58 protein-coding genes, 1 tRNA gene and 1 riboswitch (2 of these 60 cut by a window edge) are annotated in these 56,192 nt (G+C 66.6%); of the genes, 45 read left to right on the top strand and 14 right to left on the bottom strand.

The features are described 5' to 3' along the window. The 9 genes from NL2_RS06005 to NL2_RS06045 form a co-directional block, all read left to right on the top strand. On the top strand, positions 1-54 hold the end of the coding sequence (locus NL2_RS06005; protein WP_068072923.1) for a DNA-directed RNA polymerase subunit alpha. 1,008 nt of this gene lie to the left of the window's left edge; only the last 54 of its 1,062 coding nucleotides appear in the window; its start codon lies beyond the left edge, outside the window; it ends in the stop codon at positions 52-54. A 170-nt stretch (positions 55-224) separates the two neighbouring features. Continuing rightward, the gene (gene rplQ / locus NL2_RS06010; RefSeq protein WP_068072925.1) at positions 225-644 is read left to right on the top strand and encodes a 50S ribosomal protein L17; all 420 of its coding nucleotides are present in this window, start codon (positions 225-227) and stop codon (positions 642-644) included. A 124-nt stretch (positions 645-768) separates the two neighbouring features. Continuing rightward, positions 769-3,093: a prolyl oligopeptidase family serine peptidase gene (locus NL2_RS06015; RefSeq protein WP_084355918.1), complete on the top strand. Its 2,325-nt coding sequence runs from the start codon at positions 769-771 to the stop codon at positions 3,091-3,093. 194 nt (positions 3,094-3,287) lie between these two features. After that, positions 3,288-3,995 (top strand): hypothetical protein, encoded by a 708-nt coding sequence (locus tag NL2_RS06020; RefSeq protein WP_068072929.1) that lies wholly within the window; start codon positions 3,288-3,290, stop codon positions 3,993-3,995. A 115-nt stretch (positions 3,996-4,110) separates the two neighbouring features. Continuing rightward, positions 4,111-4,434 (top strand): DUF1476 domain-containing protein, encoded by a 324-nt coding sequence (locus NL2_RS06025; protein ID WP_068072931.1) that lies wholly within the window; start codon positions 4,111-4,113, stop codon positions 4,432-4,434. Next, entirely contained in the window at positions 4,434-4,667 is a 234-nt protein-coding gene (locus NL2_RS06030) for a BolA family protein (protein ID WP_068072933.1), read from the top strand. The genes NL2_RS06025 and NL2_RS06030 overlap by 1 nt, the downstream gene beginning before the upstream one ends. Before the next feature lie 24 nt (positions 4,668-4,691). Further along, positions 4,692-5,030 carry a Grx4 family monothiol glutaredoxin gene (grxD, locus tag NL2_RS06035; protein ID WP_068072935.1) on the top strand — a complete coding sequence of 113 codons (339 nt, stop codon included), beginning with the start codon at positions 4,692-4,694 and terminating at the stop codon, positions 5,028-5,030. 433 nt (positions 5,031-5,463) lie between these two features. After that, on the top strand, positions 5,464-6,258 hold the full coding sequence (locus tag NL2_RS06040) for an NUDIX domain-containing protein (RefSeq protein WP_084355919.1): 795 nt from the start codon (positions 5,464-5,466) through the stop codon (positions 6,256-6,258). Between the two features lie 73 nt (positions 6,259-6,331). Next, positions 6,332-6,823, top strand: coding sequence for a hypothetical protein (locus NL2_RS06045; protein ID WP_157083053.1), 492 nt, complete (start codon positions 6,332-6,334; stop codon positions 6,821-6,823). 27 nt (positions 6,824-6,850) lie between these two features. Here the strand turns inward: NL2_RS06045 and NL2_RS06050 are convergent. Then, positions 6,851-6,927 (bottom strand) — tRNA-Arg (locus NL2_RS06050). 62 nt (positions 6,928-6,989) lie between these two features. On the opposite strand from NL2_RS06050, the gene NL2_RS06055 reads away from it, so the two are divergent. Next, a complete protein-coding gene (locus NL2_RS06055) occupies positions 6,990-7,772 on the top strand; it encodes a queuosine precursor transporter (protein ID WP_068072941.1) in 783 nt (260 codons plus the stop codon). Between the two features lie 48 nt (positions 7,773-7,820). Here NL2_RS06055 and NL2_RS06060 read toward each other — a convergent pair whose 3' ends face one another. Together NL2_RS06060 and NL2_RS21035 are read right to left on the bottom strand one after the other, a co-directional pair. Next, positions 7,821-8,054 carry a PspC domain-containing protein gene (locus NL2_RS06060; RefSeq protein ID WP_068072943.1) on the bottom strand — a complete coding sequence of 78 codons (234 nt, stop codon included), beginning with the start codon at positions 8,052-8,054 and terminating at the stop codon, positions 7,821-7,823. Further along, positions 8,051-8,194, bottom strand: a complete 144-nt coding sequence (locus NL2_RS21035; protein WP_157083054.1) for a hypothetical protein — start codon at positions 8,192-8,194, stop codon at positions 8,051-8,053. Before NL2_RS21035 ends, NL2_RS06060 begins: the two co-directional genes overlap by 4 nt. 540 nt (positions 8,195-8,734) lie before the next feature. On the opposite strand from NL2_RS21035, the gene rimP reads away from it, so the two are divergent. The 14 genes from rimP (at position 8,735) to pnp (ending at position 21,653) form a co-directional block, all read left to right on the top strand. Further along, entirely contained in the window at positions 8,735-9,313 is a 579-nt protein-coding gene (gene rimP / locus NL2_RS06065; protein WP_068072944.1) for a ribosome maturation protein RimP, read from the top strand. A 4-nt stretch (positions 9,314-9,317) separates the two neighbouring features. Continuing rightward, entirely contained in the window at positions 9,318-10,976 is a 1,659-nt protein-coding gene (nusA, locus tag NL2_RS06070; protein ID WP_068072946.1) for a transcription termination factor NusA, read from the top strand. After that, complete coding sequence (locus tag NL2_RS06075) at positions 10,957-11,808, top strand: DUF448 domain-containing protein (protein WP_084355920.1); 852 nt, start codon at positions 10,957-10,959, stop codon at positions 11,806-11,808. Before nusA ends, NL2_RS06075 begins: the two co-directional genes overlap by 20 nt. Then, positions 11,805-14,408, top strand: coding sequence for a translation initiation factor IF-2 (gene infB, locus NL2_RS06080; RefSeq protein WP_174522592.1), 2,604 nt, complete (start codon positions 11,805-11,807; stop codon positions 14,406-14,408). The genes NL2_RS06075 and infB overlap by 4 nt, the downstream gene beginning before the upstream one ends. Before the next feature lie 38 nt (positions 14,409-14,446). Beyond that, complete coding sequence (locus NL2_RS06085; protein WP_068072950.1) at positions 14,447-14,710, top strand: type II toxin-antitoxin system RelE family toxin; 264 nt, start codon at positions 14,447-14,449, stop codon at positions 14,708-14,710. Further along, a complete protein-coding gene (locus tag NL2_RS06090) occupies positions 14,710-15,084 on the top strand; it encodes a helix-turn-helix domain-containing protein (RefSeq protein WP_068072952.1) in 375 nt (124 codons plus the stop codon). The genes NL2_RS06085 and NL2_RS06090 overlap by 1 nt, the downstream gene beginning before the upstream one ends. 7 nt (positions 15,085-15,091) lie before the next feature. Then, on the top strand, positions 15,092-15,637 hold the full coding sequence (locus NL2_RS06095) for a DUF1697 domain-containing protein (RefSeq protein WP_068072954.1): 546 nt from the start codon (positions 15,092-15,094) through the stop codon (positions 15,635-15,637). A gap of 2 nt (positions 15,638-15,639) precedes the next feature. After that, entirely contained in the window at positions 15,640-16,062 is a 423-nt protein-coding gene (rbfA, locus tag NL2_RS06100) for a 30S ribosome-binding factor RbfA (RefSeq protein WP_068072956.1), read from the top strand. A gap of 11 nt (positions 16,063-16,073) precedes the next feature. Then, on the top strand, positions 16,074-16,664 hold the full coding sequence (locus NL2_RS06105; RefSeq protein ID WP_068072958.1) for a thymidine kinase: 591 nt from the start codon (positions 16,074-16,076) through the stop codon (positions 16,662-16,664). Continuing rightward, entirely contained in the window at positions 16,661-17,209 is a 549-nt protein-coding gene (locus NL2_RS06110) for a GNAT family N-acetyltransferase (RefSeq protein WP_068072963.1), read from the top strand. Before NL2_RS06105 ends, NL2_RS06110 begins: the two co-directional genes overlap by 4 nt. Next, positions 17,206-17,910, top strand: a complete 705-nt coding sequence (locus NL2_RS06115; protein ID WP_068072965.1) for a site-2 protease family protein — start codon at positions 17,206-17,208, stop codon at positions 17,908-17,910. The genes NL2_RS06110 and NL2_RS06115 overlap by 4 nt, the downstream gene beginning before the upstream one ends. 5 nt (positions 17,911-17,915) lie before the next feature. Then, the gene (gene truB / locus NL2_RS06120; protein WP_068072967.1) at positions 17,916-18,884 is read left to right on the top strand and encodes a tRNA pseudouridine(55) synthase TruB; all 969 of its coding nucleotides are present in this window, start codon (positions 17,916-17,918) and stop codon (positions 18,882-18,884) included. Positions 18,885-18,888: 4 nt separating this feature from the next. Continuing rightward, on the top strand, positions 18,889-19,158 hold the full coding sequence (rpsO, locus tag NL2_RS06125) for a 30S ribosomal protein S15 (RefSeq protein WP_068072969.1): 270 nt from the start codon (positions 18,889-18,891) through the stop codon (positions 19,156-19,158). 179 nt (positions 19,159-19,337) lie between these two features. Beyond that, positions 19,338-21,653, top strand: a complete 2,316-nt coding sequence (gene pnp, locus NL2_RS06130) for a polyribonucleotide nucleotidyltransferase (protein WP_068072971.1) — start codon at positions 19,338-19,340, stop codon at positions 21,651-21,653. Positions 21,654-21,840: 187 nt separating this feature from the next. Here pnp and NL2_RS06135 read toward each other — a convergent pair whose 3' ends face one another. Both NL2_RS06135 and NL2_RS06140 read right to left on the bottom strand, forming a co-directional pair. Beyond that, entirely contained in the window at positions 21,841-23,019 is a 1,179-nt protein-coding gene (locus NL2_RS06135; protein ID WP_245647589.1) for a GGDEF domain-containing protein, read from the bottom strand. 44 nt (positions 23,020-23,063) lie between these two features. Next, positions 23,064-24,320, bottom strand: coding sequence for an acetyl-CoA hydrolase/transferase family protein (locus NL2_RS06140; protein WP_084355921.1), 1,257 nt, complete (start codon positions 24,318-24,320; stop codon positions 23,064-23,066). A 116-nt stretch (positions 24,321-24,436) separates the two neighbouring features. Here NL2_RS06140 and NL2_RS06145 point away from each other — a divergent pair, with 116 nt between their 5' ends. The 6 genes from NL2_RS06145 to NL2_RS06170 all read left to right on the top strand — a co-directional run bounded on the left by NL2_RS06145 (position 24,437) and on the right by NL2_RS06170 (position 32,565). Further along, a complete protein-coding gene (locus NL2_RS06145) occupies positions 24,437-25,687 on the top strand; it encodes a CaiB/BaiF CoA transferase family protein (RefSeq protein WP_068072975.1) in 1,251 nt (416 codons plus the stop codon). Positions 25,688-25,778: 91 nt separating this feature from the next. Then, entirely contained in the window at positions 25,779-27,146 is a 1,368-nt protein-coding gene (locus tag NL2_RS06150; RefSeq protein WP_439646883.1) for an MFS transporter, read from the top strand. Positions 27,147-27,199: 53 nt separating this feature from the next. Further along, positions 27,200-29,266: an alpha-galactosidase gene (locus tag NL2_RS06155; RefSeq protein ID WP_245647590.1), complete on the top strand. Its 2,067-nt coding sequence runs from the start codon at positions 27,200-27,202 to the stop codon at positions 29,264-29,266. Further along, positions 29,263-30,273 (top strand): UDP-glucose--hexose-1-phosphate uridylyltransferase, encoded by a 1,011-nt coding sequence (locus NL2_RS06160; protein WP_068072980.1) that lies wholly within the window; start codon positions 29,263-29,265, stop codon positions 30,271-30,273. Before NL2_RS06155 ends, NL2_RS06160 begins: the two co-directional genes overlap by 4 nt. Next, entirely contained in the window at positions 30,270-31,424 is a 1,155-nt protein-coding gene (gene galK / locus NL2_RS06165; RefSeq protein WP_068072982.1) for a galactokinase, read from the top strand. Before NL2_RS06160 ends, galK begins: the two co-directional genes overlap by 4 nt. After that, the gene (locus NL2_RS06170; RefSeq protein ID WP_084355922.1) at positions 31,414-32,565 is read left to right on the top strand and encodes a glycoside hydrolase family 68 protein; all 1,152 of its coding nucleotides are present in this window, start codon (positions 31,414-31,416) and stop codon (positions 32,563-32,565) included. Before galK ends, NL2_RS06170 begins: the two co-directional genes overlap by 11 nt. Before the next feature lie 35 nt (positions 32,566-32,600). Here NL2_RS06170 and NL2_RS06175 read toward each other — a convergent pair whose 3' ends face one another. Beyond that, positions 32,601-33,647 carry a LacI family DNA-binding transcriptional regulator gene (locus NL2_RS06175; protein WP_157083055.1) on the bottom strand — a complete coding sequence of 349 codons (1,047 nt, stop codon included), beginning with the start codon at positions 33,645-33,647 and terminating at the stop codon, positions 32,601-32,603. Positions 33,648-34,036: 389 nt separating this feature from the next. Between NL2_RS06175 and NL2_RS06180 the strand changes: the two genes are divergently transcribed. The 3 genes from NL2_RS06180 (at position 34,037) to NL2_RS06190 (ending at position 39,662) form a co-directional block, all read left to right on the top strand. After that, complete coding sequence (locus NL2_RS06180; RefSeq protein ID WP_068073105.1) at positions 34,037-36,589, top strand: TonB-dependent receptor; 2,553 nt, start codon at positions 34,037-34,039, stop codon at positions 36,587-36,589. 113 nt (positions 36,590-36,702) lie between these two features. Beyond that, positions 36,703-38,238: a tryptophan halogenase family protein gene (locus tag NL2_RS06185; RefSeq protein ID WP_245647591.1), complete on the top strand. Its 1,536-nt coding sequence runs from the start codon at positions 36,703-36,705 to the stop codon at positions 38,236-38,238. Positions 38,239-38,243: 5 nt separating this feature from the next. Continuing rightward, entirely contained in the window at positions 38,244-39,662 is a 1,419-nt protein-coding gene (locus NL2_RS06190) for a putative 2OG-Fe(II) oxygenase (protein ID WP_068072986.1), read from the top strand. 113 nt (positions 39,663-39,775) lie between these two features. Here NL2_RS06190 and NL2_RS06195 read toward each other — a convergent pair whose 3' ends face one another. Next, positions 39,776-40,141: a hypothetical protein gene (locus NL2_RS06195; protein ID WP_157083056.1), complete on the bottom strand. Its 366-nt coding sequence runs from the start codon at positions 40,139-40,141 to the stop codon at positions 39,776-39,778. A 162-nt stretch (positions 40,142-40,303) separates the two neighbouring features. After that, positions 40,304-40,409: riboswitch (TPP riboswitch) on the top strand. Between the two features lie 38 nt (positions 40,410-40,447). Between NL2_RS06195 and thiC the strand changes: the two genes are divergently transcribed. The 8 genes from thiC (at position 40,448) to NL2_RS06235 (ending at position 46,270) form a co-directional block, all read left to right on the top strand. Continuing rightward, entirely contained in the window at positions 40,448-42,307 is a 1,860-nt protein-coding gene (thiC, locus tag NL2_RS06200) for a phosphomethylpyrimidine synthase ThiC (protein WP_068072990.1), read from the top strand. Between the two features lie 4 nt (positions 42,308-42,311). After that, positions 42,312-42,899 (top strand): hypothetical protein, encoded by a 588-nt coding sequence (locus tag NL2_RS06205; RefSeq protein ID WP_157083057.1) that lies wholly within the window; start codon positions 42,312-42,314, stop codon positions 42,897-42,899. 30 nt (positions 42,900-42,929) lie between these two features. Next, the gene (locus tag NL2_RS06210) at positions 42,930-43,367 is read left to right on the top strand and encodes a hypothetical protein (RefSeq protein WP_157083058.1); all 438 of its coding nucleotides are present in this window, start codon (positions 42,930-42,932) and stop codon (positions 43,365-43,367) included. Positions 43,368-43,371: 4 nt separating this feature from the next. Then, positions 43,372-43,734 (top strand): cupin domain-containing protein, encoded by a 363-nt coding sequence (locus tag NL2_RS06215; RefSeq protein ID WP_068072996.1) that lies wholly within the window; start codon positions 43,372-43,374, stop codon positions 43,732-43,734. 75 nt (positions 43,735-43,809) lie between these two features. Next, positions 43,810-44,718, top strand: coding sequence for an SPFH domain-containing protein (locus tag NL2_RS06220; RefSeq protein ID WP_068072998.1), 909 nt, complete (start codon positions 43,810-43,812; stop codon positions 44,716-44,718). A gap of 57 nt (positions 44,719-44,775) precedes the next feature. Beyond that, positions 44,776-45,003, top strand: coding sequence for an AbrB/MazE/SpoVT family DNA-binding domain-containing protein (locus NL2_RS06225; RefSeq protein ID WP_068073000.1), 228 nt, complete (start codon positions 44,776-44,778; stop codon positions 45,001-45,003). Beyond that, positions 45,000-45,431, top strand: a complete 432-nt coding sequence (locus NL2_RS06230) for a type II toxin-antitoxin system death-on-curing family toxin (RefSeq protein ID WP_068073002.1) — start codon at positions 45,000-45,002, stop codon at positions 45,429-45,431. The genes NL2_RS06225 and NL2_RS06230 overlap by 4 nt, the downstream gene beginning before the upstream one ends. Next, positions 45,428-46,270 (top strand): HTD2 family dehydratase, encoded by an 843-nt coding sequence (locus tag NL2_RS06235; RefSeq protein ID WP_068073004.1) that lies wholly within the window; start codon positions 45,428-45,430, stop codon positions 46,268-46,270. The genes NL2_RS06230 and NL2_RS06235 overlap by 4 nt, the downstream gene beginning before the upstream one ends. A gap of 72 nt (positions 46,271-46,342) precedes the next feature. Here NL2_RS06235 and NL2_RS06240 read toward each other — a convergent pair whose 3' ends face one another. From NL2_RS06240 to NL2_RS06260, 5 genes are all read right to left on the bottom strand, one after another. Further along, positions 46,343-46,600, bottom strand: a complete 258-nt coding sequence (locus NL2_RS06240) for an ATP synthase F1 subunit epsilon (protein WP_068073006.1) — start codon at positions 46,598-46,600, stop codon at positions 46,343-46,345. 6 nt (positions 46,601-46,606) lie between these two features. Beyond that, positions 46,607-48,064: a F0F1 ATP synthase subunit beta gene (gene atpD / locus NL2_RS06245; protein WP_068073008.1), complete on the bottom strand. Its 1,458-nt coding sequence runs from the start codon at positions 48,062-48,064 to the stop codon at positions 46,607-46,609. A 24-nt stretch (positions 48,065-48,088) separates the two neighbouring features. Next, the gene (locus NL2_RS06250; protein ID WP_068073010.1) at positions 48,089-48,958 is read right to left on the bottom strand and encodes a F0F1 ATP synthase subunit gamma; all 870 of its coding nucleotides are present in this window, start codon (positions 48,956-48,958) and stop codon (positions 48,089-48,091) included. Positions 48,959-49,065: 107 nt separating this feature from the next. Continuing rightward, positions 49,066-50,595 (bottom strand): F0F1 ATP synthase subunit alpha, encoded by a 1,530-nt coding sequence (gene atpA, locus NL2_RS06255; protein WP_068073012.1) that lies wholly within the window; start codon positions 50,593-50,595, stop codon positions 49,066-49,068. A 33-nt stretch (positions 50,596-50,628) separates the two neighbouring features. Continuing rightward, entirely contained in the window at positions 50,629-51,183 is a 555-nt protein-coding gene (locus tag NL2_RS06260) for a F0F1 ATP synthase subunit delta (RefSeq protein ID WP_068073109.1), read from the bottom strand. A gap of 197 nt (positions 51,184-51,380) precedes the next feature. On the opposite strand from NL2_RS06260, the gene NL2_RS06265 reads away from it, so the two are divergent. Next, the gene (locus NL2_RS06265; protein WP_157083059.1) at positions 51,381-52,127 is read left to right on the top strand and encodes a type 1 glutamine amidotransferase domain-containing protein; all 747 of its coding nucleotides are present in this window, start codon (positions 51,381-51,383) and stop codon (positions 52,125-52,127) included. A gap of 21 nt (positions 52,128-52,148) precedes the next feature. Here the strand turns inward: NL2_RS06265 and NL2_RS06270 are convergent, their stop codons facing one another. Beyond that, positions 52,149-53,759: a S1C family serine protease gene (locus NL2_RS06270; RefSeq protein ID WP_068073016.1), complete on the bottom strand. Its 1,611-nt coding sequence runs from the start codon at positions 53,757-53,759 to the stop codon at positions 52,149-52,151. 99 nt (positions 53,760-53,858) lie between these two features. On the opposite strand from NL2_RS06270, the gene NL2_RS06275 reads away from it, so the two are divergent. The 3 genes from NL2_RS06275 (at position 53,859) to NL2_RS06285 (ending at position 55,940) form a co-directional block, all read left to right on the top strand. Further along, positions 53,859-54,341, top strand: a complete 483-nt coding sequence (locus tag NL2_RS06275) for a DUF1203 domain-containing protein (protein WP_068073018.1) — start codon at positions 53,859-53,861, stop codon at positions 54,339-54,341. Further along, positions 54,341-55,372, top strand: a complete 1,032-nt coding sequence (locus NL2_RS06280) for a bifunctional transcriptional activator/DNA repair enzyme AdaA (protein ID WP_174522594.1) — start codon at positions 54,341-54,343, stop codon at positions 55,370-55,372. The genes NL2_RS06275 and NL2_RS06280 overlap by 1 nt, the downstream gene beginning before the upstream one ends. 64 nt (positions 55,373-55,436) lie before the next feature. After that, positions 55,437-55,940 carry a hypothetical protein gene (locus NL2_RS06285; RefSeq protein WP_068073022.1) on the top strand — a complete coding sequence of 168 codons (504 nt, stop codon included), beginning with the start codon at positions 55,437-55,439 and terminating at the stop codon, positions 55,938-55,940. Between the two features lie 32 nt (positions 55,941-55,972). Here NL2_RS06285 and NL2_RS06290 read toward each other — a convergent pair whose 3' ends face one another. Continuing rightward, positions 55,973-56,192, bottom strand: partial view of a primosomal protein N' gene (locus NL2_RS06290; protein WP_068073025.1) — the 3' portion only. It continues 1,946 nt past the right edge of the window; 220 of the gene's 2,166 nt are visible here — the last part of the coding sequence; the start codon falls outside the window, past its right edge — the gene reads right to left on this strand; the stop codon is at positions 55,973-55,975.

Consider the following 56,192-nt stretch of genomic DNA (forward strand, 5'->3'; position numbering starts at 1 on the left):
CCGGAAAACATCGAGGAAATGGCCAAGAAGCTCGAGCAGGAATTGCTGGGCTGAGGCTGACCGGCTGGTGTCGTCCCGGACTGGATCCGGGACCGCTGGCGGGCAGCGTGCCAAGTATCATGCGATTCCGGCGATGGCCGGGATGACGGAATTCGGCGAGCGCACCGTCCTCGCCAGGACCGGGCTACCTGATACGGGCCCCGCACGAACGAAGGACTGATGAAATGCGTCACAAGATGGGGCAGCGCAAGCTGCAGCGGACCTCCTCGCACCGTATCGCGATGCTGCGCAACATGGCAGCGTCGCTGATCAAGCACGAGCAGATCACCACCACCACCCCCAAGGCGCGCGAACTGCGCCCTTATGTCGAAAAGCTGATCACGCTGGCCAAGCATGGCGGCCTGTCGAACCGCCGTCTGGCGCATGCCCGCCTGCTCGACGACACGCAGCTGGTGAAGCTGTTCGACGTACTGGCCGCGCGCTATGCCGATCGTGCCGGCGGCTATACCCGCATCATCAAGGCCGGCCTGCGCGCCTCCGACGCAGCGCCGATCGCGGTGATCGAACTGGTTGACCGCGATACCTCGGCCAAGGGCCAGGATTCGGGCCCGGTGCTGAGCGACGACGAATACACCGACGATTGATCGACGCCCCCCGGAGCGCGTCGCTGCGATCCGGGCGGTTTCTGTTCAAGCCGTTTTCCAAGGGCGGTCGCGAATGCTACATTCGCGGTCGCCCTATGTGTTTGCGGGCGTCCGGGAGCAGGCAATGTCGATCGTAGCGCGCGTCGGTGCCCAAATTGCGCTGACGCTCGCGCTGACGTTCGCTGCCGCCGGGCCTGCCGTCGCTGATCCGGGCGCGCTGGCCAAGGTCGTCGAACATGCGCACGGCACGGCCGGGCCGATGCCGCAGGCGCCCCGATCGCCATTGCTCGACATTGCGGGCTATCCCGCCACGCGCCGCGATGCGGTGGTCGACAAGCCGTTCGGCCAGTCGGTCGCCGATCCCTATCGCTGGCTCGAAGCCGACGTTCACGAAAGCCGCGAGGTGGCCGACTGGGTCGCGCGCGAAAACGCCCTGAGCGCGGACTACCTCCAGCGCCTGCCGGGGCGCGACGTAATGGCCGCGCGCATCCGCGACCTGCTCGACTACGAACGATTCAGCATTCCGCGCAAGGCCGGCGGCCGCTATTTCTACATGCGCAACAGCGGTCTGCAGAACCAGGCGGTGCTGTATGCGCGCAGCGGTATTGCGGCACGACCGCGCGTGCTGCTCGATCCCAACGCCTGGTCCGCCGACGGCACGATCGCGCTCGACGACTGGGCCCCGTCGCGCAAGGGCCGGTTCGTGGCCTATACCGTGCAGGATCGCGGCAGCGACTGGCGCACGTTGCGCGTGCTCGACGTGGCAACCGCCCGCGTGCTCGATGACCGGCTGGAGTGGGTCTACGACACGCGGCTGGGCTGGGTGGGCGACGAGGGGTTCTTCTATTCGCGGTTCCCGGCCCCCGTGGCGGGCAGCGAACACCAGGCGCTCGCCTACAACAAGGCGGTGTGGTTCCACCGGGTGGGTACGCCGCAATCGGCCGACGAACCGGTCTATGCCACGCCCGATCACCCCGAATGGGGGCACCGGGCGGTGGTTACCTCCGATGGTCGCTGGGCGGTCATTACCAGCGAGATCGGCACCGATGCCCGGCGGGCGTTGCATGTCATCGACCTGCAGGCGCGCGCCAAGTCCGTCGCGCCGGGCGGGTGGCCGGTGCGCGAACTGGTGGGCAACTTCGCTTCCGACTGGAAGCTGGTCGATGGCATGGGGGGCCGGCTGTGGTTCGTGACCAACCTCGGCGCGCCGCGCTATCGCCTGTTGCGCATCGATCCCACGGCGCCGGACCCGCGCTGGGAAGAAGTGGTGCCGCAGACCGGCGACATGCTCGAAAACGGGCACATCGTGGGCGACCGGCTGCTGCTGTCGTACCTGAAGGACGGGGCCAGCGCGGCGGTCGTCGCCGATCTGAAAGGCCGCCCGTCGCGCGCCATCACGCTCAACGGCATCGGCTCGGCCAGCGGGTTCGACGGACGGCCGGGTGATCCCGAGACGTTCTACCAGTTCGCCAGCTTCAACCAGCCGGCGGCGGTCTACCGGCTCGATCTGCACAGCGGTGCGGTGTCGGTGTTTGCAGCGCCGCACCTCGGCTTCGATCCGGCGGACTACGTGGTCGAGCAGCGCTACTATGCCTCGCGCGATGGCACGCGGGTGCCGATGTTCGTGGTGCGCAGCCGCGCGCTGGCCAAGTCCGCCACGCCCGCGCCGACGCTGCTGTACGGGTATGGCGGGTTCGACATATCGCTCAATCCCGGCTTTTCGGCGGTGCGGATGGCGTGGGTGCGATCGGGCGGCGTGCTGGCGGTGGCGAACTTGCGCGGTGGCGGCGAATTCGGCCAGGAATGGCACGACGCCGGGCGGCTGGCCAAAAAGCAGAACTCGTTCGACGATTTCATCGCGGCTGGCGAATATCTGATCGCGCAAGGGATCACGCCGCGCGGCGGGCTGGCGATCCAGGGCGCATCTAACGGCGGTCTGACCGTGGCGGCGGCGATCAACCAGCGGCCCGACCTGTTTGCCGCCGCCAATCCCGATGTCGGCGTGATGGACATGTTGCGGTTCGACCGGTTCACCGCCGGGCGGTTCTGGGTCGATGACTACGGCCACCCGGACCGCGAGGCGGACTGGCGGATTTTGTTGGCCTATTCGCCCTATCACAACATCCACGCAGCCCCGTATCCGGCCATCCTGGTGACCACCGGCGACAGCGACGATCGCGTCGTGCCGGCGCACAGTTTCAAGTACGCGGCCGCGCTGCAGGCGGCGGCGCTGGGCGACAAGCCGCACCTGATCCGGATCGACAATGGCGCCGGCCACGGCAGCGGCAAGCCGACCGAAAAGGTGATTGCCACCGGTGCGGATGTGCTGTCGTTCCTGGCCTACTGGACCGGGCTGGCGCTGATTCCTCCGGTGGCGACGCCCATGCCTGTACCGACAGCGACGATTGCGCATGGCGCGGACAAGTCCGTGCCGCCGGCGCGACGGTAAGCGGTTGAAGGGCAGAGCTTTTTCGATTGCTCGGGCACAGGCCACGCTTGGCCGCACGGCGCGCAGCGGTTCAGGCTGGTGACAGCCTGTCGACCGTAACCGTCATCGCGGGGTGCCGGCTGCCCGTTTCCTGGATCGAGACGGGCAGTCCGTGCAGCGATGACGTTTTGCTGCGGCGAACATTGGGGGCTTTGATGATAAAGCGGTTTGGCATTCTGGCTGCGCGTGGCCTGGCCCTGGCGGCGTGCGCATCGCTGGTGTCGGCGCCAGCGCTGGCGTCTTCCATCGCGCCGATCACGGCACGGCACGTCTCGGTTGCGCCGATCGCAGGCTGGAACCCGGCGACCGAACGTGCCCATGAGCATGGCGGCTGGGGCCGTGGCGGTCGGGGCGGCGGCTGGCATGGCCATGATGACGGGATCGACGGCGGCGATGTGCTTGCCGGAGTGCTGATCCTGGGCGGACTCGCCGCGATCATCGCCGCCGCCAGCAGCGCCGACCGCAAGCACCACGACGACGCGCCGCGCTATCGCGACCGGCCCGGCACGGGCGACGAAGCGTCCGGGACTGTTGGCGGCGCTGGCAGCGGCACCGGCGGAGGCTCCGACGCGCGCAGCGCGGATGTCGCCGCGCAAGACCGCGCCGCCGACGCTTGCGCCGCCCAGGCCGCGCGGCGGGGCGAGGTCGACCGGATCGACGACGTATCGGAAGCCGACGACGGCCTGCGCGTGACCGGTTCGCTGACGGGCGGGGAAGTGTTCACCTGCTCGGTCGATCGCACGGGCGCGGTGCGGCAGTTCGACTGGAAGGGCAGCCGCTACGGCGCGGGTGGTTCGGCCGATTCGAATGGCCAGCGCGCCGCTGCGCAGGCGCCCGATTTCGGCGATTCCAGCGGAACCTGACGTTTCCCGTCGCTCGGCCACGCAAATTGGCGGGGGACGTGCAAGCATTGCTTGCGGGAGCCTGCTGCGCTGACTATCCGATTGGTCGAAGCATTGAAACGGGAACGCCACTGCGATGACCACTTTTGACGACCGCGAACGCGCCGAAGAAGCCAAGTTTGCCCGCGACGAGGAGATGATGTTCCGCATCCACGCCCGTCGCAACCGGCTGCTCGGCGTCTGGGCGGCGCAGCGCATGGGGCTCGATGCCCCGGAAACCGAGGCATACGCCAAGTCGGTGGTGCAGGCCGATTTCGAGGAAGCGGGCGACGAGGACGTGATCCGCAAGCTGCTGGGCGATCTGGTTTCGGCCGGCGTGGACATCGACGAGGCGGAAATCCGCACCTCGATGGACGCGCGCGAGGTCGAGGCGCGGCGGCAGATGATGGGCGAAGCCTGATGGGTATGGCCGCTGCAGAGATCGAGGCGATGATCCTCAGCGCTCTGCCCGATGCCGAAGTGACGATCACCGATCTTGCGGGCGATGGCGACCATTACGCCGCGCATGTCGTTTCGCCCGCGTTCAAGGGACAAAGCCGCGTCGCGCAGCACAAGGCGGTCTATGCCGCGCTGGGTGGCCGGATGGGCGGCGTGCTCCACGCCTTGCAACTGACCACCGCCGCCCCCAACTGAGGCGGTGAAAGGACCACAATCCCCATGACAAGTCCCGAAGCCACCAATTCCCGCATCGCCGAAATCGTCAAGGGCAGCGACGTCGTCCTGTTCATGAAGGGTTCGCCGCTGTTTCCGCAGTGCGGGTTCTCCAGCAAGGCGATTGCTATCCTCGATCACTTGGGCGTCGAATATGCCAGCGTCGATGTGTTGCAGGACATGGAAATCCGCCAGGGCATCAAGTCCTATTCCGACTGGCCGACGATCCCCCAGCTTTACGTCAAGGGTGAGTTCGTGGGCGGATCGGACATCATGATGGAAATGTTCCAGGAAGGCGAACTGCACCAACTGATGCAGGACGCTGCGGTCAAGCTCTCCCAGTAAGCGATTCACGGCCGGACCTGGCGCCGCCTGCCGATTGTGGTGGCGGTGCCGGTCCGGCCGGAACTTGCCGCCGGTGCAGTATTTCGCCGGTCGCTGCCGCACCAGTCCGCCGACGTGACCTGCATCCTGTCGTCGTCACAATGCGCGGCGGTTGTCCGCTTTGCCTGATATCTGGGGGAAATGTCCCGGGGGGAGGCGGAGCCGTGGAGACCGGGGGGAAGGCGGCTCCGCCTCGAGAAGAAGACTTTCTTCGGGACACAACGTACTATGCAGACCCCGTGCCAATTGTCGAAACGTGGCGCAAATCTGCGATTTTTCGATTTTCAGCCGCAACGGCTGAGCATCGCTTTGTAAAGCAGGCCGACAGGTTTCCGTGCCGCGCCGGACAATCCGGTACTTGGCAAGATCGCCGCGACCGCACATGGATTGCGGCATGAGCGACACCGAAGACCTGGGCGATCACACAGACGCCGTTCCCGCCATCCCCGCTGCCACCGTCGTCATTTTCCGGCGCGATCCGCACGACGGGGCCTCGCAACTGCTGATGGTCGAACGGTCGGCGGCCATGCGCTTTGCCGGCGGCGCGGCGGTGTTCCCCGGCGGCCGCATCGACCCGGCCGATTACGAGCTGGCGGCGCGGGTGGGCGGGGCGCTCGATCCGCTCGACGCCGCCGCGCGCATCGCCGCGATTCGCGAGACGCTGGAGGAAACGGGCCTGGTGCTGGGCGTATCGACGCGGGTCACTGCCGGCGATGCGGCGGCGGCACGCGCGATGCTGCTCGAACACGGCGCGCTGGCGCCGGTGATCGAGGCATTCGGCTGGACGCTCGATCTCGATGCGCTCGTCCCGTTCGCGCGCTGGCTGCCGCGCCATCGCAACATGAAGGCGTTCGACACGCACTTCTACCTGGCCGACATCGGGACAGGCGCGGTGGATATCGAGGTCGATGCGACCGAGAACCGGCACCTGTTCTGGGCCAGCGCGCAACAGGCGCTCGACCTTGCCGTCGAAGGACGCATCCGGATCATATTTCCGACCCGGCGCAATCTGGAACGGCTGGCGCTTTATCCCACGTTCCAGAGCTGCCGCGATCACGCGCTGTCCACCCCGCTGGTGACGATCACGCCGCACATCGTCGATCGCGACGGTGAGCCGTGGCTGATGATTCCCGACAACGCCGGTTATCCCTACCACGGCGAACCTGCCGCAAACGTCCAGCGCGGGTAGGCGTTGACGATTCCGTTCGTCGGGCGTCAGGGTCGTTACCAATTGTTGAGAAAGTACTTGGTAAGGAGCGTCCATGCTCACTGCCAGAATGACCCCGATCCAGGTTACCCGCATCTGCCGTGCCATCGCCGTCATGATCGCGGTGTTCATGGCTGTCGGCTACGCGTGGAATTTCCTCGACGGCGCTGAAGTTGCGCTTGCGGCCTATGTGCTGGCCTTGACCGCCCTGCTCGCCACGCCGGGACAGCGCGGTTCGGAACTGGTCGGCGCGATCGCGATCTGGCTCAGCTTTGCCGAAGTGCTGTCGTGGTTCCAGAACGGCGATTTCAACCAATGGCGCTGGATCGTGGCGATGGCCGCGCTGGCGCTGGTGCTGGCGCCGTTCAAGGCTCAGTGGCTGCGCGAAATGAGCCGCCGCCATCCCGATACCGTGTTCAGCGAGCTCGATCGCCGCTGCCCGCAATGGACGCCGGCGCTGATGCCGCGCTCTGCCGCCTATCTGGCTTCGGCGCGCAAGGACGACGTGGCCGAAACGACTCCGTCGCTGGACCGCGAGGCATCCTGAACCTGAGCATGCTGCGCGATTGAAGCGTGGTGCGCCCGGCAGGACTTGAACCTGCGACCACCCGCTTAGAAGGCGGGTGCTCTATCCAGCTGAGCTACGGGCGCACACCGCAGCGGTCCATAAGCGCGCTTGGCGAACGGTGCAATTCGCGTGTAGCAACCGGGCCATGACCGATCCGATCCTGCGACTTGACGATGCCGCTGCCGCGCCGCGACATTTCCGCTACTTCGATTTTGCGATGGCGTCGTTCGTGGCGATCCTGCTGCTGTCGAACCTGATCGGCGCGGCCAAGCTGGCGTCCGTGGGCGGATACACGTTCGGCGCCGGGATCCTGTTCTTTCCGGTGTCCTACGTACTGGGTGACGTGCTGACCGAGGTCTATGGCTATGCCCATGCCCGGCGGTGCGTGTGGATGGGCTTTTTCGCGCTGATCTTCATGGCGTTCATGAGCTATGTCGTGGTGTGGATGCCGCCCTCGCCGAACTGGGGTTGCGCATCGAGCGGCGACCCGCGCTTTGCCGATCTGGTCCGGACCACGTCGGCCGGGACGGTCTGCCAGACCACGTACGAATCGGTGTTCGGCAGCACGTGGCGCATTGTGCTGGCGTCGGTCACGGCGTTCTGGGCGGGTGAATTCGTCAACAGCTTCGTGCTGGCCAAGATGAAGATACTGACCGGCGGCAAGCACTTGTGGACGCGGACGATCGGTTCCACCGTGTTCGGCCAGTTCGTCGACAGCCTGATCTTTTATCCGGTCGCCTTCCTCGGCACCTGGACGACGCATGACGTGGTGCTGGTGATGGTGACCAACTGGGCGCTGAAAGTGGTGTGGGAAGTGCTGCTCACCCCCGCGACGTACGCCGTGGTGGGCTTTCTCAAGCGCCGGGAAGGGGTCGAGGTGTTCGACACCGACACCGACTTTTCCCCGTTTGCAAAGCGGCGAACCTGACGGAAAAGGCCCCGTCGGTCGCAACGACGGGGCCTCCCGGGGGGAGCATCAATCGGCCAGCAGGCCGATGGCGAGGTAGATCAGGATCAGCGAGCCGACGCCCACCAGCGTGCCGATGACCCAGGCGATGCGGACGAATGTGACGTCCCAGCCAAAGTAATCGGCGATCCCGGCGCTTACGCCCATCAGCTTGCCATTGGCCTTGTCGAGGCGGAACTTGCGGCGGGGGCTGGGGGCGGTGCGGATCGGCGAGCCGCCGTCTTCGAAGCGAAGGTCGCTCATGCCACCATCTCCGACTGGGCCGAGGCGGCTGCAGGGGCAGTCGACGGGGTGCTGACGGTGGCGCTGATCAGCGCGAAGCTGAGGGTCAGGGCGGTCGCGGCGGCGATCAACTGGCTCGAAAAAGTGCGGATGGCGGTCATGGTAGGTCTCCTTGATGGGGTGCGTTGGCATGGTTTGTTGGGGTCACCGTCTTGCGATGGCCGATGCAATGATGATTGCAGGAGGCGTGCCAAGTCGTGAAATTGGCTGAAAACCGCCATTATTGCAGTTGGATCGCCAAATTGAACGCCAGATGAATGCCAAGGATTGGGATCATTCACCAACAATTTGCAATGGAACGATTCACCTCTCCGCCGCGTTCGGAGGGGATGGGGACTGGCGGCGCTTTCGGGCGTGCTGGCGGCGATCGGACGGTCGCAGGTTTGTCGCCGCTACCGGGTCCCTGGCCCGGCGGTCCCCTTACTTGCCGATGGTGCTGGCGCGTGCCGATGTTGCTGGCGCGTGTTGGTGACGGCGTGCTGTTGTAGCACCTTACCCGCTTGCAAATTTCTGCCGACGCGCCTATCTGGCCCTTCATCCGGACATTGTGAAGGCAAAGTCAGGGCTGGCGCCGCAAGGGGCCGGCGCAAAACCGCATTGCCAGATGCAGTCCCGGATCAAGCGAAACGGAGCATGCCGACTTGGGCGATATCGCCGCGATCACGAACGTCATTGAACCCGAAGCCAAGGCTTTGGGGCTCGATCTCGTGCGCATCGTGCTGTTCGGCCAGGGTGACGAGCGCACGTTGCAGATCATGGCGGAGCGGCCGGAAACCCGGCAGCTGAAGATCGACGATTGCGCCGCGCTGTCGCACCGCATTTCCGACCGGATCGACGAACTGGAAGCCGAAGGCATCGAACTGATCGAAGGCGCTTACCGCCTCGAAGTCAGTTCGCCCGGCATCGACCGCCCGCTGACCCGCCTGTCCGATTATGCCGACTGGGCCGGGCACGAAGCCAAGATTCAGCTGATCGAGCCCGTCGCCGGCGAGAACGGCCCGCGCAAAAGCCTGCATGGCACGCTCGACGGCGTCGATCTGGGCACCATCGCGTTTACCGATCGCAAGTCGGGCCTGCTGCGCTTCACGCTCGACAATGTCGAAAGCGCCAAGCTGCTGCTCACCGACAAGCTGATTGCCGCCACCCGTCCCCTCGACACCGCCGGTGCCGAGGAACAGGACATCGAAACCGAATACCTCACCAGCGAACAGGACCAGTAATCCCATGGCCAGTGCGATTTCAGCCAACCGCGCCGAGCTGCTCGCGATCGCCAACGCGGTCGCCACCGAGAAGATGATCGACAAATCCATCGTCATCGAGGCGATGGAAGAAGCGATCCAGAAGAGCGCTCGCAACCGCTACGGCGCAGAGAACGATATCCGCGCCAAGCTCGATCCGCGCACCGGCGACTTGCGCTTGTGGCGCGTCGTCGAAGTGGTCGAGGAGGTCGAGGACTACTTCAAGCAGGTCGATCTGGCACAAGCCGAAAAGCTGCAGCCGGGCGCCACGCTGGGCGATTTCATCGTCGATCCGCTGCCGGCGGTCGAACTGGGGCGCATCGACGCCCAGTCGGCCAAGCAGGTGATCTTCCAGAAAGTCCGCGATGCCGAGCGTGAGCGCCAGTACGAGGAATTCAAGGATCGCGCGGGTGAGATCATCACCGGCGTGATCAAGTCGGTCGAATTCGGCCACGTCATCGTCAACCTGGGCCGCGCCGAAGGCGTGATCCGCCGCGATGCGCAGATCCCGCGCGAAATCCCCCGCGTGGGCGAACGCGTCCGCGCGCTGATCCTCAAGGTGGAACGCCAGAATCGCGGACCGCAGATCTTCCTCAGCCGCGCACATCCCGATTTCATGAAAAAGCTGTTCGCGCAGGAAGTGCCCGAAATCTACGACGGCATCATCGAGATCAAGGCCGCCGCCCGCGATCCGGGCAGCCGCGCCAAGATCGGCGTGATCAGCCGCGATTCGTCGATCGATCCGGTCGGCGCCTGCGTGGGCATGAAGGGCAGCCGCGTGCAGGCCGTCGTGCAGGAAATGCAGGGCGAAAAGATCGACATCATCCCCTGGAGCGAGGACACCGCAACGTTCGTGGTCAACGCGCTGCAGCCGGCCACGGTCAGCCGCGTCGTCATCGACGAGGAAGAAGGCCGCATCGAAGTGGTCGTGCCCGATGACCAGCTGTCGCTCGCGATCGGCCGTCGCGGCCAGAATGTGCGTCTTGCCTCGGCGCTGACCGGTTCGGCCATCGACATCATGACCGAGGCGGAAGCCAGCGAGAAGCGGCAGCGCGAGTTCTCCGAACGCTCCAAGCTGTTCGAGGGCGAACTCGACGTCGACGAGACGCTGTCGCAGCTGCTGGTCGCCGAAGGCTTCAGCGAGCTGGAGGAAGTTGCCTACGTTTCGCTCGACGAACTCGCCGGGATCGAAGGCTTCGACAACGAACTGGCCGAGGAGCTGCAAAGCCGCGCGACCGAGGCGCTGGAGCGCCGCGAGGAAGCGCAGCGCGAACAGCGTCGCGGGCTGGGCGTGGAAGATGCGCTGGCCGAACTGCCGATCCTGACCGAGGCGATGCTGGTCGTGCTGGGCAAGGCGGGCATCAAGACGCTCGACGATCTCGCTGATCTTTCGACCGACGAACTGATCCTCAAGAAGCGCGTCGAACCGCGCCGCCGTGAAAACCCGACCGCGACCGGCCCGCAGCCGCGCCGCGAACCGCGTGCCGAACGGCTTGAGGACAAGGGCGGCGTGCTCGGCGAGTTCAGCCTGAACGAAGAACAGGGCAACGAGATCATCATGGCCGCGCGCGCCCACTGGTTCGAGGACGAGGCTCCTGCCGCGTCCGCTTCAGAGGAGGCCGCCCATGCGGAATCCTCGCAATGAGCCGCTAGGTTCCGACATCACCGGGTTGCCGGCGGCAGGCGCAAGCCCGGCCGAGGGCGGAGCCGTGTCCGGCGAAGTGCGCCATCCATCTGCGCGCGAAGTGGCGGCAGCAAAGGACGCCGCCGATCCCGAGCGCAAATGCGTCCTGTCGGGCGAGCACGGATCGCGCGACGCGCTGATCCGGCTGGCGCTTTCACCCGATGGCGTGGTCGCGCCCGACGTATTGGCGCGCGCGCCGGGGCGGGGGGCGTGGATCGGTGTATCGCGCGCCGACCTTGAAAAAGCGCTCGCCAATGGCAAACTTAGGGGTGCGATGGCGCGCGCGTTCAAGGGCGCGGCGCTGACGCTGCCCGATGACCTGCCCGCCCGCACCGAAGCCGCGCTGCTGCGTGCGCTGACCGACCGGCTGGGCATCGAACTGCGATCGGGCAATGTCCTGCTCGGCACCGAGAAGATCGCGCAAGGCGCACGATCGGGCGCGGTGCGCTTTCTGGGCCATGCCAGCGACGCCAGCGACGATGGCTCACGCAAGCTGGCACAGGCCTGGCGCGTGGGCAGGGACGCTGAAGGATCGGGCCTTTCGGGGACCATCTTGCCGCTGGACCGCGCGGCGCTGTCTGTGGCATTGGGCCGCGACAACGTCGTTCATCTGGCGCTGACCGATGCCGCAGCCGCCCGCAGGGTTGCCGTACCGCTGGAGCGCCTGCTGCGTTTCATCGGCCGCGTGCCCGATGCCGGGCCGGGGCGCGAAGCCACCGATACAAGCACGCCAGCCGATGCGGCGGGTGTGACGAACGACGATATTGATACGAAGGACGCATGGGTTCGATGAGCGATAGCGACAACAAACCGACTCTGGGCCGCCGGCCGCTGGGGCTCAAGACCGCAGTCGAGGCGGGCGAGGTCAAGCAGACCTTCAGCCACGGCCGCACCAACAAGGTGGTGGTCGAGGTCAAGCGTCGCAAGCTGATGGCGCGTCCGGGTGAAGCCGCGCCCGCGCCGGCCGAAGTTGCGCCTGTAGCACCGGTTGCAGCCCCGCCGCCTCCGCCGCCGCCACCCCCGCCGGTGCGCGCAACACCCGTTGCCGATCGCGAGACGCGCCAGGAAACGCAGGCCCGCCTGCTGCGCGAGGCCGAAGAAGCCCGGCTCAATTCGCTCGAGGCCGCCAACCGCCGCGAGCAGGACGAGCGCCTGCGCGCGATCGAGGACGAACGTCGCCGCGTCGAGGACAAGGCGCGCGTCGAAACCGAAGGTCCGGCCAAGGCCGCACCCGTGGCCGAACCGCAGCCCGCGCCGGTCGCCACTGCGCCTGCCGCAGCTTCGGCCCCGGCTGAGAGCGCACCGGTCGCCAGCGCGGCGTCCGAAGCGAGCGAGGCTGCTCCGGCGGCCAGCGCCGCAGAACCCGCCACGCCCGCCGTTGCGGCGACTGCGACCGCAACCGCGCCGCGCCGGTTCACGCCCGTGGCCGCCGTCAAGCGGCCCGAGCCGCCCAAGAAGGCGCATCCGCGCGACAAGAACGCGGTCGCCGATCGCCGCCAGTCGGGCAAGCTGACCGTCAACAAGGCGCTCAACGAGGACGAAGGCGCCCGCGCCCGCAGCCTCGCCGCGCTCAAGCGTGCGCGCGAAAAGGAAAAGCGCGCGCATTATGCCGGTCAGTCGCAGCCGCGCGAAAAGCAGGTGCGCGACGTTATCGTGCCCGAGACGATCACCATCCAGGAACTGGCCAACCGCATGGCCGAAAAGGGCACGGACCTGGTCAAGGCGCTGTTCAAGATGGGCGTGCCGGTCACGATCAACGAGACGATCGACCAGGACACCGCCGAGCTGCTGGTGACCGATTTCGGCCACAACATCGTGCGCGTGAGCGACAGCGACGTCGACATCGACACCTCGGTCGACGTCGATACCGAGGAATCGCTGGTCAAGCGTCCGCCGGTGGTCACGATCATGGGCCACGTCGATCACGGCAAGACATCGCTGCTCGATGCCCTGCGCGGCACCGATGTGGTGCGCGGCGAAGCGGGTGGCATCACCCAGCATATCGGCGCCTACCAGATCAAGACCAAGGGCGGTGAGCTGATCACCTTCCTCGATACGCCGGGCCACGAAGCGTTCACCGAAATGCGCATGCGCGGCGCCAACGTGACCGACATCGTCATTCTGGTGGTCGCTGCCGACGATGGCATCATGCCGCAGACGATCGAGGCGATCAACCACACCAAGGCGGCCGGCGTGCCGATGATCGTGGCGATCACCAAGTCGGACAAACCCGAAGCCAACGCCAAGAAGATCCGCGAACGCCTGCTCGAGCACGAGATCGTGGTCGAGGAAATGTCGGGGGACGTGCAGGACGTGGAAGTGTCCGCCAAGACCGGCGCGGGGCTCGACCTGCTGATCGAGAAGATCCTGCTCCAGGCCGAACTGCTCGAACTGTCCGCCAATCCCGATCGCGCCGCAGAAGCCCGCGTGATCGAGGCCAAGCTCGACAAGGGCAAGGGCCCGCTCGCCACGGTGCTGATCACGCGCGGTACGCTCAAAGTGGGCGACGTGCTGGTCGTGGGCACCCAATCGGGCCGCGTCCGCGCGATGCTCGACGACAAGGGCCGCCAGGTGAAGGAAGCGTCGCCGTCGCTCCCGGTCGAAGTGCTGGGCATCGGCGGTGTGCCGATGGCCGGCGATACGCTGACGGTGGTTGAAAACGAGGCCCGCGCGCGCGAAGTAGCATTGTATCGTCATGAAATGGCGACCGAAAAGCGCACCACGACCGCGCCCGCCAGCCTCGACACGATGTTTTCCGATCTCGCCGCCAAGCAGACCGTCATCGAATACGCAGTGGTCATCAAGGCCGACGTGCAAGGGTCCGCCGAAGCGATCGTCAACGCGCTGCACAAGATCTCGACTGACGAGATCAAGGTGCGCGTGCTCAATTCGGGCGTGGGTGCGATCACCGAAAGCGACGTAACCCTTGCGCAGGCCAGCGGCGCGCCGATCATCGGCTTCAACGTACGGCCCAACGCCAAGGCGCGTGAGATGATCGCGCGGTTCAAGGTGCGGATGAAGTACTTCGACGTGATCTACCAGCTGACCGACGACGTGCGCGCCGAAATGGCCGGCGAGCTCGGACCGGAGCGGATCGAAACCGTCGTCGGTCGCGCCGAGATCAAGGAAGTGTTCCCCGCCGGCAAGAAGGACAAGGCGGCCGGCCTGGTGGTTACCGACGGCTACATCCGCAAGGGTCTTTACGCCCGCGTCACGCGCGCCGATGTCATCGTCAGCAAGACCACGATCCAGTCGCTGCGGCGCTTCAAGGACGACGTCGCCGAAGTGCGCGCCGGCCTGGAATGCGGCGTTGTGCTGGAGGCCACCAACGACATCAAGCCGGGCGACATGCTCGAGACGTTCGACGTCGAGATGCGCGAACGGACGCTGTGATGAATTGTGCCATTTTGTCTTGAATTTATTTTGACATTATGGCACAAGAGGTGCTCGAAATTCGATATTCTGCGGACGTGTTGCGAACGTTGCGCCGATTGAACAAACGCGATCTCGTTCGACAAAAAATCGAGGAGCTTGCCAGAGACCCTCAAAGTCAGCGCGCCAATGTCATCCGTTTGCAAGGGAGGCCGGATTTTCGGCTGAGGGTGCAAGATTGGCGGGTGATCTTCCGGATTGAAGAAGGCACGCTCTGGATTGATCAAGTCCTTCCGCGTGGATCGGCATACGAGGTGATCTGATGGGCGTACAGATTCTGGAAATCGCCGGCAGGAAAATGGCGGTTCTGCCGCTCGACGATTACGAGCGCCTGCTCGAAACTGCCGAGGACCGCGAGGATATTGCCGCTGCGATCGAGGCGGAGCGTCGGCGCAAGGATGGCGTGGAGTATCTGCCTGCGGGAATGGTGGATCGTATTCTCGATGGCGAGAATGCGTTGCGGGTGTGGAGAGAATATCGCGGCATGACCATTGCAGAGCTCGCGGAAAAGTCCGGCTACGGAATTTCGATGATCTCCAAGATCGAAACCGGATCGCGGCAAGGCACGGTTTCGTTGTGGAAGGCGGTCGCCGCTGCGCTCGGTGTCCTTCCGGACGATATCATGCCGGTAGATTGACGCGACCATTCCCCGCTACGTCGCCTTTTTCGGTTCGATCAATGTCGGTGGCAACCGGCTGAAGATGGCGGACTTGCGCGCCGCGTTCGAGGCTGAGGGGTTCGAGAACGTCGAAACCGTGGTGGCCAGCGGCAACGTGCTGTTCGACTTTGCCGAGCGGCCGACGCCGGGGCTGGAGGAAATGCTCGGGTTCATGATGGGCAACAAGTTCGCGATGCGCAGCGTGGTCGCGGTGCGGGATCGCGATGAAGTCGCCGCCGCGATTGCCGACAATCCGTTTGCGGCCGCCGGCGACGACAAACAGGTGCACACGCTGTTTCTCGACGGGCAGTCGACTTCCGAGCAGTTCGACCGGCTCGTGGCCGACCACGCCGGGCGCGGCCGCGAACGGCTCGCGCCGGGCGATCGGGCGATCTATATCGATTTTGTGGACGGGGTCGCCGACAGCAAGCTGATCGGGCCGTTCCTCGAAAAGCGGCTGGGGCAACGCGGCACCGCGCGCAACATGCGCTCGCTGGCGCGGATCGTGGCCAAGATGGACGAGGGAACCTGACGATGGCGCGCCCGCCCGCTACCCCCGAAACGCGATCGGTCCGCCTGCTCAAGGTGGGCGAACAGGTGCGTCACGTGCTGTCCGAACTGCTTACCCGGCAGGAAGTGCACGATCCGGTGCTGACGTCGGCCACCGTGTCGATCACCGAAGTGCGCATGTCGCCCGATCTGCGCCACGCGCGCGTGTTCGTGAAGCCGCTACTGGGGCACGAGGAAGCCGTGGTGGTCAAGGCGCTGCGCACCAACACCGCCTATTTCCAGCGCGAAGTGGCCGGGCGGCTGAAACTGCGCTTTGCCGCCAAGCTGCAGTTCATGCCCGACGACAGTTTCGACGAGGCGGCGAAGATCGAGGCGCTGCTGCGCGATCCCAAGGTCGCGCGCGACCTTGCCGCCGATGAGGATGCCGCCGGCGAGGAAGAGGGCTGACCGGCCCGGCCATGGCCAAGCTCTATTTCTACTACGCCAGCATGAACGCGGGCAAATCGACCACGCTGCTGCAGGCCGATTTCAACTACCGCGAGCGTGGCATGGCGACGATGCTGTGGACCGCCGCGCTCGACAGCCGGACCAGCCACGCGGGCATCGAGAGCCGCATCGGGCTGGGCGCCGAGGCGCATCGTTTCGATGCCGCGACCGATCTGTGGGCCCGCGTGTCCGCCGCCAACGCGGTCGAGCCGCTGGCTTGCGTGATGGTCGACGAGGCGCAGTTCCTCTCGCCCGCGCAAGTGTGGCAGCTGGCGCGGATCGCCGACGAGGCGGGCATCCCGGTACTGTGCTATGGCTTGCGCACCGATTTCCAGGGTGAGCTGTTCCCCGGCTCTGCGGTTCTGCTCGGCATCGCGGACTCGCTGGTCGAGCTGAAGGCGGTGTGCCACTGCGGGCGCAAGGCGACGATGAACTTGCGCATCGATGCCGATGGCGCGGCAGTGAAGGCCGGCGCGCAGACCGAGATTGGCGGCAACGACCGCTATGTCGCGCTGTGCCGCCGACACTTCAGCGAGGCGCTGGCGGGCGCGGCTGCGCCATGAGCGACGGGCTTCACATCGCGCTGGGTGGGGGCGACCTGATCCTCGAACCGCTGGCCGAGCGCCACCGCGAAGGCTTGCGGGCCGCCTGTGCGCAGGATGCCGAGATCTGGCAGATCTATCCGTTCACATATCTGGGCGATGCGTTCGATCCGCAGTTCGGGCGGATGCTGGCGGGCGGCGCGGTGCGGCGCTGCTATGCGATCGTCACCGAGGGCGAGATTGCGGGCATGACCGCATGGATCGAACATGGCGCGCCCGGCTGGTCGATCGAGATCGGCAACAGCTACATCGTCCCCGCGTTGCGCGGCACCGGCTTCAACCGCCGGTTCAAGGCGCTGATGCTGGATCACGCGTTCGCCTGCGGGCTGGCGCGCGTGGCGTTCAAGGTCGATGCGATCAACGCCCGCAGCCGCGCCGCCGTGCTCAAGCTGGGCTGCAGCGAGGAGGGCACGATGCGCCACGAACGCCAGACCTGGACCGGGCGCCTGCGCGACACCGTCCTGTTCAGCATCCTGCGCGACGAATGGAAAACCGACCGGCCATGAACAGCAGCACGATCTACGACGCCGCGACGCTGATCATCCCGCTGGTGATCGCCATTGTGTTCCATGAAGTGGCGCACGGGCTGGTCGCGCGGATGCTCGGTGATCCGACCGCCGCCGAACAGCGCCGGCTGAGCCTTAACCCGCTGCGCCATGTCGATCTGGTCGGCACGATCATCCTGCCGGGCATGCTGGCGCTGGCCAAGGCGCCGGTGTTCGGCTGGGCCAAGCCGGTGCCGGTCAACAAGTGGCGGCTGCGCAATCCGCGTCGCGACATGATGCTGGTGGGTGCGGCGGGCCCGGCCAGCAACCTCGTGCTGGCGCTGATCGGTGCGGTGTTGCTGGGACTGCTGGTGCGGTTCAGCACGACGACCGCACAGCCCGGCGCGGTGGTGCTGTTCGTGGCCGAGAACCTCAAGAACTTCCTGGCGATCAACGTCTTCCTTGCGCTGTTCAACCTGCTGCCGCTGCCGCCGTTCGACGGGTCGCACATCGTCGAAGGGCTGCTGCCCGAACGCGCTGCCGCCGGTTATGCCAGGCTGCGCCCGCTGGGCTTTCCGCTGGTGTTCATGCTGCTGATCGTGCTGCCGTATCTGGCGCCCAGCCTGCACTTGCTCGACCGCGTGCTGCTGCCACCGGTCAGCTGGCTGGTGGAGCATTACTTCGCGCTGGCGGGGGCTGTGGCTGGTCCGGAGCCGGTCTGAGCGCGATGCCCGTCCTCGGCCCCAGCGGCTGGATCATCCTCGACAAGCCCGTGGGACTGGGCTCGACGCAGGCCGTCGGCGCGGTCAAGCGCAACTTGCGCGAGGCGGGGTTGGGCAAGGTCAAGGTCGGCCACGGCGGCACGCTCGATCCGCTGGCCAGCGGGATCCTGCCGATTGCGCTGGGCGAGGCGACCAAGCTGTGCGGGCAGATGCTCGACGCCAGCAAGGCATACGCGTTCACCGTCACCTTCGGCACGCAGACGGATTCGCTCGATCTGGAAGGCAAAGTGATCGCGACGAGCGACCATCGCCCGACCATGGCGGAACTGGAGGCGGTGCTGCCGCGCTTCACCGGGCCGATTGAACAAGTGCCGCCTGCGTTCTCCGCGCTGATGGTCGACGGCCAGCGTGCCTATGATCTCGCGCGCAAGGGTGAGGTGGTGGAACTGAAGTCGCGGCAGGTTGCCATCCACTCCCTGGCCCACGTTCGTGTCGAGCGAAGTCGAGGCACGTCACGCGAAGGTGTCTCGACTTCGCTCGACACGAACGGGTCAAGGAATTCCGCCACGCTTCTCGCAAATGTCTCAAAGGGCACCTATATCAGAAGCCTGGCGCGGGACATCGCGCTGGCGCTCGGCACGGTCGGCCATGTCACCATGTTGCGCCGGTTGCGGGCCGGTCCGTTCGGGCTCGACCGGGCGATTTCACTGGACAATCTCAACGCGGTCGGCCAAGGGGCGCCGCTTGAGAGCATACTCTTGCCGCTTGAGGCAGGGCTGGTCGACATCCCGGCTCTTGATCTCGACCCGGAACAGGCAAGGGCGGTCCGACAGGGCCGCGTTCTGACCGGGTTGCCCCATTCCGACGGGCTTTACTGGGTGCGTTCCGGCGTTGTGCCGGTCGCGTTGGTAACGCTTTCAGGCGGTAGCCTGACCGTCAACCGGGGCTTCAACCTTCCCGATGTCGCGGAGTAATATCATGTCTATCAGTGCCGATCAGAAGCAGGAAATCATCGCCGACAATGCCCAGGGCAAAGGCGATACCGGTTCGCCGGAAGTTCAGGTGGCGATCATCACCACGCGCATCAACAACCTGACCGCGCACTTCAAGGATCACAAGAAAGACAACCATTCGCGCCGGGGCCTGCTGATGATGGTCAACAAGCGCCGTTCGCTGCTCGACTACCTGAAAAAGCGGGATGTCGACCGGTACAACGCGCTGATCGGCAAGCTTGGCCTTCGCAAGTAAGTTTACGCGGGATGCGGCCCTTGATCGGGCCGTTTCTTGCATCTGGCCCCTGCACGCAATGAGGCGGCGGGGCTAGCGAGGGGGGCGCACAGACGCGTCTCGACCGGTCCGGGACGGAACCCCCGGAACAAGAGGCCCCGCGCCGCAATCGGGCCGCGCGGGTTCACAAGGAAAACTGAATGTTCGACGTAAAAACCGTATCGCTGGAATGGGGCGGAAAGACCCTCACTCTGGAAACCGGGCGCATTGCCCGTCAGGCCGATGGCGCCGTTCTGGCGACCTATGGCGAAACCGTGGTGCTTTGCGCCGTGACCGCCGCCAAGTCGGTCAAGGAAGGGCAGGATTTCTTCCCGCTCACCGTCCACTACCAGGAAAAGTTCTTCGCCGCCGGTCGCATCCCGGGTGGCTTCTTCAAGCGTGAACGCGGCGCGACCGAGAAGGAAACGCTGGTTTCCCGCCTCATCGACCGTCCCGTGCGTCCGCTGTTCCCCGAAGGGTTCTACAACGAGATCAACGTGATCGCGCAAGTCCTGTCGTATGATGGCGAGACCGAGCCAGACGTTCTGGCGCTGATCGCCGCATCGGCTGCGCTGACCATCTCGGGTCTGCCGTTCATGGGCCCGATCGGCGCCGCGCGCGTCGGTTATGTCGATGGCGCATACACGCTCAACCCCAAGCAGGACGAAGCCGCCGCCGGCGCGCTCGATCTGGTTGTGGCCGCCACCGGCAACGCCGTGATGATGGTCGAATCCGAAGCCAAGGAGCTTTCGGAGGAGATCATGCTCGGCGCGGTGATGTTCGCGCATGACGAGATCAAGAAGGTCGTCAACGCGATCATCGACCTGGCCGAAAAGGCCGCCAAGGATCCGTGGGACGTTGCCGTTACCGACAACACCGCGATCAAGAGCAAGCTCAAGGACCTGATCGGCAAGGACATTGCCGCAGCCTACAAGCTGACCGACAAGTCGGAACGCTCGAACGCGCTGAACGCCGCACGCGGCAAGGCCAAGGAAGCCTTTGCGGGCGAAGACGGTCAGAACCAGATGGCGGCCGGCAAGGTTGTCAAGAAGCTGGAAGCCGAAATCGTTCGCGGCGCCATCCTCAAGGACGGCGAACGCATCGACGGACGTCGCGTCGATCAGGTTCGCCCGATCGAGGCGATCGTCGGCTTCCTGCCGCGCACGCACGGTTCCTCGCTGTTCACGCGCGGTGAAACGCAGTCGATCTGCACCACCACGCTGGGCACCAAGGAAAGCGAGCAGATGATCGACGGGCTGGAAGGCCTGTCGTATTCCAACTTCATGCTGCACTACAACTTCCCGCCCTACTCGGTCGGTGAAGTCGGCCGGTTCGGCGCTCCGTCGCGTCGCGACACGGGCCATGGCAAGCTGGCATGGCGCGCGCTGCGCGCGGTGCTGCCGACCAAGGAAGAGTTCCCTTATACGATCCGCGTGGTGTCCGACATCACCGAGTCCAACGGGTCGTCCTCGATGGCCACTGTCTGCGGCGGCGCGCTGTCGATGATGGATGCCGGCGTGCCGATCAAGCGCCCGGTCTCGGGCATCGCGATGGGCCTGATCCTGGAAGGTGACGAGTTCACCGTGCTCAGCGACATCCTGGGCGACGAGGATCACCTCGGCGACATGGACTTCAAGGTGGCCGGCACGTCCGAAGGCATCACCACGATGCAGATGGACATCAAGGTCGCAGGGATCACCAAGGAGATCTTCTCGGCCGCGCTCAACCAGGCGAAAGCCGGTCGTGCGCACATCCTGGGCGAGATGACCAAGGCGCTCGGCACCTCGCGTACCGAACTTTCGGCGCACGCTCCGCGTATCGAGACGCTGCAGATCGACAAGTCGAAGATCCGCGAAGTCATCGGCACCGGCGGCAAGGTCATCCGCGAGATCGTGGCGGAAACCGGCGCCAAGGTCGACATCGACGACGAAGGCCTGATCAAGATCAGCTCGTCCGACCTGTCGCAGATCGAGGCCGCGCGCGCCTGGATCCTCGGCATCGTCGAGGAAGCCGAAGTCGGCAAGGTCTATGACGGCAAGGTCGTGAACATCGTCGATTTCGGCGCGTTCGTGAACTTCATGGGTGGCAAGGACGGCCTCGTCCACGTCTCCGAGATGCGCAACGAGCGGGTCGAAAAGCCCACCGACGTCGTGTCCGAAGGCCAGGCCGTGAAGGTCAAGGTCCTCGAGATCGACCCGCGCGGCAAGGTTCGCCTGTCGATGCGCGTCGTCGACCAGGAAACCGGCGCCGAGCTGGAAGACACGCGCCCGCCGCGTGAGGGCCGCGAACCGCGCGGTGACCGTCCCGATCGTGGCGGCGACCGTGGCGATCGCCGTGGTCCCCGCAATGATCGCGGCCCGCGCCGTGACGGTGGCGGCGATCGCGGCCCGCGTCGCGAAGGTGGCGATCGTGGACCCCGCAGCGAAGGCGGCGGCAACCCCGATCACATGCCGGCATTCCTGAAGTCCGACGACTAAGTCACCGGACCAACAGGCTGGAATACGGGAAAGGGCTGCGAGCGATCGCGGCCCTTTTTCGTTGGGGAAGCGCAGCGATTTGCCTCGTCCCGGGTTCGACCAGGACCGCTGGTCGGAAAGCGCCCGATGGCCTGCGGTCCCGGATCAAGTCCGGGACGATGTACGATTCGCTTGCAAAGGTCCCCGATCAAGCCTGCGACGACGCAACCCCTGCCGCATCGGCCCTGACGATCCGGTTGCGGCCTTGCGCCTTGGCGCGCAGCAGGGCGTCGTCGGCGGCTTTGAGCGCCTCGCGCTTGTCGGAATAGGACAGCACTTCCGCCAGTCCGGCCGAAAAGGTGATCTGCCCGAACGGTGAGTCGTTGGCGCGGTTGACCAGACGGCGGTTGGCGATGTCTTCGCGCGCGCCTTCGAGCCGTTCGAACGCATCGCCGATCGACGTTGCGCGGAACAGCACCGCGAATTCCTCGCCGCCATGGCGCGCGACGTGGCATTGGTCGCCCGATATGCGCGCCAGCATTTCGGCGACGGCCTTCAGCACGCGGTCGCCCGCCGGGTGGCCGTGGGTGTCGTTGATCAGTTTGAACCGGTCGACGTCGCAGAACGCGACGCACAGCGGTTCGTTGGCGGCGCGCGCATCGCGGTACTGCTCGTCGAGCAGCTTGTCGAAGGCGCGGCGGTTGGGCAGGCCGGTGAGATGGTCGTGATCGGCCATGCGGCGCGCTTCGGTAAGGTTCTTCTGCAGCGTCTGCGCGCGCTTTTCGCTGCGCGCCAGTTCGCCTTCGATCGACCGGGTGCGGTCGAGCATCGCGCGCGCCAGCGTCGCCAGTTCGGTGATGACGGTGCCGGCCTTGCTCACTTGCTCCAGGTCATCGACATGCTGGCTCAGCGCGCTGTTGTAGTCGAGCGTGGCGCTGCGCGCGGTGGTCGCGGTCTTGCCGAATTCCTCGATGCTGTCCTCCAGCCGCGCCATCAGCGCGGTCAGCCGCTCCGCCTCGCGGTTGTGCCCGGCTTCGCGGGCGGCATGTTCGAGCCAGGCGATGGTCACCGGCAGACCTTTTGTGGCGCGCTCCTCGATCAGGCGCATCAGGCGCGGGCACTCGCCGGTCAGGCAATCGTGCGCGACGGTCAGGGTGTAGGCGGTGGTTTCGAGATCGTGCTGCGCCAGGAACGCACCGATCGCGCCGATCAGGCGGTCAGGGGCAACGCCGAGCGGGACAGAGCCGCTGCCGGATGAGCCGTCGGCAACATCGTCACCGGGCGGCGCTTCGTCCGCATTGGCGGAGCGCCCGAACCAGGGCCAGAAGCCGTTGCGGCGGCGCGAAAGCATGGGATCGTGGACAGTCATGCCTGTCAGAACGACCATGGTCGCCAGATCTTAACCATGAAATCGCGTTTCTGGCACTAAGGCTAGATCGTGCTGGCCACCTCTTGCCACGCCTGCGCCAGCGCGTCGCGATGCGCGGGATCGGCAATCGCGATCAGCGCGGCGGCACGCTGGTGGTGGTCCTTGAACCGCAAGTCGGCGGCGCCGTGTTCGGTGATGATCACATCGACATCGAACCGGCTGAGCGACACCGGGCCGTACCCCGCGCCGGGGCCGACGATACGGCTGTGCGCGCCCGCCGCCGCTGGCAGCGCGATGATCCGCAGCCCGCCGGGCGAGACGCGGGCGCCGCGCGCATAATCGCTCGCGCCGCCGGGACCGGACTGGAACCCGCGCGACGAAGCTTCGGCGTGGACTTGCCCGTACAGGTCGACTTCCATGGCGGAATTGATCGTCACCAGCCGCTCGATCCCGGCCAGCACCGCAGCGCCGTGGGTGACCGACACCGGACGGAAATCGAAGCACGGCGCATCGAGCGCGGCGTACAGCGCCGGGCTGCCGATCGCGGTGCCGATCACCGCGCTGCGCCCGTCGGCCAGCGTGCCGGCCGCGATCAGGTCGAGCACGCCATCGCCGATCAGCCCGGTGTGGAGCCGCAAGCTGCGATGCCCGGTCAGCGCGCGCAGCACCGCGTCGGGCAGCTTGCCCAGCCCGGTCTGCAGCGTTGCGCCGTCGGGTACGAAAGCCGCCACGTGCGCGGCGATGCTCACGGTCGCCGCGTCGGGTTCGCCCCCCCCCGCCATTCCGCGCAAGGGCTGCTCGCCTTCGAGCCAGCCGGTCAGCTCGGCCAGCGGGATGCCGGGGTCGCCGGGGGTGCGGGGCATAGCGGGGTTGATGTGAGCGACGCGCACTGGAATGTCGCGCCACAGTTCGGCGATGAACGCCACTTCGGTGCCGAAACTGCACAGGCCCTCGGCATCGGGCGGCGAACACATCAGCAGCGCGGCCGATGGCGGGTTGGCGCGGTAGAAGCGCAGCACATCCTGATAGCACAGCGGCAGGAACCGCGTGCGATCCGCCCGTTTGCGCAAGTCGGGGGTCTGGAAAAACGTGGTGACGCGTGATTGCGGTCCGTTGTCCCACGCCACGGTGTTGAGCCCCGGGATGAACACGCCCGAAAAGTCCATCGCGCCCAGCGCTGCGCCCGCCGCCGCCACTTCGGCGCCCAGCAGGTCGGATTCGGCCGAAGTGGAGGACACCAGCGTCAGCCCGCCGGCGGGAACCACCGATGCCAGATCGCCGGGCTGCAAGGCCCTGGGCGCAGGTTGCCGCGCTGCCATCGTATTCTCCCGGTGCTTTGGCCGCTCTGTTGGTGAACCTGTTTACAAATCGCGCGCGCATGGTCAAGCCGCATCGCCGGTTGCAAGCAGCGCGCGGTGCAGCCTAGGCAGGGCGGATGGACGCACTCCCCCACACTTCTCCGCGCGCGCTCGAAGGCGTGAAAGTGCTCGATCTCTCGCGCGTGCTGGCGGGCCCGTGGTCGACGCAAGTGCTCGCCGATTTCGGCGCCGACGTGATCAAGGTCGAACGGCCCGGCAAAGGCGACGACACCCGCGCCTGGGGACCGCCGTTCCTCCAGCGCGCCGACGGCACCGACGATCCGCAGGAGAGCGCGTATTACCTGTGCGCCAACCGCAACAAGCGCTCGATCGCGATCGACATCGCCAGCAAGGACGGCGCGGACCTGGTCCGCAAGCTGGCGGCGAAGGCCGATGTGCTGGTGGAGAATTTCAAGGTCGGCGGACTGGCGGCCTACGGCCTCGACTATGCCGCGATCGCCGCGATCAACCCGCGCCTGGTCTATTGTTCGATCACCGGGTTCGGGCAGGACGGCCCTTATGCCACGCGCGGCGGTTATGACTTCGTCGCGCAAGGCATGGGCGGGTTCATGTCGGTGACGGGCGAGGAGCACGGCGGGCCGTTGCGCGCGGGTGTGGCGATGGCCGACTTGTCCACCGGGCTGTACGCCACGATCAGCATCCTGGCCGCGCTGCGCCACGCCGAACGCACCGGGCAGGGCCAGCAGATCGACATCTCGCTGCTCGACACGCAGATCACGATGCTGGCCAACCAGGCGTCGAACTGGCTGGTCGCGGGGATCAATCCCGGGCGGATGGGCAACCGCCATCCCACCGTGGTGCCGTACAAGACCTATGACGTGGCCGATGGGGTGATGATCATCGCGGTGGGCAACGACGGCCAGTACCGTGCCTTGTGCCGCGAACTGGGCATGGCGGAACTGGGCATGGACCCGCGCTTTGCCACTGCCGCGGCGCGACAGGTCAACCGCGACGCGATCGAGCAGGCGATCCAGGACCGCGTGCGCAATCTCGACAGCCGCACGCTGATCGACCGGCTTGTCGCCTGCGGGGTGCCGGCGGGACCGGTCAACACCGTCAGGGACATTTTCGAGGATCCGTTCGTGGAAGCGCGTCACACCGTCCACACCTTCACCCGCGACGATGGCGTGGAGATCCCGACGGTCGCCTATCCCGGCAAGCTGTCGGCCACGCCCGCCGACTACCGCTTGCGCCCGCCGCAGATCGGCGAGCAGAGCCGCGAAGTGCTGGGCGACTGGCTGGCCATGGACGACGCCGATTTCGACTTGCTCGAACGGGCGAACGCAGTCGTGCAAAGCGGCGAGTGACCCTGTTGCAATCGATTGTTGTACTTCGTTCGCGTTGATGGCATGGTAGCTACAACGCGCCGCTTGCCGAAGCGCGACGGGAGAGAGTCTGATGCAACCTGCCCAGAGACAAGCCCCGTTTGCATCGCCGGCCCGGCCGCGCCTGTCGCTACCGCGCATTCTCGAGATGAACCTGGGGTTCCTGGGCCTGCAGTTCAGTTTCGGGCTGCAGCAAGGCAACATGGGGCCGATCTACAGCTACCTCGGCGCCGATGAATCGCAGCTGCCGATCCTGAGCCTGGCCGGGCCGCTGACCGGGCTGATCATCCAGCCGCTGATCGGCGCGATGAGCGACAAGACCGCCGGCCGGTGGGGCCGACGTACCCCTTACTTCCTGTTCGGTGCCGTTCTGTGCTGCCTGGGTCTGTTCTTCATGCCGCTGTCGGGATCGATCCTGATGGCGGTGTCGCTGCTGTGGGTGCTCGATGCGGGCAACAACATCACGATGGAACCGTACCGCGCCTACGTCTCCGACCGGCTCAACCCCGATCAGCGGCAGGCGGGGTTCCTGACGCAAAGCGCGTTCACCGGGCTGGCGCAGATGCTGGCGTTCCTCACCCCGTCGATCCTTGTCGGCTTCGGCATGAATCAGGACTGGGTAGATGCGCACCACATTCCGTACACCGCGCGGGTGGTTTTCATGTTCGGTGCGGTGCTGTCGTTGTCGACGATCCTGTGGTCGATCCTGCGCGTGCCCGAACTGCCCCTGACCGCGACCGAACGCGCACATATCGAAGCGCAGCCCAAGGGCGCGATCGCGACGGTGACAGAGGTGTTCAGCGCGATCCGGGACATGCCCGTGGCGATGCGCAAGCTGGGGCTGATGAGCCTGTTCCAGTGGTTCGGCATGTCGGGATACTGGGCTTACGTGATCTACGCGATCGGGCGCAGCGTGTACCACACAGCGGATGCGACCAGTTCGGCGTTCCACACCGCCGTGCTCACCAACGGCGAAGTCGCCGCGTTCTACAACGCGATCGCGTTCGTCGCGGCTTTTGCCATGGTGCCGCTGGTCAAGCGCATGGGGCCGGGGCCGCTCCACGCGGCATGCCTGGCCTGCGGCGGCGTGGGCATGCTGGTGATGCCGCACATGACTGACAAGGCGATGCTGTTCGTGCCCGCGGTCGGCATCGGGCTGGCCTGGGGCAGCATCATGGGCAATCCTTATGCGATCCTCAGCAACGCGATCCCGGCAGAGCGCACCGGCGTCTACATGGGTATCTTCAACATGATGATCGTGATCCCGATGCTGCTGTTCGCCGCGATCATCACCCCCACCTACAAGACGTTGTTTGCAGGCGACCCGCGCAACATCCTGACACTGTGCGGCGGGTGCATGATCCTGGCGGCGGCATCGGTGATGTGGGTGCGCGAGGGCCGTGTCGGCGCGATGGCGCTGGCCGAGCCGCTTGCCGCGTGATGCCCGCCTGAGCTGTGCCCACCGTCGCGCTGCATTCCGCCGAGGCCAGCCTCGTGATCGAACCGCGCCCCGATGCGCCGCCCGCGTGGCGGCATTTGGGGCTGCGGGTCGATGCGTGTGGCATAGCCGGCGTGGCGCAAGTACGCGGCCCGGCCTCGTTTTCGCTCGATCGCGACGTGGCGCTGTCCACCGCGCCATGCGGCGGGCTCGGCTGGTTCGGGCCGGAATTGCTGCGCGCCCGGCGCGGCGGTGCGCGGCAGGTGGCGGTGTTCGACCGGGCCGACGTTGACGCCACCGCCACCGCGATCACCATCCGGCTGGCGGACGCGGCGGGCGGCGTGGCGCTGGAACAGCACATCGCGCTGGGCGAGGGCGGGTGCTTCACCTTCAGTGCGCGACTGACCAACGCCGGCACCACCCCGCTGGAGCTCGACTGGCTGGCCAGCGTGCTGTTGCCGCTGCCGGGATCGAGCGCCGGGCTGGTGTCGTGGCGCGGCCGCCACAATGCCGAACTGGTCGAGGTGCGCGAGCCGATGCCGCAGCAGGCGTGGCGGCGCGAGAGCCGGCGCGGGTTGACCGGGCATGGCGGCCCGCCGGGCGTGTTCGTGCTGGACGAGGGCGCGACACGCCACGCCGGGCTGGTCCACGCGCTGCAACTGGCGTGGTCGGGCGATGCCGCGCTGGCGGTAGAGCGCGACGACGAGGGGTTGTGGACGCTGGCGGCGGGTGCGGTGTTGCAGCCGGGCGAAGTCGTGCTGCAGCCAGGCGAGGCGTGGACTGCGCCGCCCGCGCTGGTCGCGGTATCGGGGCATGGGCGCAACGGCGCGTCCGCGCAATTCCACGCCGCGCTGCGCCGGATCGTGTGCTGGCCCGACGGCACGATGCGCCCGCGCCCGGTGCATCTCAACAGTTGGGAAGCCTGCTATTTCGACCACGACGCCCCGCGCATCGCCGCACTGGCCGATGCGGCGGCGGCGATCGGGATCGAACGCTTGGTGCTCGACGACGGGTGGTTTCGCGGCCGCAACGACGACACCGCCGGGCTGGGCGACTGGACTGCCGATCCGACCAAGTATCCCGCAGGGCTGGGCCCGCTGGCGCGTCACATCACCGCGCTGGGCATGGAATTTGGGCTGTGGGTCGAACCAGAGATGGTCAACCCCGACAGCGATTTGTACCGCGCGCACCCTGACTGGGCGCTGGCGCTGGACGGGCGCCCGCGCCCGACCGCGCGCAACCAGCTGGTGCTCGATCTGTCGCGCGAGGACGTGCGCGATTATCTGTTCGCCGCGCTCGATGCGCTGCTGCATGATTTGCCGATCGCCTACCTCAAGTGGGACCACAACCGCGATCTCGCGCCTGCGGGCGGAGCGCGGCAGGTCGAGGGCGCTTATGCGCTGTTCGCCCGCCTGCGCGCCGCGCATCCGGCAGTGGAGATAGAGGCTTGCGCGGGCGGGGGCGGGCGCAGTGACGCCGGGATCGCCGCATACGTCCACCGCTTCTGGACCAGCGACAACATCGATGCCGCCAGCCGCGTCGAGATCCAGCGCGGGTTCATCGCGTTCCTGCCGCCTGAAATGATGGGCGCGCATGTCGGCGCCAGTCCCGCGCATGCCACCGGCCGCGGCCAGTCGATGGCGTTCCGCGCGGCGGTGGCGCTACCCGGCCATTTCGGGGTCGAACTCGATCCGCGCGCCATGCCCGAGGCGGATCGGGCCGAGCTGGCTGACTGGATCGCGTTCTACAAGGCTTGGCGCCATGTGCTGCACCCCGGCGAGGTCTGGCTGGGTGAGGGCGCCGACGGGCTGGTGTGGCAGGCACAGGGCGGGCGTGACGATTTCCTGCTGTTCGCGATCCGCACCGCGCCGCCGCTCGATCGCCGGCCGCAGCCGCTGACCTTGCCGTTCCTCGCGGGTGCCGGGCCGTGCCACGTGCAATTGCTGCGTATCGCCGGGGGTGAGGGCGGACACGCCGCCACCCACGCGCCCATCGTCGGGACGATGACCGATGCGCCGCTGGTGTACGATGGGTCGTGGCTGGCGCATGCGGGCTTGCCGTTGCCCTCGCTCAAGGCTGAAAGTGTGGCGATCTATCGCATCACCACCTGGGGCCACGCATGAACGACCTGCCGCATCGCCGCCGTAACCTGCTCACCGGCGAATGGCTGCTGGTCTCGCCGCACCGCGCCAAGCGGCCGTGGCAGGGTGAGACCGCGCCGCCGCTCGCGCCCGAACGGGTTGCGCATGATCCCGGCTGCCACCTCTGCCCCGGCAATCTGCGTGCAACCGGGCAGGCCAATCCCGATTATCCGGGCACATACGTGTTCGATAACGATTTTGCCGCGCTGCTGCCCGATGCCGATCCGGCCGAACCGCATTCCGTGTTCGAGAGCGCGCCGGCGCGGGGCGAAGCGCGGGTGATCTGCTTCGCGGCCAATCACGGGCAGACGCTGGCGCGGCTCGATCCCGCCGCCATGGCGCGGGTGATCGATACGTGGTGCGCGCAGTCGGCGGAGCTTGGCGCGAAGTGGGCGCACGTCCAGCTGTTCGAGAACAAGGGGGCGATGATGGGCGCCTCCAGCCCGCACCCGCACGGGCAGGTCTGGGCGAGCGATTTCGTGCCCGAACTGGTCGCGAAGGAGGATGCCCGCCAGCGTGACTGGCTGGCCGAGCGCGGCACGGTGCTGCTCGACGATGTCGTCGCGGCCGAACTGGCCGACGGTTCGCGCGTGATCGAGGCCAGTGATCACTGGCTGGCGGTGGTGCCGCACTGGGCGGGGTGGCCGTTCGAGGTGCTGCTGGTCGCGCGCGGCGGCGTGGCGCGGCTGGAGGATATGGACGGGCCCGCCCGATACTCGCTGCCCCTGATCCTGTCGCGCCTGTTGCGGCGCTACGACGGGCTGTTCGACACCGATTTTCCGTATTCGATGGGCTGGCACGGCGCGCCGCATGGGCTGGGCGGGGATACCGCGCACTGGCGGCTCCACGCGCATTTCCTGCCGCCGCTGCTGCGCTCGGCCACGGTGCGCAAGCACATGGTCGGGTTCGAGCTGCTGGCCGAGACGCAGCGCGATCTCACGCCCGAGGCCGCCGCACAGCGCCTGCGCGCGGTGGACGTCGCGCCATGACGCCGCAGGACCGCGCCGCCGCCGGCTTTGCCGCGCATTTCGGCGCTGCGCCCGATGGCGTGGTGTTCGCGCCGGGACGCGTCAACCTGATCGGCGAGCATGTCGACTACAACGGCGGGCTGGTGCTGCCGATGCCGATCGCGGTGGGCACGGCGATCGCGTGGCGCGCGCGTGCCGACAGCCGGGTCGCCGCCGTGGCGCTCGATTACGGCAATGCGACCGACGACTTCCTGCTGGCGGACCCGGCCAACGTCGATCCCTTCGACTGGCGCGGTTACTTGCGCGGCATGGCCGCGTGCATGGCTGAGCGGGGCCTGCCGCTGGTGGGTGCGGACCTCGCCGTCGCGGGATCGATCCCGCGCGGATCGGGGCTGTCCTCGTCCGCCTCGCTGTGCATCGCCACCGGCCGCGCGCTGGCGGCGGCAGCGGCGGGGCAGCCGCCGCCCGACGCACTCGAACTGTCGCTTGCCGGGCAGATGGCCGAACATCGCTATGCCGGGGTCAAGTGCGGGATCATGGACCAACTCGCGATCGCGGCGGGCGAGCCGGGCAGCGCGGTGCTGATCGATTGCCGGGCACTGACCACCGAAGTGATCCAGCTGCCGCACGAATGGGCGGTGATGATCGTGCAGTCGGGCGTGGAGCGCGGGCTGGTCGATGGGCACTACAACGCCCGCCGCGCCGATTGCGAGGCCGCTGCCGCCGCACTCGGTGTCGAAAGCTTGCGCGATGCCACGCGCGAGATGGTCGACGCCGCGCCGATCGACCTGGTCATCCGCGCCCGTGCGCGCCACGTGGTGTCAGACATCGCGCGCGCGGCCCGCGCAGTCGAAGCCATCGCCGCACATGATCTGGCCGCGCTGGGGCGGCTGTTCGCACAAAGCCACGCCTCGATGCGCGATGACTTCGAGATCACCGTACCCGCTGTCGACAGACTGGCCGCGCTGTTGGCCGATACCATTGGCGAACAGGGCGGCGCGCGCATGACCGGCGGCGGCTTCGGCGGCGCGGTGGTCGCGATCCTGCATGCCGATGCGGTCGAGCGCGTGCGCGCGACCGTGCTGGAACACTACCGAACGCCGTCAGGGGCGGCGCCCGACATCATGATCGAGCGGTTCGCCCCGTTCGGGAGACCAAAGAATGAAGCCTGATCTGCCATCCGCACCCGGCGCCGCGTCGCTCCCCACATTCGATCCCGCCGCCGTCACCCGCTGGGAGCCTGTGGCGTTCGACCGGGTGCCCGAAATCGCGCCTATCGCTGCAATCGATTCCACACCGATCCTGCCGGGGCTGGACCTGTGGGATTGCTGGCCGTTACAGCATGAGGACGGGCGGACCGTGACGCACCGCGATCGCCAGTGGTGGTTTTTCCTGTCGGCGCCGTGTTTTCCCGATCCGGTCCAGCGCCACGACGCCGCGCGCATCCGGCTGGTGTCGCGCGGCGCGGACGGCTGGCGCGATCACGGCAATGCGATGCCCGATGGGCACAGCCCCGGCAGCCGCGAGTGGGCGGGCTCTGCGGTGCTGCTCGATGACGGCATCACCGTGCTGCTGCTGTTCACCGCCGCCGGCCGCCGGGATGAGGCGCCATCATTCGAGCAGCGGCTGTTCGCGTGCCAGGGCACGCTCGGCGCGGATGGTCCGTCAGGCTGGCAGGCACCGCGCGAAATGTTCGTGGCCGATGGGTCGCGCTATGTGCTCGATCGGCAGGATTCGGGCCGGGTGGGCGAGATCAAGGGCTTTCGCGATCCGGCCTGGTTCCGCGATCCGGCGACCGGCTTGCGCCATATCCTGTTCACCGGCAGCGCCGCCTGGTCCGGCGATCCGCACAACGGCGTGATCGGCAGCGCCACGCAGGCCAACGATGGAACGTGGACGCTGGGCGATCCGCTGGTCGAGGCGATCGGCGTAAACAACGAACTTGAACGCCCCCATATCCTGCAACGCGATGGCCGTTACTACCTGTTCTGGTCGACCCAGCGGCACACTTACGGACCGGCGGCGGTGGCAGGCCCCAACGGGCTTTACGCGATGGTCGCGAATGGCCTCGACGGGCCGTGGCGTCCGGTCAACGGCAACGCGCTGGTCGCGGCCAACCCGGCGGATGAACCCACGCAAGGGTATAGCTGGTGGGTAACCGGCGAAGGCGCGGTGTGGAGCTTCGTCGATCACTGGGGGATGCAGGGGCGGTCGCTGGCCGATCACCCCGAACTGCTGCGCAGCCACTTCGGCGGCACGCCCGCGCCAGTGTTCCACCTGGAATTTGACGGCGACAGTATTCTGTTGCGCTGATCCGGGGGGCGGACCCATGCGGGCAGGCCCCCCGCTCAGGCGCTTTCGCGGATCACCAGTTCGGGCGGCATCACGGTGGAGGGCACGTCCTCGCCGGCGATGCGGCGCATCAGGCTGTCGACCATCGCCTTGGCCCCGCTGGCGATATCCTGGCGGATGGTGGTCAGTTGCGGCACGGTCTGCGTGGCCAGCGGCAAGTCATCGAAACCGGTGACCATCACCTGGCCCGGCACGGCGACACCGCGATCGTGCAGCAACCGCAAGGTCATCATCGCGATCATGTCGGACGCGGCGACGATGGCATCGATTCTGCCGCCAAGCTCATCGAGATGCGCGCTGATCTGCACGCCCATGTCGTCGCTCGACAAGTGGGTGGAGAACGACACCAGGCTGTGTCCGGGCCCCGCTGCAGCGACGGCAGCGCGGGCGCCATCCAGCCGCTGCGCGATTTCGATGGCGCCGGCATCGCCGAAAAAGGCGAGACGCTTGGCCCCTTGCGTGATGACGCGGGCCGCAGCGAGTCGACCGCCCTCGATATTGTCGGTGCCGACCGCGCAGTGGGTCTGGCCGGGGCGGTGGCTGCCCCACACCACGAGCGGGCGGAAACGTTCGGCCACTTGCTCGATCACGTCGAACTGGTCCGACTGGCCGATCATCAGCGCACCGTCGAGCATGCCCGAATCGACGATCCGGTCGAGCCATTCGTCATCGCCGGGGATGACGCGCGACAGCATCAGGTCATGGCCGCTTTCGGTCAGTTCATCGGCGAGGTAGCCGAACAGGCTCATGAAGAACGGATCGGAAATGTGTTGGCGGCGCTCGTGCCCCAGCGGAATCACCACGCCGATCACCCCGGTGCGCTGCGTGCGCAGTCGGCGCGCCATCTGGTTGGGCCGAAAGCCGTGCTCGCGCGCGATTGCCTGGATGCGCTCGCGCGTTTCGGTGTTGACCAGCGTCTTGCCAGCCAGGGCACGCGACACCGTACCGGCGGAAACGCCGGCCATCTTTGCCAGTTCCGCGATGTTGCGGATGCGGCGTTTCGGCTGGTCGCCGCCTTCCATGTCAGCTTCTACCCCACTCATATAGTTTCGCTTGTAACGCCGCACTCGATGAACACAAGCGCGCCCTCATCCAGCTACAATCGTTTGCAACAGCAGGATAAGCCGTATGCGTGACAGCCTTTTGCGTAAGAAGTCACCAGCCGCGAAATTGTTCCACACCGGTTGCGATGACCTGACCGCGTGCTGCGGCTTGCTCGTTCCAACCATCCGACCGACCCGGCGTTCGATTTCGGGGCAATCTGTCCATTGCGCAAAAGGTGGACCGTTGCCCTCCCGCCACATCCCAACGCATTCGCGCAATGGGGTATGCAATCGTTTGCATACCCCATTGCAAACGATTGTAGTCGCGCGTATCAGGCTGACACGTGATTCCTGCAGACCAAACGGGAACACCTGATATGGGAGGGATTATGACCAAAACCGCTTTGCAGACCTGTGGTTCGATCGTCGCGATGGCCGCAGCGTGCCTTGCCGTTCCCGCCATGGCGCAGGACAAGCCGGCTGACGCCACTGCCGCCGACAGCGCCGCCACCACGGCCAGCGAAAATCCGCTCGACCAGATCGTCGTCACCGCTGCGCCGGGTGATCGCACCAAGCTGCGCAGCTCGATCTCGGTGACCGGCCTCAGCCAGGACACCATCCAGAACTTCACGCCGCATTCGGAAGCCGAAGTGCTGCGCCTGATCCCGGGCATCCAGACCAGCGGCACCGCCGGCCCCGGCGGCAACGCCAACATCGGCGTGCGCGGCATCCCGGTGTCGACCGGCGGTTCCGAATATGTCCAGCTGCAGGAAGATGGCCTGCCCACCGTCCTGTTCGGCGACATCCAGTTCGGCAACAACGATTACTGGATCCGCTTCGACAACAATGTCGAGCGTGTCGAGGCCGTTCGCGGCGGTTCGGCCTCGACCTTTGCCTCGCAGGGTCCGGGCGCGGTCATCAACTACATCAGCAAGACCGGCACCACTGAGGGCGGTGAAGTCGCGCTGTCGTCGGGCATCAACTATCGCGAGCAGCGGCTCGACTTCGACTATGGCGGCCACCTCAGCGATACCATCCGCTTCCACGTCGGCGGCTTCGTCAAGGACGGCAGCGGCCCCGATCACATCCCGTTCAATGCCGAGCGCGGTTACCAGATCAAGGCCAATGTCACCAAGGAACTGCCCGACAACCGCGGCTACCTGCGCCTGAACTTCAAGCGACTGGATGATCGCGAACCCACCAATACCTCGCAGCCGTCGCTCGGCACGCAGAACGGCAACACGATCACCGGGTTCTCGAACCTCGGCAATCTCGATCCGCGCAAGTATTCCAGCGCCAACATCTACAACCAGAACTTCCAGATCCTCAACGCCAACGGCGGGTTCGAAACGGTGCCCAACGAAGGCATCCATCCCAAGGCGACCGCAGTTGGCGGCGAATTCCACTATGAATTCGGCGATCACTTCTCGGTTACCGACAGCGCGCGCTACACCACGCAGGAAGGCGCCTTCGCCAACCACTTCACCAGCGAAGGCATCACTGCCTCGGCGATCGGGCAGACGATCCCCAACGCGTTCGGTACGGCGAGCGATCCGGCCGCCGTCGGCGTGCGCACGATCGGTTCGTTCGTGTACGCGGCAGGCCCGAACCAGGGCAAAGTCTATACCTCGCCCTACTTCAGCAACAGCGCGCTGGTATATGTGCGGATGCGTGATACCGGCAGCGTGGTGAACAACTTCGTCGCCGATGCCAAGTTCGGCGATGCCTCGGGGGTCAAGGTCGATCTCAAGGCGGGCGTGTTCTACATGCGGCAGAACATTTCGATGGACTGGCGCATCAACAACTACACGCAGGCGCTGGAAGCCAACAGCCAGAACGCGCCGCTGGACATCTTCTCCGGCCCAAACGGCACGGGCACGCAGCTCGCCGCCAACGGCCTGACCGGCTACAACAACCAGTGGGGCGGATGCTGCGGCGGTCGCCAGTATGACCTGACCTATACCGACACCGCGCCGTTCGCGAACCTCGACGCGCAGTTCGGCGGGTTCGATTTCGACGCCAGCATCCGCTACGATTCGGTCAAGGCTGCGGGCGTGACTTATGCGCCGACCGCTGCGGGCACGGCCACGGTCACCGATGCGCTAGGCACTGCTACGATCCCGACGCTGCAGACCAGCACCACGGTCAACGAACGCCTGAACTACACCAAGCACTACGTGTCATGGTCGCTCGGCGCGCTGTATGCGGTCGATAACGATACCAGCGTGTTCGTCCGCGCCAGCAAGGGCGGCCGCTTCAACGCCGATCGCCTGACCTACAGCGGCAACTTCAACGCCGATGGTTCGCTTAACCAGCACGGTGATGCGGTGTCGCTCAACTTCCTCACCCAGCAGGAAGTCGGGCTGAAGCGTCGCGGTCGTCTGGGCGGGGCGAGCTACAACGTCGAGCTGACGTATTTCCGTTCGCAGCTGATGGAAAACAACTACGACTTCACGCTGCTCAGCCGCAATCCTCCGCAGAACCCGAACATCTCGAACCGCTATCACTCGTCGGGCGTGGAGTTCACCTACAACGTCAACTACGGCGGCTTCCACCTCAACGGCTTCGCCACGTACACCAACCCCAAGCTGCTCAACCTGGGCACCACGCCGCAGTCGACCCCCAAGTTCGCCTACCTCGTCTCGCCGTCGTACGACGCCGGGTTTGCGGCGATCGGTGTTTCGGTGAACGGGCAAAGCTCGATCTGGACCGACAACGCCAACACGGTGAAGCTGGGCAGTTCGGTGTTCGTCAATGGGTTCGTGTCGGTGCGGCCTTATCCGGGGGTCGAGCTGGGGCTGAACGTCAACAACCTGTTCAACCGCATCGGCTACCCTGGCGGCGCCAACGTCCAGCAACGGTTGAGCCCAACCAGCGTGATCCTCGATTCCAGCGCGGTCTATGGCCGCACCTTGCAGGGATCGGTGCGCTACCGGTTCTGACAAGCCCGAAAACGGGTCGCATCCCCATCACGGGTCGCAACAAGGACGGGTCGGGAGCTTGGCTTCCGGCCCGTCTTTTCTTTCAAGATCCTGCCCAACCCAGTAACGGTGAAATGATGGCCAGCCCCAACGCCGATCCCGACCTCAATTCCGGTCGCAGCATTCGCAGCATCCTCATCGTCGGCGGCGGCACCGCCGGGTGGATGACCGCCGCCGCGCTGGCCAAGGCGCTGCCGCACGGCTGCACCATCACACTCGTGGAATCCGAGGAGATCGGCACCGTCGGCGTGGGCGAAGCCACGATCCCGCCGATCCGCCTGTTCAACCAGACGCTGGAGATCGCCGAAGCGGATTTCCTCAAGGCGACGCAGGGCACGTTCAAGTTGGGCATCGAATTCGTCGACTGGGCCAAGCTCGGCCATCGCTATTTTCACCCGTTCGGCCCGCACGGGCGCAATTTCGATCTGGTGGCCTTGCACCATTACTGGCTGCGCGCCCGCGCCGAGGGCGAAACCGCCGCGCTCGACGATCATGCGATGGCGTGGGCGCTGGCCAAGGCGGGCAAGTTCGCACCGCCGTCGAGCGACCCGCGCAATGTCCTGTCGACGCACGAATACGCCTACCATTTCGACGCCGGGCTTTATGCGCGGTTCCTGCGCCAGTACGCCGAAGCGCGCGGCGTGATCCGCGTAGAGGGCAAAGTCGGCGATGTCCGGATGGACGGTGAAAGCGGTTTCGTCGCGGGCGTCACGCTCACCGACGGACGCACACTGGACGCCGAGCTGTTCATCGATTGCTCCGGCTTTCGCGGGTTGCTGATCGAGGGCGCGCTCCACGCCGGCTACGAGGAATGGACGCACTGGCTGCCGTGCGACCGCGCCATGGCGATGCCGTGTGCCAACGTCTCGCCGCTCACCCCCTACACGCGCAGCACCGCGCGCAGCGCCGGCTGGCAGTGGCGCATCCCGCTGCAGCACCGCATGGGCAACGGCTATGTCTATTCCAGCGCGTTCATCTCGGACGACGATGCCGCCGCCACGCTGGCGGCCAACCTCGATGGCCAGGCGCTGGGCGATCCGCGGCCGCTGCGGTTCGTGACCGGGCGGCGCAACAGTTTCTGGACCAAGAACGTGGTCGCCATCGGCCTGTCGAGCGGGTTCATGGAGCCGCTGGAATCGACCTCGATCCACTTGATCCAGGCGGGCATTTCCAAGCTGCTCGCGCTGTTCCCCGATCGCGACTTCGATCCGCTGGGGATCGAGGAATACAACCGCATCGCGGTCAACGAGTTCGAACGGATCCGCGATTTCCTGATCCTGCACTACAAGCTGACCATGCGTGACGATGCCGAACTGTGGCGCTATTGCGCAGGCATGGACATTCCCGATACGCTGCACGTCAAGATCGAGCATTTCCGCAAGTACGGCCGGCTGATCGCGCGCGATGCCGACCTGTTCGGCCCGCCAAGCTGGCTGGCGGTGCACATCGGCCAGTTCAACACCCCCGAACGCACCGATCCGGTCGCCGAATATCGCGGGGTGGACGGGCGCGAATGGCTGGGCAAGCTGCGCGCCGCGATGGCCGCCGAGGCAGCGCGCGCACCCACGCACGAACAGTTCATCGCGCAGCACTGCAAGGCGCCGGGCTGAGCGCGATGGGGGGCGGCGCGCAGCGACCCACTGACGCCGCCGGCTGGCTGGCGCGCGCGGTGACATGCCGCGAGGCACAGCGCATGGCCGAGGCGCTCGATGCGATCCGCCATGCCGCCGCGCTCGCGCCGAACGAACCCAACATCGCGCTGGGGCTGGCGCAGCTCCATTACGAAGCCGGGCTGCCCGCTGCGGAGCTGTTCGCCACGGCGGCCGGGCTGCTGCCCGGTCGGCTCGACGTGATGCGCAACGCCGCGCTCGCGCTGGCGGCGGAAGGCGATGCGGGCGGGGGCGAGCACTTGCTGGCGGCGACGCTGGTGTACAATCCCGGCTGGATCGACGGCCATCGCGCGCTGGCAGGCCTGCGCGCGACAGCCGGAGACCTCGACCATGCGCAAAGCTTTGCCGAGGCCGTGCAACGCGATCCCGGCAACGTCGCGCTGCGGCTCGGGTGGTTCCACGTGCTGGCGGTGGCCAAGGAGTGGGATGCCGCGCGCGAGGTGCTGGAGGACGCGCGCCAGAACTGCGGGGAAAGCCGCGCGCTGACGCTGTCGCAGCTGTTCGTGCAAAGCGAATCGGGCGAGGGCGCCGACGATCCGGCGTTGTTCGACGCGGTGGAGGCGATCGAAGACCCTGGGCTGGACCTGGCGCGCGTGCGCCACTTCCTGCGCGGCGGACAGGTGGAGCGCGCGGTTGCCATCGCCGCCCGCCACATCGGCAAGCCCAGCATCCGCCCGTTCTGGCCCTACCTGTCGCTGGGCTGGCGGCTGACCGGCGATCCTCGCGCGCAGTGGCTCGACGATGGCATGGAGCGTGTCGCGACGTATGACCTGGCGTTCACCGCGCCCGAACTGGCCGACCTCGCCGCGCTGCTGCGGCGGCTGCACACCGCCCGCGCGCCGTATCACGAACAATCGGTGCGCGGCGGCACGCAGACCGACCGCCCGCTGCTGCTGCGGCTCGACCCGGCCATCGCGCTGGCGCGGTCACGGATCGAGGGCGCGGTGCGACGGTACATCGATGCGTTGCCGCCGGCCGACCATGCGCATCCGCTGCTGTCATGTCCGCGCGAGGATTTCCGCTTTTCGGGCAGCTGGTCGGTGCGGCTGCGCGGGCCGGGCTATCACGCCGCGCACACGCACCCGATGGGCTGGATCAGTTCGGCGTTCTATGTCGCGCTGCCCGAACCGTCTCCTCAGGCCGAAGGCTCGGCGGGCAACTTGCGCTTCGGCACCCCGCCGCCCGAACTGGGCCTGCCGCTCGATGCGTATGGCGAAATTGCGCCCAAAGCCGGCCGTCTCGCGCTGTTCCCGTCTACGATGTGGCATGGCACCGTGCCGTGCAGCCCCGGCGAGCGGCTGACCATCGCGTTCGACGTGGTGCCCGCGCCCGCGCCAGCTGGGCAGCGAGACGGTGACCGTTAATCGAGTGCAGTGGTAATCTCCCTGCCGCGCCGTGCCTGAAAGAGGGCGAAACGGCGCGACAGGGAGGACGTTTGGGGCAGCAGCGGTCGCCCGCCAGCCCCGAACCGATCAGTTTACATCTTCGATGCGGGGTCCGGCTTCATCGCGTCGGGCTTCTTCATCATGCCGTCGGACTTCATCGCGCCGTGATGCGCCATGGCGTGATGCTTCATCGCCATGTGATGATGCTTCATCATCTTGTGGTGGTGCATCCTGGCCATGTGGTGATGGCCCTTCATCGCCATGTGATGGTGACCCATCGCCCCATGGCCCATGGCGTGGCCGCGATTCATGCAGTGGTCGGTGACGGTGGCAGAGCAGGTCGGGACGTCGGCACCGCTCGGCTCAGCCGCCATCTGCGCGAAGGCGGGCGAGGCAAGCGACAGCGCGGCACCGAAACCTGCAATGACCAGCAGACGGGTTCTCGTAGCGATCGACATAAGGGAAATCCTCTCCTGTTGCGTTGAGGAGCGCAGGGGTATGCCTCGGGCCCTGTCCATGACAGGGCCGCGACATTAAACTTCGGTAATGCCTCAAGCCTCAATAACCGCGCCCCTTGCCAACACGCGGCTGGACACTCGCCGACCCCGCGCATAATGTCGCGCCGTACCCCGGGGAGCCGCTTGGCTGAGAGGGGCGGTTAGCATCGCCCGACCCGTTGAACCTGAACCCGTTAACACGGGCGGAGGGAGGGCTCGCGGCTCGTGTCCCCGGCTTTCACTCTGCCATGAAGGAGCGCGCGCGCCATGGCCGACATCAATTCCAAGCTCGAGATCGGCGTCACCACCGGCCCGATCCGCGGCAGCCGCAAGATCCACGTCGGCCCGTTCAATGTCGCGATGCGCACGATCGATCTGGAGCCGTCGTGCGGCGAGCCTTCGCTCAACGTCTATGACACGTCCGGTCCTTACACCGATCCCGCCGTCACCATCGACATCTCGGCCGGGCTGGCCGAACTGCGCGCGTCGTGGATCCGCGATCGCGGCGATGTCGAGGAAGTGCTCCAGCGCGAAGTGCGGCCCGAAGACAATGGCCAGCTGGGTCCGGACCGGTCGGGCGGCGTCCCGCCGTTCCCCAAGGTCCGCAAGACCGTGCTGCGCGCCAAGCCGGGCATGAATGTCAGCCAGATGCATTATGCGCGGCGCGGCATCATCACGCCCGAGATGGAATACGTTGCGCTGCGCGAGAACATCGGTCGCGACGCCATCGCCAACCACATCCGCGACGGGCAGGACTGGGGTGCGAGCATCCCCGACCATGTCACGCCCGAATTCGTGCGCGACGAAGTGGCGCGCGGACGTGCGATCATCCCCAGCAACATCAACCACCCTGAGAGCGAGCCGATGGCGATCGGGCGCAACTTCCTCGTCAAGATCAACGCCAACATCGGCAACTCTGCGGTCGCGTCCGACGTGGCCAACGAAGTCGACAAGATGGTCTGGTCGATCCGCTGGGGCGCCGACACCGTCATGGACTTGTCCACCGGCCGCAACATCCACGACACGCGCGAATGGATCGTGCGCAACAGCCCTGTGCCGATCGGCACCGTGCCGATCTACCAGGCGTTGGAAAAAGTCGGCGGCGTTGCCGAAGACCTTACGTGGGAAATCTTCCGCGACACGCTGATCGAACAGGCCGAACAGGGCGTCGATTACTTCACCATCCACGCCGGCGTGCGCCTGCCGTACATTCCGATGACCGCCAAGCGCGTGACCGGGATCGTCAGCCGGGGCGGGTCGATCATGGCCAAGTGGTGCCTGTCGCATCACAAGGAATCGTTCCTCTACGAACGTTTCGACGAAATCACCGAGATCATGAAGGCGTACGACATCGCCTATTCGCTGGGCGACGGCCTGCGTCCCGGTTCCAACGCCGATGCCAACGACGAGGCGCAGTTCGCCGAACTCTACACGCTGGGCGAGCTGACCAAGCGTGCCTGGGCGCAGGACGTACAGGTGATGATCGAAGGCCCCGGCCACGTGCCGATGCACAAGATCAAGGAGAATATGGACAAGCAGCTCGCCGTCTGCGGCGAGGCGCCGTTCTACACATTGGGGCCGCTCGTCACCGATATCGCGCCGGGCTATGACCACATCACCAGCGGCATCGGCGCCGCGATGATCGGCTGGTTCGGCACCGCGATGCTCTGCTACGTCACGCCCAAGGAACACCTCGGCCTGCCCGATCGCGACGACGTGAAGGTCGGCGTTGTCACCTACAAGCTGGCCGCCCACGCCGCCGATCTGGCCAAGGGACACCCGGCGTCGAAACTGCGCGACGATGCGCTGAGCCGCGCGCGGTTCGAATTCCGCTGGCGCGACCAGTTCAACCTCAGCCTCGATCCCGACACTGCCGAGGAATTCCACGACCAGACGCTGCCCGCCGAAGGCGCCAAGACCGCGCACTTCTGCTCGATGTGCGGTCCCAAGTTCTGCAGCATGAAGATCACGCAGGAAGTGCGCGACTTTGCCGCCAAGCAGAACCAGTCGAGCGACAGCTTCCTCGCCGCCAATCCCGGGCTGGAAGCCGCCGACGCCGAAGCCGGCATGGAAGCGATGAGCGAGAAATACCGCGAAGGCGGCGATCTCTACCTGCCGGCGGAGTAAGCCGGTGCGGGCGCGGATTGACTTGGGCGTGGCGGCGGCAGCGGCGGCATGGTTGCTGGCCGCCGCCACGCCCGCGTTCGCCGATCCGTTCACCCTCGACGCCGCACGGCGATCCGAGGTGGGGCGCTGGCAGGGCAAGCTCGAATACCGCGATTACCAGGCCAACACGTGGTTCGGCCTCCCGGTCAAGGTCGCGGTCAGCGATGGCGGCGACGGCGTGACCCAGGTGCGCACGTCCGATTACGACGATGGCCCCAAGGCCGGGATCGTGCGGATCACCGCGGTGACGCTGACTGGCAAGGACGGTCTGACGCTTTACTCGGTCTCCTTCCGGAAGGGGGAGGTGCCTGAAGTGTCCACCTCCATGCAGGCGCTCGATCCGGCCAGCACAGACCCCGCGCATTGGACGGTGATCGAAACCGAGCAAGGCCTCGATGACGATCGCCCCGCCACGATCCGCGTCACCACGCGGCGCGACGGTAACGCGCTGACCAGCCTCAAGGAAGTGCGCTTCACGGCGGCAAAGGCTGGTGAAACGCCCGGCGAATGGTTCGTGCGCAACCGCACCACGCTCACCCGCATACCGGAGTAACCGCCAGCAACTTCTCAGGAGATGACCGCGATGCACCGACCGTTTCCTCCCGCGCTGGGGGCGATCGCGCTGGCGCTGCTCGCCGCCAGCCCGATCCAAGCCAAACCCGCTGGTGGTCCCGGCCGCGCCGCACACCTCGGCGATCAAGGCTCCGGCACACCGCAAGCCCGCAAGCCCGATCTGGCAGACCTGCTGGCGGGCGCGTGGCACGGTGCGGTGATCTCGGATTCGCAAGGCTCGTCGCGCGATGGGGTGACGCTCACGCTCACCCGCACCGGGCCCAACACCGTCCAGATCACCTCGGACTACCCGCGCCTGCCAGTCATCACCGTGCGGGTCGAGCGCGCGATGCAGGCGATCGTCCAGGCCGATGGCGACACCGCCTTCGTCTATGCCGGCGACAAGCAGCCACCCACGCTCGATGTCTCGTTCCACAACGAAGTCAGCTGGTCGGGCACGCGGGAGTAGTCGTATGCTGCAGGCCATCAATCTCGCTGAAAAACTCGGCGCATTCTCGGATCACTGGAATCCGCGCATCATTGCCCAATACAACGGCAACGAAATCCGCGTGGCGAAAATTGCGGGTGAATTCAGCTGGCACAGTCATGCCGATACCGACGAACTGTTCCTCGTGCTGTCAGGCGAACTCGTCATTGATTTGCGGGACGGCGAAATTCGCCTCTCACCCGGCGAGATGGCCGTCATTCCGCGCGGCACAGAACATCGCCCGCGCGCGGCCAGCGAAGCGCACATCCTGCTGATCGATCGGGAAGGGGCGTCCAACACCGGGGATCAGCCCTCGCAATTCACGCGGGCCACGCTGCAGCGGATCTAGGCGGCGCCCGCCACACGCCTTGCATTCGTTAACCGCCGCCCCCTACAATCGGCCCGATTACTTTGGGGGGTGGACATGGGTACCGTACTGACGTTCCTGGCGATGATCGTCGTGTTCTTCGCGCTGAGCGGGTTTTTCGGCAGCTTCTACACGGTCAAGACCGCCGAAGTCGCGATCATCACCCGCTTCGGCCAGTTCCTGCGCACCGCTTCGCCGGGGCTGGGCTGGAAATTCCCGTTCATCGAACGCGTCGAAGGGCGCGTCAGCCTGCGCGTTGACCAGATCGCGCTGACCATGGAAACCAAGACCAAGGACAACGTGTTCGTCACGATCCCGATCTCGGTGCAGGCGCGGGTGCGGCCCGAAAAGGTGTTCGAGGCGTTCTACAGCCTGTCCGACCCCACCGGGCAGATCAAGGCCTACGTCGAACAGGTCGTGCTCGGCCACGTGCCCGGCATGACGCTCGACGAAGTGTTCTCCAGCCAGCTCAGCATCGCCGCCGCGGTCAAGCAGGAGCTCGATGCCGACATGTCGGGCTTCGGCTACGAGATTGTCAACGTGCTGGTGACCGACATCGTCCCCGACGCCAAGGTCAAGGCCGCGATGAACGACATCAACGCCGCCCAGCGCGAACAGGTCGCCGCCAACGCACGCGGCGAATCCGAGAAGATCCTCGTGGTCAAAAAGGCCGAGGCCGAGGCCGAGAGCAAGGCGCTGCAGGGCCAGGGCATCGCCAACCAGCGCCGCGCCATCATCGAAGGACTCGGCACCTCGATCGAAGGCTTCCAGAAGGCGCTCGGCGACGCCACCGCCCGCGACGTGATGCAGCTGGTGCTGGTCACCCAGTACTTCGACACGCTCAAGTCGATCGGCGAGAACGACAAGACCAACACCCTGTTCCTCGCCCACTCCCCCGGCGCCGTCGGCACGATCTCCGACCAGATCATGCAGGCGATGAGCGCGGTGGAGGGGAACAAGGGGTAGGGTTGGTCCTGCTGATTTGCCGTTGTCCGTCGTGCCACTTTGCGTTATAACGTCCGTATGAACGCCACCCTCAAGATCACCCGCATCGGCAATTCGGCAGGCGTAGTGTTGCCTAAGGAACTGCTTGCCCATCTTAATGCGCAAGTGGGCGAAACGCTGTCGGTCGTCACCACGCCGCGCGGGATTGAGTTGTCTTCAGCCGAGCCTGACTTCGACGCGCAGATGGCGGCGGCGCGTGAGGTGATGGCGCGGCGCAAGCAGGCATTGCGCGAACTCGCGAAGTGACGCCGCCCGCATGGGTGTGGATTTTGCCGCACGTGGCGCTGGCGGCTCATGCCGAGCAACTGTCCGAACACGGCGGCGGTGGAGGGCTGCGCGATCCTGGCGCGCTCGACAGCGCGATGGCTCGGCCGCGCAATCTGGCGCTTTATGGCGACCCCGATGCGGCGGCGCTCGCGGCAGCTTACGCCTTCGGCATAGCGCGGAACCATCCATTCGTGGATGGCAACAAGCGTACCGCGGCGGTGGTGAGCGAAACGTTCCTCTCGCTCAACGGTATGGTGCTGACGGCCAGCGATGCCGAACTGGTGGTGGCGATGGTCGCGTTGGCCGCAGGCGAACTGACCGAAGCGGACATTGCCGACTGGTTTCGCGAACACGCGATGCCAGGCAGAAGCATGACGGGAAAGCACGACACGGGACGCACCGCATGACCGGGCTCACAGACGAGGACATCGCCATGGCCCGCGCGGCGATCGGGCGGAGCGAGCGGCGGCGCGAGGTGCTCGATACGCAAAGCCTGCGCCGCTTTTCGGTGGCGATCGGGGGGGAGGGCGATGTGGGGGGGCGTCGGCCGGTGCTGGCGCATTGGGCGTGGTTCCTGCCGACGCCGCTCGACGGCGAGATCGGCGCCGATGGCCATCCGCTACGCGGCGGGTTCCTGCCCGCGATCGCGGCGCTACCGCGCCGGATGTTCGCGGCCACCGCGATCCGGTTCGAGGCGCCGCTGCTGCTCGATGCCGAGGCCGAGGCCGTCACCCGCATCGCGGACGTGCGCCACAAGGCGGGGCGTACGGGCGAGTTGGTGTTCGTCGATATCGAGCGGTCGATCGCGCAGCGCGGCGCGGTTTGCGTCACCGAACGCCAGACGCTGGTGTATCGCGCTGCGGGTGACGGCGCGCCGCTGGCTTTGCCCACGCCGGACGGGGCCGCGCACGTCGCAGCCGAGGGCGGCGCGGTGTGGACGCCGTCAACGGTGCAGCTGTTCCGGTTCTCGGCGGTCACCTTCAACGGCCATCGCATTCATTACGACCGGCCTTATGCCACCGCGATTGAGGGCTATCCCGCGCTGATCGTGCACGGGCCGTTCGTGGCCGCAAAACTGGCGGAGATGGCGGCGGGCAGCGGCGTGCTGGCCCATTTCGCATTCCGCGCGCAGGCGCCGTGTTTCGTCGACCAGCCGATCCGGCTGGGGCCGGCGGGCGACGGTGCGTTCCACGCCATCCGCTGCGACGGCGCGATCGCCACCGTGGCGCAGGCCGGCTACCGGTAACCGCGCGGCCTGCGCGACACAAAAAAAGGGCGGCATCGCGGCCGCCCTTTTCCTGTGCGATGATGGTGCGGATCAGCCTTCGACGTGCTCGGCAAGCACGGTCAGGCCGTTCGCGCCGACTTCGGCAAAGCCGCCCTGGACGATGATCTCTTCCGGGGCCGCGCCTTCGGTGCGGTAGATCTTGAGCGCGCCGTCGCGGACGGTCGACATGAAGGGCGCATGGCCCTCGAGCACGCCGAACTCGCCCTCGGTGCCGGGGACGACGACCATGTAGACGTCGTCCGAGCGGACGAGGCGCGCAGGCGTGACGAGTTCGAAGTGCAGGGCCATGGTCGCTTACGCCTCTTCGGCCAGCTTCTTGGCCTTGGCGATCGCTTCCTCGATGCCGCCGACCATGTAGAACGCGGCTTCGGGCAGGTGATCGTATTCGCCGTCCACAACCGCCTTGAACGAGGCAACGGTGTCTTCGACCTGGACGAACTTGCCCGAGATGCCGGTGAACACTTCGGCCACGTGGAACGGCTGCGACAGGAAGCGCTGGATCTTGCGGGCGCGGGCGACGGTGAGCTTATCTTCTTCCGAAAGCTCGTCCATGCCCAGGATCGCGATGATGTCCTGCAGCGACTTGTACTTCTGCAGCGTTTCCTGAACGCGGCGGGCGGTGTCGTAGTGCACCTGGCCGACGACGGCCGGGGTCAGCACGCGGCTGGTGGAGTCGAGCGGATCGACCGCCGGGTAGATGCCCAGCTCCGAAATTGCGCGGTTCAGCGTGGTGGTGGCGTCAAGGTGGGCGAACGAGGCGGCAGGCGCGGGATCGGTAAGATCGTCCGCCGGCACGTAGATCGCCTGCACCGACGTGATCGAGCCCTTGTTGGTCGAGGTGATGCGTTCCTGCAGCTGGCCCATGTCGGTGGCCAGCGTCGGCTGGTAGCCCACCGCCGAAGGAATACGGCCGAGCAGCGCCGACACTTCCGACCCGGCTTGCGTGAAGCGGAAGATGTTGTCGACGAAGAACAGCACGTCCTGGCCTTCCACGTCGCGGAAGTATTCGGCCATGGTCAGGCCCGACAGCGCAACGCGGGCGCGGGCGCCCGGGGGCTCGTTCATCTGGCCGAACACGAGCGCGACCTTGGACCCTTCGGGCGTCGGGTTGCCGGCCGCGTCCTTGGCGATGACCCCGGCGTCGAGGAATTCGTGGTAGAGATCGTTGCCCTCGCGGGTGCGTTCACCCACGCCTGCGAACACCGAAACGCCGCCGTGGCCCTTGGCGATGTTGTTGATCAGTTCCTGGATCAGCACGGTCTTGCCCACGCCGGCGCCGCCGAACAGGCCGATCTTGCCGCCGCGCGCATAAGGCGCGAGCAGGTCGATGACCTTGATCCCGGTGACCAGGATCGCCGCTTCGGTCGACTGGTCGACGAATTCGGGTGCCTTGGCATGGATCGGCGAGAACATGTCCGAACCGACCGGGCCCTGCTCGTCGATCGGCTCACCGATGACGTTGAGGATGCGGCCGAGCGTCTTGGGGCCGACCGGCACGGTGATCTGCTGGCCGGTGTTGGTCACCGGCTGGCCGCGGGTCAGACCGTCGGTGGTGTCCATGGCGATCGTGCGCACGGTGTTTTCGCCGAGGTGCTGCGCAACTTCGAGAACAAGGCGGTTGCCGTTGTTGTCGGTCTCGAGCGCCGAAAGGATCGCCGGCAGTTCGCCGACGAAGGTCACGTCGACGACGGCGCCGATGACCTGGCTGATCTTGCCGTTGGTGGTGCGGTTGAGCACGGGAGCGGTGGCCATGTGGGTTTCCTTGCCTGCGATGCTTTACAGCGCTTCCGCGCCAGCGATGATTTCGATGAGTTCGGTGGTGATCGCGGCCTGACGGCTGCGGTTGTACTGGATGGTCAGCTTCTGGATCAGGTCGCCGGCGTTGCGCGTGGCGTTGTCCATCGCGGTCATCGATGCGCCCTGTTCCGAAGCCTCGCGTTCGAGCAGCGCCGCAAACAGCTGGGTCTTGATGTAGCGCGGCAGCAGGGCCTCGAGGATTTCCTCTTCGCCCGGCTCGTATTCCACCACAGCGCCGGTGTCGGTGCTGATGGCGGGGGCGGGCACGGGGATCAGCTGGGTGACGACCGGATCCTGCGCCAGCGCCGACTTGAACACCGGGTACACGAGGTGGGCGACGTCGAATTTGCCGGCCACGAACATCGCGATCACCTGGGCCGTGATCGCTTCCGCTTCGGCAAAGCCGGGCGTGCGCACGGTGCTGGTGTCGAACCCATCGCCGATGTGCTTGTCGTATTCGCGGCGCAAGGGGCCACGGCCCTTCTTGCCGACGAGGAAGAAGGTCACGTCCTTGCCCGCCGCGATCAGCTCGTTCGCCTTGATCTTGGCGGCTTTGACGATGTTCGAGTTGAGACCGCCGCACAGGCCCTTGTCGGTGTTGACCACCACCAGCAGGTGGCGCTGGCTGCTGCCGGTACCGGCGAGCAGCTTGGGCGCGGAATCGCCGCTGACCTTGCCTGCGAGGCTGGCCATGACCTTGGCCAGTTCCTGTGCATACGGACGCGCGGCTTCGGCAGCCGCCTGCGCTTTGCGCAACTTGGCGGCGGCGACCATCTGCTTGGCCTTGGTGATCTTCTGGGTCGATTTGACCGAGTTGATCCGCCCTTTGAGTTCCTTCAGCGAGGCCACTCGTATTCCTCCATCTCGTCATCCCGGACTTGATCCGGGATCGCTGTCCAACAGGCTGGACCTTGCGGCCAGCGGTCCCGGATCAAGTCCGGGACGACGGGTTCAATTTATGCGAACTGCTTGCCGAACGCTGCGAGCGCGGCCTTCAGCGCCGTGTTCGAGTCTGCCGACAGATCCTTGCTGGTGCGGATGTCCGCGAGCAGCGGGGCATGTTCGGCGCGCATCCAGCTGAGCATCTCGGCTTCGTATTCGGTGACCTGATTGGTCGGGATCGCATCGAGGTAGCCTTGCGTGCCAGCGAAGATCGACACGGTCTGTTCCTCGAACGGCAGCGGGCTGAACTGGGCCTGCTTGAGCAGTTCGGTCAGGCGCGCGCCGCGGTTGAGCAGCTTCTGGGTCGAGGCGTCGAGGTCCGAACCGAACTGCGCGAACGCCGCCATTTCGCGGTACTGCGCCAGCTCCAGCTTGATCGAGCCCGAAACCTTCTTCATCGCCTTGGTCTGCGCGGCCGAACCGACGCGGCTGACCGACAGGCCGACGTTGATCGCCGGGCGGATGCCCTGGAAGAACAGGCCGGTTTCCAGGAAGATCTGGCCATCGGTGATCGAGATCACGTTGGTCGGGATGTAGGCGGACACGTCGCCGGCCTGCGTTTCGATGATCGGCAGCGCGGTGAGCGAACCGCCGCCCAGCGAATCGTTCATCTTCGCGGCGCGTTCCAGCAGGCGCGAGTGGAGATAGAACACGTCGCCCGGATAGGCTTCGCGGCCCGGCGGGCGGCGCAGCAGCAGCGACATCTGGCGATAGGCGACCGCCTGCTTGGAAAGATCGTCATACACGATCACGGCGTGCATGCCGTTGTCGCGGAAAAACTCGCCCATGGTGACGCCGGTGTAGGGTGCCAGGTACTGCAGCGGAGCCGGCTCCGAAGCGGTGGCGGCGACCACGATGGTATATTCCATCGCGCCGTTTTCTTCGAGCTGGCGCACGATCTGCGCCACGGTCGACCGCTTCTGGCCGATGGCGACGTAGATGCAGTAAAGCTTCTTGCCTTCGTCGTCGCCGGCATTGGCCTGCTTCTGGTTGATGAAGGTGTCGATCGCGACGGCGGTCTTGCCGGTCTGACGGTCACCGATGATCAGTTCGCGCTGACCGCGGCCGACCGGAACGAGCGCGTCGATCGCCTTGAGGCCGGTCTGCACGGGTTCGGACACCGACTGGCGCGGGATGATGCCCGGCGCCTTGACTTCCACGCGCTTGCGATCGGTGTATTCGATCGGGCCCTTGCCATCGATCGGGTTGCCCAGACCATCGACCACGCAGCCGAGCAGACCCTTGCCGACGGGGACGTCCACGATCGTGCCGGTGCGCTTGACCTGATCGCCTTCCTTGATCTCGGTGTCCGAGCCGAAGATCACGACGCCGACGTTGTCGGCTTCGAGGTTGAGCGCCATGCCCTTCACCCCGTTCGAGAATTCGACCATTTCGCCGGCCTGGACCTGGTCCAGCCCGTGGATGCGGGCGATGCCGTCACCGACCGAGAGCACCGAACCCACTTCGGTAACCTGGGCCTCGGTGCCGAAGCTGGCGATCTGGTCCTTGATGACCTTCGAGATTTCAGCGGCGCGGATTTCCATTTTCAGCCTTTCATCGGACCCGGTTAAGGGTCTTCAGCCCTTCATCGCGAGGGCAAGAGAATTGAGACGGGTGCGGATCGAGCTGTCGATCATCCGGCTGCCGATCCTGACGACGAGGCCGCCAAGAATCTCGGGATCGACGCTGGCCTTAAGCTTTACCTCGCAACCTTCGCGCTCTTTCAGCTTTTCGGTGAGCTGGGCAAGTTGCGCATCGTCGAGCGGATGGGCCGAGGTGACCTCGGCAGTGACTTCGCCGCGCTGGGCGGCTGCGATCGCGCCGAACGCACGGATCATGTCGGGCAGCGAGGCCAGACGGCGGTTGCCGGCCAGCACGCCCAGAAACTGGCGGGTAAGGTCGCCCGAACCGAGCAGCCCGGCCACGCCGTCGATCGCGCCGGTGGCGGCTTCGCGGCTGACCTGGGGGTTGCGGATCAGGGCCGCAAGGTCGCCCGATTCGCGGATGGCCTGGGCCAGGTTGTCGAGATCCGATTCGACGGAAGTCACGGTGCCGCGCTCGCTCGCGAGTTCGTACAACGCCGAAGCGTAACGCCCTGCCAAGCTGGCCGTAATGCCGCCGGAAATCTCCACGCGCCTTGGTTCCTTCATCCAGGATAAGCCGACAGGGCCACGCCGTGCGGATGCCGCACTGCTGCCTTCAGACGGGGGCGCGCCTAGCAACGATTGTGCTGCGATGCAAGATGGGCGAGACCGCTCCGCTACAGGAGAATTTCCCGATGGAGCGCGGCGGTGGCCAAAAGCAGGACGATTGACGGGGGCATGGGCCATTGAGCGGGCCTGGAACGGCCGGGCCGATCATGGTGATCCTGCCGCAGACCGATTTCGACCCCAGCGAGGTCGCGCTGCCGTGGCGACTGTGGACGGACATCGGCCTCGCGGTCGGTTTTGCCACAGAGACCGGCGGACCAGCCGCCTGCGACCCCGTCACGCTCGATGGAACCGGGCTGCCGCTCATCGCGCGCGCGCTGCGGGCCAGCGAAGCAGCGCGGGTCGCTTATGCGGCGATGATCGCAAGCCCGGCATTCCGCCAGCCGTTGCGCTGGGACGAGGCGCAAAGCAACGATGCCGCCGCGTTGCTGTTTCCCGGCGGTCATGCCCCGGGAATGAAGCCCTATCTGGAATCGCCGGTGGTGGCGGGGCTGGCGCAAGCCGCGTTTGCCGCCGGAACGCCAGTCGCGGCGATCTGCCATGGCGTGCTGGCGCTCGCGCGTGCCGGCGTGCTGGCACGCCGCCGCACCACCGCGCTGACCGGGCCGATGGAGGATCTTGCCGTCGTTCTCACCCGCCGCGCCTTGCCGGGGCATTACCGGACTTATCCCGAAAGCGTCGAGGCCGAGGTGCGTCGGCTGATCGGCCCCAACGGCCGGTTCGAGCGCGGGCCGCTGCTGCCGCGCCATGCCGGCGTGCGCGCGCCCGAGGCTGGCTTTGTCGTCAGCGACGGCTCGTATCTGTCGGCGCGCTGGCCGGGCGATGCGTGGACGCTGGCCCTGCGACTGGCCGAGCGGCTCGGATAGCCATGTCGGAGATGGTTGGGCCTAAGGCTTCGCCGCCGCGTCGCAGTGATAGGTCAGCCGTTCGTTCGGCTCGGGGGGCAGCAGCTGGCGCAAGGCCGCTTCGTTCTGGTCCAGCTTGCGCGCAGCCGCTTCGCCTGCGCCGCACTGGGGCGCGGTGAAGCGATCGCGCGTGGCGCGCAGCTTGTCCATCGCGGCCAGCCCGAGCAGGAAGTGCTCGACCTTGTAGGTGCGCGTTGCCGGATCATAGGTGTTGAGCGACACCGACAGGTCCTGCCGGGGGACCAGCACGCGCGACCAGCCGCTGCTGCCAAGGCTGTACTGGGTGCGCTTGTTGACGCAGCCGCCCGCCTCGAAATCGAGCGGGACATCGGTGATCTCGGACACCGTCACGCGGCTGCGGTCGGGCTGGAAGATGCAGCGCATTGCGCCGGTGCCGGCCGGTTCGGCGTTGGCGGACGCGGCGGCCGATTCCGATCCGGCAGGCCCCGAGCCCGTCGCGGACGCGGACGCCTTGCCCTTCGTCGCTTCGGCCAGTGCGTTGTCGGCGCGTTCGTCGATCTGCGCGAGAGAGGGTCGCGAAAACCATGCGACGAGCGATCCCAGCAGCAGCGCGGCGGCCAGCGCGGCGGCGATGCGCGACTTGCGCCGCTGATCGCGCTGTTCGAACAGCAGCGCCGATCCGCCCGCCGCCAGTGTCGCCACCAGCAGCAGCGCGGCCAGCGCGAGGCCGTTGTCGCGCTCGGCCAGGATGTCGATCTCGGCCTCGCGGCGCGCGAGGTCTGCGGTGTGCTGATCGGCCTGCGCCTTGGCCTGCGCGGCGGCAGTAGCGCGCGCGGCGTCGCCGGCCGAGCGTTCGCCCTCGGCCCGGTCGAAATCGGCGATCGAGCGGCAGGGCTGGCTCGAAACATGCGCGGTGACTTGTGACTGCCGCAGGAACGATCCCAGTTCGCGCATCGAGATGGCGAAGAAGAACGAGGAGTCAGTGCCGTTCTGGCTGACCGTGCCGAAGCTGTTCACCCCCACCACGCGCCCGCAGCTGTCGAGCAGCGGCCCGCCCGAATTGCCCGCCCCGATCGGTGCGGTGTGGAGCAGCGTGTCGAACGAACGCGAACTACGCCCGGCCGACACCATGCCGCGCGTTTTTACAGGGGCCTGCGGATCGACGAGGTCGGACAGGCTGAGCCCTTGCGCCATGTCGACGTTGCCGGGATAGCCCACGGCATAGACCTCGGAACCGTCTTCCACCGGGGCCGGATTGAGCGTGACGAAGGGCACCGTCGCCTTGCCGTCGAGCCGCAGCAGCGCCAGGTCGTTGCCGGGCGAAAACGCGATCAGGTGCGCGACCACGCCCGATTTGCCCTCGGGCGGGACCACGCCGACCATCAGCGTATCGTCGTTGCGCAGTTCCTCGACCACGTGGGCGTTGGTGACGACCAGGTTGGGCGCCACGGCAAAGCCCGATCCGTGGCCGATCAGGCTGACGTTGCTGCCATCGTTCTGCACGATCACCACGCGCACCACGCCGCGCGCGGCGGCGGAAATGTCGGTCGGATCGGCCAGCGCGGGCGCGACCCAGCCGCCGCACAGCAGGGCGAACAACGCGGCGAAGGCAAGGCGCAGGCGAACGGTCATCGCCCCTCATTGGCGCGGCGCGGCTTTGACCGCAAGCGGCGGGACGCGCGGCTGTGGGCGAATCGCTAAACCGGGTGCATCGCACACCAGGAGAGCACCATGACCTATTCGATCACCGGCCTTTCGCCAGAACCGTTCGTACCATTGTTCGCGCTCGACGATGCGGCGCTGGCGGCGCGGGGCGCGGCGCGCGTAATCGCGGCGGCCGATCGCGGGTTTCCGTGCCGCGTCAGCCTTCAGGATGCGCGCGCCGGGGATGAACTGATCCTGCTCCACCACACCAGCCACGATGTCGAGACACCGTACCGCAGCGCGTATGCGATCTATGTCCGGGCGGCCGCCACGCAGCCGGCGCGGTATGTCGATGCACTGCCGCCGGTGTTCGCAGGCCGCCCACTGGGCTTGCGCGGGTTTGGTGCCGACGCGATGCTCAAGGATGCGCGGCTCGCCTTGCCGGGCGAGGCGGACGCGGCCATCCGGGAATTGCTGGCCGACCCGCAAATCGCCTATATCGACGCGCACAACGCCGCGCACGGCTGCTTTGCTGCCCGAATCGAACGCCATGAAGGATTGGCATCATGATGATCGCCGCCGCCATCGACGAGGATGCCGCCTGGACGGCAGTCCTCAAGCGCGATCGCCGGTTCGACGGGCGCTTCGTCACCGGCGTGCTCTCCACCGGGATCTATTGCCGCCCGTCGTGCGCCGCACGCCATCCGTTGCGCGCCAACGTGCGCTTCTTCGCCGATGGCGCGGCGGCGCGCGATGCGGGCCTGCGCGCGTGCAAGCGCTGTTCGCCCGACGATGTGGGTCGCGACGAGCGGGCGGTGCTGCAGGCGATCGAGGCGATCAAGCAGGCGGGCCAGCCGCTCGCGCTGGCAGGGCTGGCGGCCGATGCGGGGTATTCGCTCGCGCATTTCCAGCGGCTGTTCACCCGCGCCACCGGGCTGTCGCCAGCCGCCTATGCGCGGGCCTTGCGCGACGATCGTGCGCGCAATGCGCTGACCGCCAGCACCAGCGTGACCGATGCGATCTACGACGCGGGCTTTTCCACGTCTTCGCGGTTTTATGATTCGACGACGGGAAAACTGGGCATGGCGGCATCGGCGTGGGTCAATGGCGGGCAGGACGTGACGATCCACTGGGCCACGGTCGAGACATCGCTGGGCTCGATGCTGGTGGCGGCGACCGACAAGGGCGTGTGCCGGCTGTCGTTTGCCGAAGGCGAGGAGGCGCTGGTGCAACGCTTTCCCAAGGCCACGCTGGTGCGCGGCGGAGAGGCGTTCGAGGCGCTGCTGGCCGACGTGATCGCATCGGTCGAGGCGCCGGGCGATTTCAGCCACATCCCGATCGACGTGAAGGGCACCGCATTCCAGGAAGCGTGCTGGGAGGCGCTGCGCCGCATCCCGGCGGGCGAGACGCGCAGCTATTCGCAGATCGCGGCGGCTGCCGGCAAGCCATCGGCGGTGCGCGCTGCCGGTTCGGCCAACGGCGCCAACAACGTTGCGGTGCTGATCCCGTGCCACCGCGTGATCCGCTCCGACGGCAGCATGGGCGGCTATGCCTACGGGCTGGAAATCAAGCGCAAGCTGCTGGAAAAGGAACGCCGATGACCGATCCCGTGCCGCTTGCGATGGGCGCTCGAACGGCTAGTTTGACGGCCAAGGAGAGAATCTCATGACTGCTGTCACGCTGCCGGACGACGCCCCCCAATCGCTGGGAGAGGCCTTTGCCCACATCGGATCGATCAAGACGCCGACCGTGACCGACATGAAGGTCATGGTGCTGGTCGAGGCGGCGAGCGAGGAGTTGTATCGCCAGACCGCGCTGGGCACCGAGCATGACGGCGTGATCGCGCTGCTCCACCACAACGGGCGCGAGGAAATGGCGCACGCGCATCGCGTGTCCAAGGCGATCAAGGCGATGAACGGCGAGGATTTCCCGCCGCCTGCCGCTGCGGACAACCCATACCTCAAGGCTGGCGCGTTCCCGTTTGCCGAAGTGAAACCGGAGGCACTGCGCAAGCTGGCCCAAGGCGAATTCGGCGGTGAGGCGCTGTACGAAGGCTGGGCAAGCGGCGTCGGCAACGACGAGGCGGCGCGGTTGTTCCGCCTCAACGGGCGCGAGGAAAGCGAACACGGTAACCGCCTGCTCGAAGCCGCCCTCCTGCTCGAAGCCTGATCGAACGAAGCTGCCGGTCAAGACGCTATCGGTCAGACAAAGCTGTACGGATCGATGTCCACGCCCACGCGCACGCCTTGCGGGAAGTTCAGCTCGTCAAGCCATTCGCGGATGATCCGCTGCAGTTCGGTCGAGCGGCGGGCGTTGATCAGCAGGCGGTAGCGATACCGCCCGCGCAGCAGCGACAGCGGGGCGGGCGCGGGGCCGAGCACCATGACGTCAGCCAGCCGGGGCGCGGCGCCGCCGATTGCG

This window comes from Novosphingobium lentum NBRC 107847 (assembly GCF_001590965.1).
In the GTDB taxonomy this organism is placed as follows: Bacteria; Pseudomonadota; Alphaproteobacteria; order Sphingomonadales; family Sphingomonadaceae; genus Novosphingobium; species Novosphingobium lentum.

Bases quoted from the DNA above. Each gene is read 5' to 3' on its own strand.
- rplQ (WP_068072925.1), top strand. From the start codon at position 225: ATGCGTCACAAGATGGGGCAGCGCAAGCTGCAGCGGACCTCCTCGCAC.
- NL2_RS06015 (WP_084355918.1), top strand. From the start codon at position 769: ATGTCGATCGTAGCGCGCGTCGGTGCCCAAATTGCGCTGACGCTCGCG.
- NL2_RS06020 (WP_068072929.1), top strand. From the start codon at position 3,288: ATGATAAAGCGGTTTGGCATTCTGGCTGCGCGTGGCCTGGCCCTGGCG.
- NL2_RS06025 (WP_068072931.1), top strand. From the start codon at position 4,111: ATGACCACTTTTGACGACCGCGAACGCGCCGAAGAAGCCAAGTTTGCC.
- NL2_RS06030 (WP_068072933.1), top strand. From the start codon at position 4,434: ATGGGTATGGCCGCTGCAGAGATCGAGGCGATGATCCTCAGCGCTCTG.
- grxD (WP_068072935.1), top strand. From the start codon at position 4,692: ATGACAAGTCCCGAAGCCACCAATTCCCGCATCGCCGAAATCGTCAAG.
- NL2_RS06040 (WP_084355919.1), top strand. From the start codon at position 5,464: ATGAGCGACACCGAAGACCTGGGCGATCACACAGACGCCGTTCCCGCC.
- NL2_RS06045 (WP_157083053.1), top strand. From the start codon at position 6,332: ATGCTCACTGCCAGAATGACCCCGATCCAGGTTACCCGCATCTGCCGT.
- NL2_RS06055 (WP_068072941.1), top strand. From the start codon at position 6,990: ATGACCGATCCGATCCTGCGACTTGACGATGCCGCTGCCGCGCCGCGA.
- NL2_RS06060 (WP_068072943.1), bottom strand. From the start codon at position 8,054: ATGAGCGACCTTCGCTTCGAAGACGGCGGCTCGCCGATCCGCACCGCC.
- NL2_RS21035 (WP_157083054.1), bottom strand. From the start codon at position 8,194: ATGACCGCCATCCGCACTTTTTCGAGCCAGTTGATCGCCGCCGCGACC.
- nusA (WP_068072946.1), top strand. From the start codon at position 9,318: ATGGCCAGTGCGATTTCAGCCAACCGCGCCGAGCTGCTCGCGATCGCC.
- NL2_RS06075 (WP_084355920.1), top strand. From the start codon at position 10,957: ATGCGGAATCCTCGCAATGAGCCGCTAGGTTCCGACATCACCGGGTTG.
- infB (WP_174522592.1), top strand. From the start codon at position 11,805: ATGAGCGATAGCGACAACAAACCGACTCTGGGCCGCCGGCCGCTGGGG.
- NL2_RS06085 (WP_068072950.1), top strand. From the start codon at position 14,447: ATGGCACAAGAGGTGCTCGAAATTCGATATTCTGCGGACGTGTTGCGA.
- NL2_RS06090 (WP_068072952.1), top strand. From the start codon at position 14,710: ATGGGCGTACAGATTCTGGAAATCGCCGGCAGGAAAATGGCGGTTCTG.
- rbfA (WP_068072956.1), top strand. From the start codon at position 15,640: ATGGCGCGCCCGCCCGCTACCCCCGAAACGCGATCGGTCCGCCTGCTC.
- NL2_RS06105 (WP_068072958.1), top strand. From the start codon at position 16,074: ATGGCCAAGCTCTATTTCTACTACGCCAGCATGAACGCGGGCAAATCG.
- NL2_RS06110 (WP_068072963.1), top strand. From the start codon at position 16,661: ATGAGCGACGGGCTTCACATCGCGCTGGGTGGGGGCGACCTGATCCTC.
- NL2_RS06115 (WP_068072965.1), top strand. From the start codon at position 17,206: ATGAACAGCAGCACGATCTACGACGCCGCGACGCTGATCATCCCGCTG.
- truB (WP_068072967.1), top strand. From the start codon at position 17,916: ATGCCCGTCCTCGGCCCCAGCGGCTGGATCATCCTCGACAAGCCCGTG.
- rpsO (WP_068072969.1), top strand. From the start codon at position 18,889: ATGTCTATCAGTGCCGATCAGAAGCAGGAAATCATCGCCGACAATGCC.
- pnp (WP_068072971.1), top strand. From the start codon at position 19,338: ATGTTCGACGTAAAAACCGTATCGCTGGAATGGGGCGGAAAGACCCTC.
- NL2_RS06135 (WP_245647589.1), bottom strand. From the start codon at position 23,019: ATGGTCGTTCTGACAGGCATGACTGTCCACGATCCCATGCTTTCGCGC.
- NL2_RS06140 (WP_084355921.1), bottom strand. From the start codon at position 24,320: ATGGCAGCGCGGCAACCTGCGCCCAGGGCCTTGCAGCCCGGCGATCTG.
- NL2_RS06145 (WP_068072975.1), top strand. From the start codon at position 24,437: ATGGACGCACTCCCCCACACTTCTCCGCGCGCGCTCGAAGGCGTGAAA.
- NL2_RS06150 (WP_439646883.1), top strand. From the start codon at position 25,779: ATGCAACCTGCCCAGAGACAAGCCCCGTTTGCATCGCCGGCCCGGCCG.
- NL2_RS06160 (WP_068072980.1), top strand. From the start codon at position 29,263: ATGAACGACCTGCCGCATCGCCGCCGTAACCTGCTCACCGGCGAATGG.
- galK (WP_068072982.1), top strand. From the start codon at position 30,270: ATGACGCCGCAGGACCGCGCCGCCGCCGGCTTTGCCGCGCATTTCGGC.
- NL2_RS06170 (WP_084355922.1), top strand. From the start codon at position 31,414: ATGAAGCCTGATCTGCCATCCGCACCCGGCGCCGCGTCGCTCCCCACA.
- NL2_RS06175 (WP_157083055.1), bottom strand. From the start codon at position 33,647: ATGAGTGGGGTAGAAGCTGACATGGAAGGCGGCGACCAGCCGAAACGC.
- NL2_RS06180 (WP_068073105.1), top strand. From the start codon at position 34,037: ATGACCAAAACCGCTTTGCAGACCTGTGGTTCGATCGTCGCGATGGCC.
- NL2_RS06185 (WP_245647591.1), top strand. From the start codon at position 36,703: ATGATGGCCAGCCCCAACGCCGATCCCGACCTCAATTCCGGTCGCAGC.
- NL2_RS06190 (WP_068072986.1), top strand. From the start codon at position 38,244: ATGGGGGGCGGCGCGCAGCGACCCACTGACGCCGCCGGCTGGCTGGCG.
- NL2_RS06195 (WP_157083056.1), bottom strand. From the start codon at position 40,141: ATGTCGATCGCTACGAGAACCCGTCTGCTGGTCATTGCAGGTTTCGGT.
- thiC (WP_068072990.1), top strand. From the start codon at position 40,448: ATGGCCGACATCAATTCCAAGCTCGAGATCGGCGTCACCACCGGCCCG.
- NL2_RS06210 (WP_157083058.1), top strand. From the start codon at position 42,930: ATGCACCGACCGTTTCCTCCCGCGCTGGGGGCGATCGCGCTGGCGCTG.
- NL2_RS06215 (WP_068072996.1), top strand. From the start codon at position 43,372: ATGCTGCAGGCCATCAATCTCGCTGAAAAACTCGGCGCATTCTCGGAT.
- NL2_RS06220 (WP_068072998.1), top strand. From the start codon at position 43,810: ATGGGTACCGTACTGACGTTCCTGGCGATGATCGTCGTGTTCTTCGCG.
- NL2_RS06225 (WP_068073000.1), top strand. From the start codon at position 44,776: ATGAACGCCACCCTCAAGATCACCCGCATCGGCAATTCGGCAGGCGTA.
- NL2_RS06235 (WP_068073004.1), top strand. From the start codon at position 45,428: ATGACCGGGCTCACAGACGAGGACATCGCCATGGCCCGCGCGGCGATC.
- NL2_RS06240 (WP_068073006.1), bottom strand. From the start codon at position 46,600: ATGGCCCTGCACTTCGAACTCGTCACGCCTGCGCGCCTCGTCCGCTCG.
- atpD (WP_068073008.1), bottom strand. From the start codon at position 48,064: ATGGCCACCGCTCCCGTGCTCAACCGCACCACCAACGGCAAGATCAGC.
- atpA (WP_068073012.1), bottom strand. From the start codon at position 50,595: ATGGAAATCCGCGCCGCTGAAATCTCGAAGGTCATCAAGGACCAGATC.
- NL2_RS06270 (WP_068073016.1), bottom strand. From the start codon at position 53,759: ATGACCGTTCGCCTGCGCCTTGCCTTCGCCGCGTTGTTCGCCCTGCTG.
- NL2_RS06275 (WP_068073018.1), top strand. From the start codon at position 53,859: ATGACCTATTCGATCACCGGCCTTTCGCCAGAACCGTTCGTACCATTG.
- NL2_RS06280 (WP_174522594.1), top strand. From the start codon at position 54,341: ATGATCGCCGCCGCCATCGACGAGGATGCCGCCTGGACGGCAGTCCTC.
- NL2_RS06285 (WP_068073022.1), top strand. From the start codon at position 55,437: ATGACTGCTGTCACGCTGCCGGACGACGCCCCCCAATCGCTGGGAGAG.